We start from the raw sequence: 57671 nt of genomic DNA on the forward strand, positions 1-57671 counted from the left end.
ATGCTGATCGTATTTATATCAGCCTAAACAAGGAGAAAATCTTAATCCTCCTTTCTGTCTATGACTTAGTGAGTCACGCAATTGGCAGAAAGATCCCAGTCAATGACTCAGCCATGAAATGGTACAGAATAGCGTGCCTAATAAAAATCGCCGCTAATCTGGCTTCCGAAGGAGTAATCGGAAGTAATTGCTCTCAGTCTGCCGCCTATCTATTCAAAAATACGCCAGTGTCGCACGCCATAACTGAGCGCATTCAAGAGGCAGTCTATGAAGCAGCATAATCAGTCTACTAACAATGACTCGTCAATGTCGAATGATGAGGTTATACAAAAACACATCGAAGCTGAGGAGGCTGCGCGACTACTGGAACTTTTTGAGAGAAATGACCTATGGAATGATCCGGGTAGTATACGTGATGAGGTTTTTTCTACGCTCACTATCGGATCCCCAATATATCGCCCTTACTGGTTTTCTGAAGAAACTCATTACGCTCTAAATATTTGGCACCAAAAACTGCCTGATGCCGAAGGTGGTTTTTATGAACGAGAAATAAACTTCCACATCCGGCTAGCCAATGGACTGCTGCTAACTCAAGGCAAGAATCGATCCCTTCTTGATTTGTTCAAATACTGGATCGCAATTCAGGTTCATCCAAGGTTCAACGGATGTTTTTTTAAGCCACTCTACGCTCAGGCAGAACTCACAAGGGTGCTTTATACGATTGACTGGATAATCCTGAATGCTGAAAGGTTCAGTATTTGTGATTTCGGACTAGGCCTGATAACGGAAAGCGATTATGTAGACTTTTTAACCACCGTAGCTGACCTACCTGTCAGCGAGGCTGTTTATCAATTGACTTCACGAACGGAATCTTACATCCGCAAAGAAATTTTGCAAATTGATGTTCTTGACTTCAAGGAGCAAGTAATTAGCTTTCCCGCGCTTGCGGACCTGCCCTCTCTCGACGAAAGAGCATTGAGCCTTACAGATGAGGAACTAATTAAGGCACGATATATCTTTTGGAAAAAAGGCTGGTACAGGCCTGGGAATAAATGCTGGACATTCAGGACCCCTAAACTTCTTGAGATTCTGTACAAAAACACCTTACATGGTCATAGACAGAAACCTAATCGACTATTAGAACTCGACATAGGCCTAGAGGGATACGCTACAGAATATCCTGCAATAGAAATACGGAATGGCTATATTGAGGGAATGACTAAAAACGGTGTGGACCGGTATCTTTCCACATTCAGAAAAGTATCTTCTTACCCGGACAAAGATTTTTACATTGATAGAGATGCCATATTCTCATTGTCCGCACGTCGCATCATGCATTCCTCGCCTATCAAACCAGATGGTCGCTACCAGATTGCACCACTCGATGTTATTGGGCACGGCCTTAGGTGCAGCTTAGAATTCATAGTTGAGCATGCGGACTTTATCCTTAGCAACATCCTATTTCAAATAAGCCACCCCGAAAATCATTTAACGACGGGAAGCATACTACACCATAAGCCATCTCTGAAAAATGATAAGCCCCACGCGGATTTTGAATGCACACATTGGTCGATTAATCGGAATGATATTGCATTCTTCAGCGACCTTCGTCGCGGCGTTGGGCTCTGTGAACTTTATCAAGTTCTTATTGGAGCAACAGGCATAGCGATATGTGGATTATGCGCTAGAAGAAGCGGAGAACTTAATCACCTCAAGGCGCACACCTGCTTGTATCCTGATACTGACCCATACCATAAATCCAATTCAAAAACACAGTATTTTCTAGTCTTTGAAGGCAGGAAGACAGGCACTGGAACAAACCGTCAAACACTGAAGCGCCCAATCCCCAGGATTGTCGCCAAAATCATATTCAAGCTCAAAAACTTTCATTCTAACTTGCAAGAACGAGGTTGTTTGCGTGGTGAAGGCAAACTATTAATAAGCATGGGAAGGCTCGATGGAAAACCATCGCATCTTTCTAAAAAAAGCCTGTATAACTACTTCGACATGGCAAGTGATTTCTTTGAGACAGGAACTGATACAGGTAAGGATGGCATAAAGCGTAGGCATTATCTGCGCCCCCATCCACTGCGTCGTTTTTTCGCACTCGTATTCTTTAATTCAGCACCAAACAACAGGCTCAATACAATTGCCTGGATGCTTGGACATACTGATCTGTCTTCATTCTACAGGTATGTAACGGAGGTTGTGGGCGGGCGTGCTCTCAACGAGGCTAAAGCTCAAAAACTGAAAAAACTTGTCACTCACGAAGAGAACGACCCTCTAGAGAACCTTGATTCATTAATTGAGAAACTGAAAGATGATTACAATGCCAAACGCATCTTCATCAATACATCTAAAGAACTTAGTGAAGATCTCGGGTACCTCTCGAACGAGGGGCTCATAAATATGGAGCCCACCTTTGAAGAGTTCATGAGTGGTGAAAACCTCGAACGTGACCTTTTGTCATACCTACGAAATGGAGAAATAAGCCTAGAGCCATCCTTCTTTGCTGTGAAGTCGGAAAATGGAGAAACTATTCAGAGCTTCAGCTTAGTCTTGAAAGTCAATGATATTCCGGACGATTAATCATGAAAAAGTCTACACTCAGCGGGATTCAAAGAAAATTTGAATTATTGGCAGCACTCACCGGTCATGACAGTGAAGACAAGGTATCTGCCGACCTGGTTGCGGCCCTATCAACGCAGGTCCGCTTTGCCTCCTTTGAGAGCGTCGATCTTGGCCTAGCACCCTGCTCCCTGAACTCAATGAAAGAGGCCGCGAATGAGTTAGTCCCAGGCGGCTTTGAGACTGTAAACAAACAGCGCGAACTCTGTTTTAAAAAATTTTCAGATGTTGGTGAATCTCCTGATCGCGCGGACACTGTCCGCGCGCTGCAAGCAAAGAACAAGTCCCTCGAAGACAGCATATCAGACCTTGAAGAGCATATCCTGCGCCTTAACTATCTATTTATGAAGATCTTTCAGATGTATAAACGCGCTGCACATAAACCAGCCCATCTCCTGCCAGCCGCATTCAAAATAGATGAGGCTGAACTTAACAACTTGATGGCCATTATGGAACTAGCAGACTTTTGGAGTCTCCATGAGTTCAAAGATTAGCTCAATTAAATCTGTCGGCAGTGGCTTCAAGCTCCCGCTGTATGCTACTGCTCACGGGAAAGCAAAAATGAAAGATTCCGCAGAGCTACCGATAGTTCGGCTTCCCGACGGCAAACCATCGTTCTGGGGGAACTTATTTTGCTTACACTTGCACGCTAAAGGCCTTTCCACTTTTAACAGAGGCGGTACAATTCGCACCTACTTAATGGCGGTGAACTTGCTGATTAAGTACGCCTTTTATAATTCAATTTCCATCACAGACATGACTAACTCACGCTTTCAGCACTTCATGGCCTCCCTAAGCGCCAAGCGACTGGACGGTGAAAAGAAACGCAAAGGCAAACGCATACGTCGGATCATATACCAGTCACTCGATTTTTTAGAGTTCGTTGGTGAGATGATGGGAAATACTGACTTTGTCAGTAAAAACGGTGTAGTACGGGCTTACAGAGCTAGTAAAAAGAAAACATTCAATACAGACAATCCATACACCCGCGCCCCTAGTTGGATTATAGAGGATCTGCCGCTTGATGATGCACCCGGAGAAGGGCTAGCCATCGGTGTCAGTACAGTCAAGGCTCTAAAGAATGAAACACGGCATTGCTCATCAAGCTTTTTATCAGTTCGAAACCATTTGATGTTTGAGATTTTTGAAGCCTGTGGCGGCCGTAGAGGGGAGGTGGCAAAACAGACAGCCCGGAACATCTATGAAGCACTACAAAACCCCAAAACACCAAACTGCCTAAAAATTGATACACTCAAACAGCAAACCAGATCATCCTCGCGGGAGGTCTGGATAAGTCCAGTCGTTCTTCTCATGGCAGAAGACTATATCAAACGGTCGAGGCGGCGCATAATTAGTAAAACAATCGGGATCCCTAACGACCATGGATATTTATTCATTTCGGAGAGGACTGGCCGCCCCTTATCCATAGACTACTTTACAACGCTCACCTCCAACTTGAGAAAAAAAGCTGGCATACAAGAAAAAGCTCACCTCCATCAATTTAGACATCTTTTCATTCAAAACCTCTATCGCGACTTATACCTAACGCTTGACTCTAGCACTGACTCAAAGATTCAAGGCTACGCAGAGAGAAACGAATTTGTTACTCTGAAAGTTATGCAAAGTTCAGGTCATCGCTGCCCGTCCTCACTGCGCCACTATTTAAAACAATACCAACAGGAATCCGCGGCAATTGAACTACCCGATACGCTCGCCATGCTCAATCGACTGCGCACTAAACTAGAAGATATAATTATGACGGTTTCGGAATGTGGCGGCTCAATGTCTGATCGGGAGTATCGAAATCTTTCTGCCCCCGTTCTCATGGCGCTTTCGAACATGCTGAAGCGTTGACGCTCTACCTCCCTAGGTGTAGCCATCTGATATGCATGACCACTCTATCGTGATCTGATGACGTGCTGCGCAGCGGTGGCAGAACGCTACACAGTGCCTACTCGATTGACTGGTCAAAAGCTCGTTGAACACGCTGGCTATAACGATTCCCGAGGGTCCTTACCCATCTGACCTAATTCGTAAGCGCGAGGGTGCCGTAGTGCCTTGAGCTAGGCCCTTCGACCGGTACCTCATAACCCTACAACTCGCTGCTACCTGCTGCATTATGACTCTGAGTTAGCGTGCTCACTCCGACTCGCGATGTAAACTCCAAGTGCTAGGTTGGCTATCGGTACGTTGACGGGTTACACCGGTTGGCTATATTTATCGCATTCCGACCGTCTGCGAACGGTTGATAGCGGTGATTGTGAGCACTTGGGTTTCGCAACAAAGTTTCGTAGGCTAGGAAGCTACGCTCCACCTCACCAACCAATTCTTTTGATATCTAGGTACTACGATGCCACTGGTAAACGATATGCAACGGGTTGTTAAAAGGACTATTGACCACCTAGGTGGGGCGGAGCGTTTCCAGCAGGTGATTGATTCGGAGTTCATGGAAATGAGACGCCGCTGGGATATGGACGTAACAAACATCGGTCGAATCCTACGCTCTCATTTATATGTAGAATACTATTTGACCCAACACATTGAAAAGGCGAATCCTCGCCTTGGTGATATCTCTACTGCCAGGTTAACATTCGCTCAGAAGCTGTCATTGCTGGATGCAAATGACTTTCGACTAAGGAATTTAACCCCTGGACTTCGTCAGATAAATTCAGTGCGCAATCGCCTTGCGCATAGGCTTGATGCGATGCTAACAGCAGAGGACGCTCAAGTGTTCCTTAAACATTCACTGTTCAACGCACTGCGCATAGAGGGTGCGAAGCCATCTCTACCAAGCATGGAGCCGATAGAAATATTAGAAAAATTCGCTCAGTTTTCCGCGCATCTGTTGGCAAACGAATTCAGTGAATTTGCGATCGCGGTGGGGAAGGCAATCGATGAAGATGTTGAACTCGGCCAGCCATAGCGCAGATGTAAGAGCTACTCCCTTGTCGTCACGTAAAATTCGCTACTCGTTTTGACCTGAACTGACCGTTAACTCGGGGCGTGAATCAATCTTTCGCATTCGATCAACCGCTTCATGCGCCATGTCCTCAGCTGAGTGCCTAAGCACATTGGTTACCATTTTTTGTGATTTTCCGAGGCCGCTTGGTTAAGTCATCGTAGTGTTTTTAACAGCTATCTCAACTCACCACTTTGCCACGGGGATCGTCGATGTGCTGCTTGGCAACGTCATAGCGAATGCCTTCCCGGCTCAGGATCCGCACGTTCTTCACCACCGTGGCCAGCGCGTGCAGGAAAGTGGCCGAGTGCTCATGGCGTTCATACGCCTGCTCATCAGCCCACCCTTCAGTGAGGTGAAAGGTATTCGGGTTGCTCAGATCCTGGGCAAACGCATAGTAGATGCAGCCTGGGAGCTTCTGCGCGGCGAGCATTTCCGGGACAACGGCGTCGATGAACGTCTGGCGGTCATCGGGATGAACGCGGTAATAGGCACTGACCAGAATCTGCGTAGGTTGAGTTTTATCGTGGTCGGACGCTGCGGCGATGTGGGTGGCTTGCAAAGGTATTCTCCAGGAGTTCGACAGGGTTCAGGCAGGATCGCGTGGGGCGAAGGCAGTGGCGGCGGCAAGGGTGTTCATCGACTCGCGCAACAACTGGATCTTGCCGTCGTGCGCCACCAGGCGCCCGGCGTAGGACTGCTGGTAGATCCGCCCGGTGGCCGGCACTGGCGCTTCTACATCGTATTCAGCGAACGCCTGGTCCGGGGTATCGATTAGGAAGCGAACGCTGCGGAACTTGAAGTCCGGCACTTTCACCAACAGCGCTGCGATGAAGGCTTCGATCTGCTGCGGCCCTTGGGCACGGTCAGGGATGCCCAGGGATTTGAGATAAGGGATTTCCAGCGCACCGTCGTCGGTGAATAGCGCGGCGGCGGCACGTGGATCCTGGATCGTGTCCAGATACTGCTGGAAGAGTTGCACGGCATTTTTCATGGTCATCATCCTCGGTGGCTTCAGGTTGCGGCGCGGGATCGCCGAACATGCGGACCACATTAACGAGCCATGCCAACCACGAAAATAGCAAAGATTGAAAACTATCGTTTCACTTATGAAATCAACTTGCCTTCCCAACGCCAAGCGGGGTCAGACAGATGCTCATGGAAGAAATCGGACAGTGCCCTGATCTTCGCCGGGCGTGTGCGCGCCGAGGGCGTCACGAAGTACAGCCCGCCCCGGGTCATGCTCCACTCAGGCAATAACCGCTCCAGGCGGCCATCGGCGAGGTATTCACTGGCGATGAACTCTGGCAATTCGGAAATGGCCAGGCCTTCGAGCAACACCGGCAGCATGGCGTCCGAGTTGGTGACGCGCAGCGGACCGTTCGGCACAACATCTTCTTCAGTGCCGGATGCATCGGTGAAGCGCCACACCTGAGTGCGGGCGCGGTAGGCGTAGCTCAGGCATGGCACGCTTGCCAAGTCCCTCGGGTGTTGCGGGCGACCGTGCTGTTGCAGGTAAGCAGGCGAAGCCACCAGAAACTGAGTGACGGCGCAAAGCCGCCTGGCCACCAGCGACGAATCGGGCAACGCGGCAATCCGCAACGCTGCGTCGAAACCGTCGGCCACCAGGTCCACCGAGGCATCGGACAGGTGCAGGTCGATAGACAGTTCAGGGTACTGACGAATCAGTTTCGGCAACAACGGCGCCACCCAACGCAGCCCGAACGACATCGGCACGGCTAGCCGCACCTGGCCGCGCGGCTGCACCGACAGCTCCATGGCCTCGCCCTCCACCTCTTCGGCCTGGCGATAGATCTCACCGGCCTTGCCCGCCATGCTGTGGCCGAACTCGGTCAACGACAGCTGCCGTGAGGTGCGGTTGAACAGGCGCCCGCCCAGCCGCTCCTCCAGCCGGGCCACAGCCCGCGACACCGTCGGCACCGAGACGCCCATGACCCTCGCCGCAGCGGCGAAGGACCCTTCTTCTGCCACCTTGGCGAACATGGCCAAGCCTTCGAAATCCGGAAGTTTGCTCATTTCATTTCTGCAACGATAAGTTTCGGGCGATTCTATTTTGAATTTACCGATTCGTCGATACGCTTCTCCCATCGCAGCAAAACATTCAAACATTCCACTTGGAGAAGCAGCATGAACGGCAAACTTGAAGGCAAAATCGCAATCGTCACCGGTGGCACCAGCGGCATCGGCCTGGCCACCGCCAAGCTGTTCGCCAGCGAAGGCGCCACCGTGTACATCACCGGCCGCCGCCAGGCCGAACTGGAGGCCGCCGTGGCGCAGATCGCCAACGCGACCGGTGTGCAAGTGGACTCTTCGAAGCTGGAGCAACTGGAGGCTTTCTACCAGCAGGTAAAGACTGAACAAGGACGCATCGACGTGCTGTTTGCCAACGCCGGTGGCGGCTCGATGCTGCCCTTGGGCGAAATCACCGAAGCGCAGTACCAGGACACCTTCGACCGCAACGTCAAAGGCACACTGTTCACCGTGCAACAGGCACTGCCACTGCTGGCACCCCAAGCGTCGGTAATCCTCACCGGCTCAACCGCCGCCAGCTCCGGCACCGCGGCCTTCAGTGTGTACGCCGCCTCCAAGGCCGCCGTGCGGGCCTTCGCCCGCAACTGGATCCTCGAGCTGAAAGACCGCAACGTGCGGGTCAACACCATCAGCCCAGGCGCCACTCGCACCCCTGGCCTGGTCGACCTTGCAGGCCCTGACGCCGCGCAACAGCAAGGTCTGCTCGACTACCTGGCCGCGCAGATTCCTCTGGGCCGGGTCGGCGAGCCCGAGGAGATCGCCAAGGCAGCGCTGTTTCTAGCCTCCAGCGATGCCAGCTTCGTCAACGGCGCCGAACTGTTCGTCGATGGCGGCCAGGCACAAATCTGAAATGCAGCAGAGCAGCCCCGCCGGGCTGCTCGCCCATCTGACTGATCGAGCAAGCACCCACCATGAAAACCGTAAAGACCGCACTGATGGCATTATCCGTCGCTATCGCTTCACAGGCCCAGGCTGCCGCCCCTAGCACCCCGCTACCCAGTTCGGCGTCAGATAAGCTTCAGGTTTCGCTGATCGACCATGTCGGCATGAACGTGCCGGATATCGACGTCGCCATTCGCTTTTTTTCCGACCTGGCAGGTGCCAAGGTAATTTCCGACATCACCCCGGGCAACGTCCCTTCGGCCTGGAAAACACAGTTCCGCTGGCATCCGTCCAGTGAGTTGCAACGCTTCGTCATGCTGCAACTGACAGGAGGCGCGAAGATCGAGCTATTCCAGTATCGCGGCGCCCACATCAACAACGCGCACCCGCATGGGGATGACATCGGTGCGAGCCACTTCGCACTCACGACTGCGGACATGACGCACAGCTTGTCGATCATCAAGACCAAGGGCCTGACCATCCTCAATGAGCCGATCACCAATGCAGATGGTGTTCAGTGGATGTACTTCCTGACTCCATGGGGTTCCCAAGTCGAGTTAGTTTCGAAGGTAGTAGAGGGGTAGCAAAGAGAGCATGGGGCGGTTTGGGCTTCCGTGATACGTCAGCCTTCTGGATGGTGTGTTTACGTCACCGCTTCCTCAAAGGCGTGCCGGTGGAGCGATAGATTTTGCGACGGAAGAATGTCGCCCCCTGCCCCTCTTGGGTTGGGCAACCAGCGATAACCAACCACGCTGCTACTATTCGGTTGATTTTGGTGATGGACATTGGCTTCGTTTTATCTAGATCATCTACGAACAACAAACCTTTGTACGGTACTTTTGCTGAGTTGATCCAGTGCGTGATAGCTTTGCTGTGCATATTATAAGGTATAGGCAGCTGCGGAGTCTGCTTGATCTGCTTGAGAGGTGCGAAACCGACCCTATAACCGGCGCCTGCTCTGCGAACGTTCCTCACTTCGTTAACCCTGAGCCCGTACCCGACGAGCAGTTCAAACAAAGCAGAATCCCGTGGATTTGAATCGCCATCAAAGTAGGCGCGTAGTCGAGCCAGTTCATCTGATGAAAACGGCGTGATAAATTTCATATCGACAATGCCTAAGCGCATCATTGTACGCCACCCCAATATCAACAATTGAATACACAATAGAGCCAACATTTGAATGGCGCAACTATTACCCGCCAAATAAAAATATCGCCGACACCGAAATCGGGAACGCTAATTGCTTGGGTTTACATGAAAAACCATAGCCATGAATAACGATTTAATATCTCATCAAGCTAGTTAAAACATCCATAAAAAATGGCATGCCCCGATTCTGGCACAGATTTTCCCTAGAAAAATCAATAGCCTAAATTTGAGAGCAAAACTTCAATCATAGTAACAAAAACATGAATCCAAACAACCTAACGCCGCAGCTTGACTTATACTCCCACTTGAGCTTTTCTAGTAAAAATCAAATCTCGGTGCAGTCTCTTATGAGCACTAAAAATCAAAGCAACCCATCCATGTTGCAGCAATACTTCGAACAAATCCACGAAAGCTCAAAAAGGTCTAACAGCAACGCTAGAAAATCCTCGAAAATTTATCAGGGCCAGAGCGCTGACGATTTCATTCGAGCTTTTCAAGCCTCAGTCATCGAAAGTATGCCAAAGGAAACTCAGCAAAATCTACTTAGGGCACGGCGAGTGCTGGGAGAAGGCTAGCCGCAAAACGGCTTGGCATTCGCTTTTGGACTCCGAGTGCAGTTGGCGGGTAAATCATCTGCACCAATGTCCCTGCCTACGTCAATCTGCGGCAAGGCCGTTATGCATAATGTACCAAGCACTAATGTCCATACCACCTTCCGCCACATAGCGCCCACCAATTCTGCGCAGGAAGCCCTGCTTAGCACTCTCAGTGGCGAGCCGGAGCCATGGTCCCTCATCGTCATAACAGACCAGCAGTTGGCCGTTCGCGGCACGCTGGGCCTTGTATTGTGCAAACTCATTTTCACCTTCGACTGCGCAATACAGAGCGTACACATCCTCTACCAAATCGGTGGGCACTGCGCTGTCCAGCCACTGGTCGAAGTCGATTAACGTAACTCTAGTCATGTCATCGCTCTCTGCATAGATACAACAATTATAAACACATAGTAATTTGAATCAGTTGTTATTCTGCCCGGCAGGCGATAGTCGCCAACCACCTAGCGAATACGACGTGCACCTCCGGAGCAGTGCTTCTCAGCCCGTCAATCGTAAGGGCTAGAGGAATAACGTCATCTGCTGAATGCGCCAGCTATCCCCACCTGCGTAGCGTAAATGATCAACGCTGAAGCTCTTCAGCTATCTGCATATCCATGAAGCGCTATCCTAATCCACCGATTAATGCTCTTAGCTCCGGTCTGTCCCGCGTAGGAGAGCGGAATTTTAGTGCTATCAGATACGTTCAATGGAAACAACATCGACATACTTATACTTTTTCTTGTACTTTTTCTTAGCATCCATCTCAGCAACCAACCGGCTCAGGCTATCACTATCAAATACAACTCTCTCGCAAGCCCCTTCAAAGACATTAGTCACGTTTAACGTGACTCTTATCTTCGAGGTGACCTTTGCCTTGCTCGACAGAGAAGGTTTTCGATCGACCGACTCTTCTGGCTTGGTTAGCGGATGAGCGCGATTCCCGAAAAGCGCGCGCCGCATTTCTTCTTCATTTAGATCAATGCTCATATTTTCTCAGTTCACGTTAAGGATAAGTAGATAGACCTGGTGGATGCATATCGAGTTTCATCATATCAGCTTCGAGGCCGTACAAACCTCCCAAGGAGCACAAATGTACTCCTCATGGTAGGGGTCGCTTTCGATGTTCAGCCTCAGTTAGGAACAGCCCGCTCCCAAGGCATCGAGACCCAGGGGCCGCGCCACTGTTCATGTGCAAGATTAGCCAGCTCTGGCACCACTTCCGAGGTCATCGCCAATGCATTTTGTGAGGTTTACCCTGCGGCCTTTCCTGCTACACCCTCTATTTGCTGCTGACTCAAGTGTGTCCAGATTGCGAAGGCGTACTCCGCCAAACAACCGCAGCTTGAGGCTACGGATTTGAAGGCCTTGCGTCATTTTACAGTGGATTATATGGAACTATAGAACGATTATAGATCCTTTATAGAAGCGGTCTCTTCCTGACCCTAGCACCAGCTGGAAATAGGCGCTGCGGATCTCAGTCGATCAGCTTTTTGATAAGATCTGCGGTGGTATTGACTCCGTATTTCTTGAGGAGGCTGGCCCGATGGATGTCAACGGTGCGGGGGCTGATCTGAAGCTCCTTGCCAATTTCCTTGCTGGTTCCGCCACCGATGACCAACGCTGCAACATCGCGCTCCCTCTTGGTGAGTGAAGCGGCCACCTGGTTGTCACGATCAGAGGGTGATAGGTCAACAAACGCCCATGCTGCAAGCTCGTATGGATCCTCGTGATTGAAAGCGTAGCCGCGCACCGTAACCCAGAAGTGGGTACCATCCACACGGCGCATGATCCGGTCATCAGTGAACACCACCTGTCGAGCCAGCAGAGGCTCGATCCGCCGCCCAGCGCTCTCGAAGTCCTTCTCCTCTGGATACAGTACCGCAAACGAATGATCGACGATGTCCTCACGAACAGCGCGGAACAACTCAAGGGCGCGCTGATTGCAATCAATCATGATTCTGTTCCTGGCCACGATCACGGCGACCGGCAGGTGAGTGAACAATTGACCATAATCGATGCCATTTTCAGACTGCTTCATTCAGGTGCCTTAGTGTCCAGACTGAGCCAAAAACGCCCGGTAATGGGTCAAAATTCTGGGATCAATGCTTCACGATTACCTAGGTAATCGTTACCTATAGACCTACGTTATCTCACTTCCTATAGTCTTGTCATTACACAAACAAGACAGGAAATTCGAGATGAGCCTGCATAATGATTCCATCGTAATGGACGGTTTGGTTGTATCCAAATGGAGCGAAGATGTCTTTAGGGATATGAAGAAAGGTGGTCTAACCGCTGCAAACTGTACCGTATCCATTTGGGAAGATTTCCTGGGTACGCTAGACAACATCATCGATTTTAAAAAATTAATTGATGCAAATTCCAACCTAGTGACATTGGTTCGGAATACCGACGACGTTCGGAGGGCCAAAGCCGAAGGCAAAACCGGCCTGATAATGGGTTTTCAAAACAGCCATTGTTTTGAGGACCGAATCGAGTACGTTAGCGTGTTCAAGGAACTGGGCGTTGGCATTTCGCAGCTGACTTATAACACTCAGAACCTCATCGGTACAGGTTGCTATGAGCGCGATGGAGGCCTGTCCGGCTATGGTCATGAAATCGTTGCTGAGATGAACCGTGTGGGGGTGCTGGTAGATCTCTCACACGTTGGTCCCCTGACCTCAGACGAAGCCATCCGCGCATCATCCAAGCCTGTCTGCTACTCGCATTGCTTGCCTTCTGGGCTGAAAGAGCACCCGCGTAACAAATCTGATGAGCAGCTGAAATTCATCGCGGATCGTGGAGGATTCGTTGGGGTAACCATGTTTCCTCCCTTCTTAAAGCGCGGAATTGAAGCCACCTTAGAAGACTACGTAGAGGCCATTCAGTACACACTGAACGTCGTGGGTGAGGACGCTGTGGGAATCGGAACCGACTTCACACAAGGCTATGACAAAGGCTTCTTTGACTGGATCACGCATGACAAAGGCTCGTACCGGAAGCTCACCAATTTCGGCCCGATCGTGAACCCTCTGGGAATTCGGACCCTTGGCGAGTACCCAAACCTCACAGAAGCCATGCAAACAGCAGGAATGAGCGACCGCGTGATCCAGAAGGTATTGGGGGAAAACTGGCTTCGTCTTCTAGACGAGGTGTGGAGCGTTTAACAGCCCCTTAACCTGATTGAGGCACTACAATGTATAACCAACAGCCTTACTTATCAGAGCGTGTCGAAATCGTGGCCGCCTCGGAAATAGACACAAACATACTCTATCGGAAAGTCATCTGGCGACTGGTACCATTTCTGTTAATTTGCTACGTAGTCGCGTACTTGGACCGCATCAACGTCGGTTTCGCCAAGTTGCAGATGCAAGAGGCGCTCGGATTCAGTGATACAATATACGGCTTAGGTGCTGGCATATTTTTCATAGGATACTTTTTGTTTGAAGTGCCGAGCAATTTACTATTACAAAAAATTGGAGCGAAGCGAACTGTTACACGAATAATGATCTGTTGGGGTGTCGTCGGCTGCCTGATGGCGTTCGTCACAACGCCGCTTCAATTCTATACCCTCCGCTTTCTCTTGGGGGTATTCGAAGCAGGATTCTTCCCTGGGATCGTTTACTACCTCGGCTGCTGGTTCCCCGAAGCTCGCCGTGGCCAAGTTTTGGGGATCTTCATGGTGGGGATCCCTGTCGCTGGACTTCTGGGCGGTCCAGTCTCTGGGTGGGCTATGCAGAGCCTCGATCAAGCTGCACAGATGCAGGGATGGCAGTGGCTTTTTATCGTCGAGGCCCTCCCAGCAATTTTATTGGGCGTAATCGCTTTCGTCTTCCTGGACGACAGCATTGATAAAGCTCACTGGCTCAGCGTCCCTGAAAAACAATTGTTGACCAACGCGTTAGCAATAGAATCCAAAGCGTCATTCGGCAAACCGGAGTCGCTGCTACAGCTGTTACGAAGCAAAAAGCTATACGTCATGAGCTTCTCGTATTTCGCTTTCATTTGCGGCACATACGCTGTCAGCTTTTGGCTTCCTACCATGCTCAAGGCGGGTGGAGCAGTTACACCCTCGGAAATCGGGTGGCTGTCAGCGATTCCGTACACAGCTACCGTATTCGCTATGGTGCTTCTCTGTCGGCACTCGGATCAACGCCGCGAGCGGCGTTGGCACACAGCCATTCCCGCGGTGATTGGTGCGCTGGCTTTGGCAGCATTGCCTTCAGTCGGAGTGAATCTTGTAGCCGTAGTTTGTCTGTTGACTGTCGCAACGGCAGGGATCGTGTCGACCATGCCTCTATTCTGGTCGCTTGCCACAGACTCGTACGCTGGGCGATCGAGCGCAGCGGCGGCCATCGCATTGATTAACAGCCTGGGCTTGATTGGAGGGTTTGCCAGCCCCTCAGCAATCGGCTGGCTCAAGACCATCACTGGATCACTTAACAATGGCCTATATCTAGTGGCGGCAGTCGTCATGCTGGGCGCGGCAGCAGTCCTTCTGTCACGAAGGTAGAAGATTCGCGACCTTCTTCTCACTACCCATCAGGTTGCGGATTACGCCGCTTCGGTGGGTAGCTCTCTATGCTTGTAGCAGCAAGCACTACCTGCCATCCCTTTGCAATCTCCCCTGGATGGTTGGCTCGCACCTCCTTCCCCCCAGTCGAGTGATGCACCTTCATTTTGACCATCAAACGCGACAGTGGACCTGAAAGCCCAATAATGGTTAACATGTTACCGAAGCACCCCATTGGGGTGCGTACGATGGTCACCGGAGTTCTCATTTCGCGCGGAGTCCTGTGCCCTTCAGATTTTTTTACAGCTAAAACAGCCGCTTAAGAATTTCATCTTCTACGGCCTAGAAATTGCACAACAACAGATGCTACCGCAGACATCTGATCACAAGAAAAGGTGCACCATGAATCATCCATCGACTCCCACCGAGCGCTTACACGGGTCAGCCGGCTATCAGCTTTGGGAGTCAACGCTTGCTGAGCAATGTGGCGCGTTTCACTCAGAACCGCCTCGGAGCCACGGGATCGAGAGCTTTGAAGGGGTTATTCTACCGGCTCACATGGCTGTGCCTGGCTACGCTGGGGCGAGAATTGGCGCTAATTGCCCTCACATTCATCGCAACGTGAAGGACATCAAGCATGATGGGCATGACTTCTTCTACGTCGTGCATCAGGTAAGCGGGAACGCGGTAATGGACCACTGTGGTACCCAAAGCGTGCTCAACCCGGGTGATCTGGTACTCCTGGATAGCTCCCGCCCTAGCGACTTCTACTTTTCTGGGATGTCTGAACAGATTTCGCTGATAATCCCACGCCATAAGCTCGTCAGCAGCCTACAGAACTCAAAGATCGTGCTGAACCAGAAGATTTGTTCGACCTCTCGAATTGGTGCAGTTGCAGGGTTCATTGCGAACCAGTTTTTTGCTGATCCCAGTGATAGCGATGAGCTTGAGTCAGTGATGGACTCACTAATTTGCCTCATCCGCCCCGCTTTTACCTCAGCTGACAACTCAGCTTCCTCTTACAACGAGAAGGTCCAGAAATCATATTTTGAGAAAGCGCAACGCTGTATCGAGGCCAAGCTTTCTGATTTTGAACTTACACCAGAAATGATTGCAAGTGAACTTGGTACGTCCAAGCGGACCCTACATCGCATTTTTGCACAGCATGGACTATCAATTGGCCGCTACATTTTAGACCGAAGGCTCGACAAGTGCGCTTCAGAGTTTGAATCTGACGCTGATATACAAAAGATATCTGCCGTCGCATTTACCTGGGGCTTTAACGACGTTAGTCACTTCTCCAGAGCCTTTAAAACACGATTTGGTGTTTCCCCCAGAGGCTATAGAAGCAAAACCGCATCAACAGCTATTTAGGGAATAGTAAATATCAAAGCAGGCTAAATAGCCTGCTTTTTATTGAATGGCATTTGTCGCTTCTTCTCAGGCTACTATTCGATAGCTTTTTATCAATGACTCCCTAAGATAATAAGCGCGAGCCGACCCCGTCTCCACGACCCCAGTGAGTAAGCATAAACACGCCTCATGCAACTTTCGAGAGATACGGCGATCAGGTCCCTGCAAAAACCTAAACAGCGCCATCTCAAGACAAAATACAGTATTCCCTCTAGCATTGATTATCCTTGGATTATTTTTGTACTCTTTCGCTAGCACATGAATTCCCTGATCAAAAAACAGATCATGGAAATCGTAAATCAATGTACACAAGGCCTCAAAGACTAAGCTATTAGCAGCTGAACCATTAAAAAATGCAATCAATTTCCCTGCACCAACCTCAATAGCTTTAATTCTATCTGGATGCCTCTCACCGACGCCACTACCATATAACATACCACTTACGAAATTATTCAAATCATTTTGATGACCGACATATGGCGCATCAACATCCAAAAGTGCAATTTCCTTGACTTTTGGAGCGAGCAAGTCCCAAAGCTCCCATATACCTTGGTAATCGCCGCACATTTCCATCGCACTATCATACTTGAGTTTAATCAAATAAATAAACGTAGGATCCTTACTGCTACCTTCAAGAAGTAATTCGCGTACCTGGGCAAAGCTACATGCTCTGCTAGCCAACACATGCTCAGCAAAGCACTCTGTCATTACCTTTTTAACATCGTGGCTAATACGCTTCGAATACTCTTCTCGCTGATCCACCTCTTCTTCTTCGTAGATTAATCTGACGATTTTCGCTAAAAGCTCAGCATGCATAGAACTTTCACTATTGAAGGGCAGCATCAAAAGTGGAATATGAACTCGCCACAGCGAATGAGTTTGCCGAGAAATTTCATTTGGATTTGAAATGAATTTTCCGTCCAAAAAATCGGCTCTAAAATTCGCTAGATGATCTTCCCACTCTTTTACACTCGGCTCACCAACATAAGACATCCTCCTCAACACGCAGCTCATGTCAACTTCAAATCGAGAGTACTCAATTGCACCACTCAGGCAACAACCTGCAAAGTCGGGATCTATACTCCACAGATAACAGCGGATACCCTTGGCAGCCTGGCTAGCGACGTGCATGTTTGCATGGGTAACCGCCATTGCCATGCTGGATTTTACTTGCTCTACCTGGACCGCATCAAGATCACAACTCAACAGCTTAGTAATTACAAATGCACACGCTGCTGCCCCGTGCGCATCAGTTACGTCCACTGCCATATGTCCATGAATGTCATCCGCGTGAAACTCTATAACTTCACAAGCCACTTCCACACACCAGCCAATATCCTCAGGGCTGAGCTGGTCGATATAATCGCGAATCAGAACTGCACACGTTGTCGCAACTGCCCCTAATGCCATAATGGTAAAATCACCAGCATTACCACCGAGCAGCAATTTAAGTATTCGCTTTCCCTCTGCAAGAGCGTCGTCGAGACTAAGCGACACACTCTGTTTTTTTGCAGAATCTTCAAAAACGGATTTTGACCAAACATAAAGCCGCTGAATCGACGAATCAAGCTCCTGTTTCACCTGATGTTCGCTTTGGATTTTCTGAAGATCTTCGCCAAGCTTACTTTTGGGCTTAAAAACAATACGATTCTTATCTTTTATTTCTATAGCCTCAATTTCTCGGGCATCAAGTCGATGGACCATGAATTTAAGACCAGTCTCACCAGACGAATCAGCTAAAACTTTTAAGCCATCAACAATCTCATAAGCGTGCTCCTGGCATTCTGAATCATACTGAAGTTTGAACAGAAGATTTTCTAAGGTTTCCTGCCGCCAGCTACGTAGTGCGGCTACTCTTCGCTCCTCCTCAAATAACCTAGACATAGGATCACGCTGGGTGAAGAACCAGTTGATCTCTTCACCCCCTCTGTCCTGCACGCCTCGCATGAGATCCAGCGCATAGAAACACGGACAGCTAAGAATGGGGTATGCGGCTGCACCTACCTCCTTAGGGAATCCAACCGCGACAGAAGAAAGCACTGCCACCGTAAGAGCAGAGTTGCTGGACTTCAATACATGGTCAAAAACCCAAGCAAGCTGATTATTAGCCGGCGGGCTTTGGATATAATCTACAAGCCAATTCTCTAACGCCATCAGTCCGCACTGAAGCAGGTATGGCACAGTTGACTGTCCTCTATAGGCTTTCCACAAGTGCGGAGAGGCATAGATCGTCAATCTCGTTCCATCGGCTGCTGAGACGACGACCTCCTCAAGGGCCATCTCATCACGCAGGCCTTCGATTTTTTGGCCTATCAGGTGACTGCCAGATGCTGCATGCTTGGCAGCTGATATCCGGCAGAGGTCCAGAATAAAGTCTAAACCTTTACGAGGATGGTGCTGCAAAAGATACTTGAAAGGCCCACGAGCACCACTTGCCGGAAAGAAGCCGCTGGGGTCTTCCAAACCAAAAGTATCGCGCCCATATGGAATAGACGGAAAGAACTCGTCATGTTCTTCCGGTTCCTCGGCAATCCATTCGTGCATTGCAAGGCGTATGACAAAATCTGGATTATTACGGCAAATTACAGCAACAAGGTCACTTGTTAGTGCCAGCTTAACGAATTCACCAACATAGCCTGGCCGCTCATGTCTAAGCTTAGCAGCAAAAACATCTCTATCGACTAATGCGTCGAACTGCTCTGGTATTGCCTTTGCTACTTTCAGTAAAACCCTTAGCAATTTGCCACGTAACTCTTCCTTCCTGTAGGTGTCCGCCAACGGTTCTAGAATGAATAGGCAAAGTTCACCGACGGTCGGTGCTTCCGGCGGCAGTTCAGACCAAATACTAATGGCTTCCGCCCACACAGCTAGCAAATCTATAGCATGTTGCGCGACATCATTACCTAATGTTTCTCTGTGCCTAAATGTGAAATCTATTAGTGCCTTCCATCCTGGACCAACTGGCTTAAGCCAAAGATAGTAACCGCTACACTCACCATCCGCGAGGACACCACGCATACCTTCAATCGGTCTTTGGCAGGCCAATCGCAACACGAAATAAAAACGCAGCAGCAATTCGGAATTATTGCGTAAAAGATTGCACTCAAGCATGCAGACATATTGCTCAACCGCTTCATCCTGAAGAATTGCAGCAATAACCTCATCCTTCCAGTAAATCGAGACATCGTGATCTGTCAGCACATTTTCAATAAAATCATCCAAGTCTGATCCAGATGTCATTTTCTGGCTCAACCAAAGACGAAACGCTCTATTAATAGCAGGCTCACTCCCGATTGCAGAAAACAATTCAGCTGTGCTTCCTAGACTTTTTTGGTACTCATCTTCAATAAACTGCTCTAGAGCCCAATCCTCAAGCACATCGTGCGCAGGACTTAATAGAGATGTGCGAGGATCTTTTATGATGAGGTTGTCCGCCTCCAGCTTTGCTACAACCTCTGCATCATAGTCAGCTTCCCGTACGCCAAACACCATGTTTTTTGCTCGATGCTTTGCGATTTCCATAAATTCAATGCGCCGACGGGAATGCATACCTGCTCGCCGATCTGCCTGATTTTCAATTACCGACCTCCAGATGGTCGCTTTAAATTCAGACTGCGTCTCACCGGCTGTAAATTGAGCGCCGTTTTTTAGGGCGCGGACCGCTAAATCAAGATAAAACGGGTTCGACAATAACGCTGCGCTCGATGCATTCCACAGCAAGTCGAGCAGAGGTGGCATTGACGAGCAAATTGAGCGCACCTGCTCTTCAGTAAAGCCATTGACTGTTACGCTTGAAAAGCTAATCCCACGCGACTGCAAGTAATTGAAAGACAATTGCTGATATGCATAATCTCGACCAGTAGCGATAACGCCCCACCCGTTTTGCCCAGTAATAAAGCTGAGAAGATCATTGAACGCCGACGTATTCGTAAGCTCCAAAATCCTCTCCACTGACTCAATCACTAAAATCTTATGAGTAAGCAACGAAAAGTGGTTAGCCAGTTGACTTAAATCTGATTTAATCCCAAACGCCGCAAATACATCGTTCAAATGGCTTTTATCAAAATCTTCCGCACGAACGTAAAATACAGCAGCATCGTCACCAATGGACTTGACAAATTCTTTGACAATTCCTGATTTCCCGGCTCCTCTCTCTCCGGTGACGAAAAGAAATCCACCTGGTTTGTAGACTGCTCTTATTTCTTCAAGCGCATTACGCTGAGGCACATGGACGCCATTGATTACATTGGATATCCCGCCAAGAATATAATCACTTCTTTCGCGCAATTTTTTAACATCATGGCCAAGCGTCTGCCCAATAGCCACCTTGAATAAACATTTTAAATCAGCAGGCAGATTCTCTGCATTGACAGTACCAGCATTTTGATTAAACTCTTGAGCCACAGTGACCACCTTAGCCAGGACAGCTGAAGGCGGTAGATCAGAGTGACTTTTTAGTAGCGACCCTAGTAGTGCGGCTGTTACAGATCCTGCTTGCCCCAAATCATACGAAATCAGATAAAAGACTTTGAAAAACCGCCACAACTCATCATCACTTATAGCTATTCCATTATTGGAGCGTGTGAGTTGAGACTTAAACTTCTCCAAACGATCTCGTTTCTTATTGCTCGTAAACCCATCCGCCGATGCTTTTAGCAAAAATTCATCTGCACTGGCCGAGCAACGAGCCCACTCTAATATTGGCAGCGTGTTCACAACATCGACCTTGGTGAGCGGGCCAGTCACCAACGCAATAGCATCACACTGTTCGTTAAATTTAGAACCTTTAAAGTCTTGCCACGCAGCAGTCATGACATCAGCGAACGTAGAATCAGCAGAATCGCTTACAGAAACTTCATTTTTTATTTGGACATACAGCCTAAAAGACTTCCCCGCCGAGTCCTCTCCTACAATGTGAACATCATCAGTATTGACCCCCTTATACTTACTTTGAAAGCTGATTTCTTTAATGCGCGCATCTGTGGGCATGCATGGCACCGGGGTTTCAGCGATTAATGCGACAATAAAGGAAGCTTGGACTCGCGTCTCGAAATTGACCCCGCCCCCGCCAGTCGAAAACGGATTACTTTGCTCTTTTAACTCGCCCATGCTAAGGATGCTCCTTCAAAATCCTTTTCGACAGCGTGTACTGAACCTTACTTATGGCCAGCGGGACGCTGCAAATCGCTTCGCCGAAGATTTCACGTAGAACACGACACGTCAGCCCTGTTCTGCGATTGATTTTTGTGCTATCCCCATGATGGCATTTTTGGCGCTTTGGAGAAAAGATTCACCATACCCTGCTCACCGCCACGGCTCACTTGCTCGCAGGGCTCCGGCAGGTCTGGGTATCTTGGGTCGCTAAAATCACGCAAATTACCCTGACAGTGCTCGTGCTCGTGCTTCATCACGAAGGCATGAGCACGAGCACTCAGCCTACCTAGCCAGCTACGTATCTTGTCTACTTAAATGCTGCGCATAAAAAAAGACCGGCATTCTTTCGAATGCCGGCCAAGCTGAGGTACCAAAGGTGAGCGTCCTCAGAAGATATGACCTTAAACCTCGTTCAGCACGCGCCCCAGGTTTGCGTAAATTTGCGGATTTCGCCATTTGTGCCAGCCAGCCAGGCACATACCGGCGGCTGCTACCAACAGCATGCCGAGCGGTATCAGCGAATTGAATACTGATTCGCCGCCAGTCAATAGCGACATATTGTTGACGATCAGAACCACGCCAAATGCAAGGGCGAGTGCACTAAGTGCGGGAGCAATCAGTCGCTGCCAGATCCCGACGCCCATCGGGTTTCTGCGGAAGTAGCGGATCACCGCAATAGACGCCAGGCACTGCACTGCCAGGATACCGATGGTTGCAGGAGCGCTGCCCAATGGAAGCACTTGGGTGATCGGATCGGCACCCGAGGTGCCGAAGATGACCAGCAGGGTCAAGCAGACAGCCGTCTGAATAGTGCTTGCAACGTAAGGGGTCTGGTGCTTTTTGTGAGTCACAGCCAGCACGCTTGGCAGAATCCGCTCACGCCCCATGGAGAAGAGATAGCGGGACAGCGAGTTGTGGAAGCTGAGGAGGACCGCAAACAGGCTGGTGATCAGGAGAATGTTGATCGCGTCCGACAGCGCAACGCCAACCAGTTTAGTCGACAGCTGGAACCAAATCCCACCTGGATCTTGCGTGATGGTATCAATAGCGGTCGACGGGCCAATTGCTACAACCAGCAGCCAAGACGATGCTGCGTAGAAGAGCATGATCAGAATCAGGGCTGTAAAGGTCGCCCGAGGAAGAGTCTTGGCTGGATCACGAGCTTCCTCAGCATAGATTGCAGTAGTCTCAAAGCCCATGAACGCGCCGCCGACGAATACCAGGGCTGCGCCCAGGCCGGTTGCGAAGACATTTGTAGGATCGAACGAGGCCATGCTGAAGCCTTCAGGGCCCCCGCCGTGCCCGACAACCGCGATGTCAAAGATCACAATCACAACTAGCTCAGCAAGCATCAGCAACGCGAGAAAACGCCCGTTGAACTCAACATTACGAGTCCCGAACAGCTGCACCAAGATCGCGTACCCAATGCTCGCCACCCACCACTCAACATTGAATCCTAGGCGATGGATGGCTTCAGAAGTGAAGAAGCCAATGAGGCCGTAGCAAGCGATCTGCATGCCGGCGTAAGCAACGATGGCCAAAAACGCAGATGCAGCCCCCAGCGGTCGTCCTAACCCGGTAGCCACATACGCGTAAAAGGCACCAGCATTACGAATGTTTCGGCCCATGGCCACAAACCCCACTGCAAACAGCAGGTAGACTGCCCCCACAAGCAAGAATACCCCGGGGAGCCCTACCCCATTGCCCATCAGAATGGCGGTGGGAACGACCCCAATCAAACCGGTCAATGGACCGTTTGTTGCGAGAACAAAGAAAACGATGTTCCACATCCCTAATGCATTTTTGCGCAACGTCCCAGTCGGAGTAGATGTCTGCTCCATGATCAGGCCCTCGTAAACGTGAAATTGTAATTGTCGTTTAAGGCGCCGGAATTCTGTGAAATCAACCTTGAAGCACGCAAAAGTTAATTAAATCGATAGAATCCCGGACTTGGCATTGAAAGATGTAGAAATTACTCTTCGAATGACTTCGGATAATTAGTTTCGTTGAGCAGGGTTGCTTTAGACCCAAAGGTTAGATGCAGCAGCTCTGCTGGCTTTGGATCCCAGCAGAAGAAACGACCGATAGATCGCATTTGCTTCAAATCCACAACCACCACAGACTCAACCGGCATAACGGTCTCGGTCCAGAACAGAACGTAAAGATCATCGGCCACATCGTAGTAGGCGCATTTTTCAACATCGGCAATGCCCTTCTCTGCACCATTGACGCAGTTCCATGCCATGGTTTCTGCGCTGAAATACACATGCTCATACCAGTCATCTGCGCTATAGCGATAGAGCACGCGCTTGCCCGCCAGGCTAGACGACTTTTTGATAGGTGCGCCGCCTGGCATGCCATCCACGACGGCAGCGGCAAAGCCGGTCTGAGTCCGTTTTTCCCCTGCCTGGTCATGGAAAGACGACACGGCAGCCAAGATATCGCCGGTCTCAAACTTCCAGATCAGAGTCGCAGACTCCTGGTGCGCAGGCTTAAGAAACTCTACGAACAGAATGCCGGGACGAACCTCAATGGCCTCGTAGGTTTCAGTTGCGCTCAGGCCTGTTCCTTCACCTTCCAGAATTTTCCAGGACAGAGAGGTAGCGCTCTCGAACCTGTGCTCGATCAGCCAGCCGTTCTCGAAGCGGATGTTCACCGTTTTCCCAGACAGAAAATCGGTGCTCACGTACTTGTGCCCTTCGAAGCCCTCAGCCATCTCACCGAGCGTCGGCCACTCCGCAGTCGGGATGTACGTTTGGGCTTTCATCTCTTCTTCAATCTGGTAGGTCACGGATAGTTCCTCGTTACGATTTCGGCAGTGCCGAGACGCCTTCATCATAGGAACGGACATCCAGCTGTGTCTTGGCTGTCAGTGCCAACTGTTGGCTTAGGGCGTCAATCTCAGTGCCACCCAGCGCCTGCGCCAGGCTGCGGCTCCTGGATACCCAACCCCGACGATCTGGCAAGTGAAATTTTGGCACTGTGAGGCTAGCGCTTGACTCCCACGGTCAAGATGGAGCTGCGTTTCCGGGGATAGCCTTTCATCAACACACGAGGAGTTGTGTCTCGCTCTCCAAAAATTCTAATAAATGCAGCAGAGGTAGCGTTGATGAAATTTGTACACCGCAATAAATTGTCTTTGCGTATCGCACTAACTTGTGCGGCTCCAGCTTTCGTAATTTTTTCATCAACTGCGCATAGTCTTCCGCTATACAGCGATGGTGCGACAACCGTTGACGCTAAGCTTGCAGCTTCGTTTGGTATTTTCACCAGCCGCGAGAAATATGCGCAAACTCCTGATCAGACGTCTGGCTCGGTGACCTGGGAAGAGGCCGTGTTCCAATACGGCCTAGACGTGAAACATAAATCTGAACAGTTCGGCAGCACCTATGCATCGCTGAACTGGGTTTCAAGTGCCTCGTTTGGCGACGGTGACGCAGCTGGTTGGTCGGTCGGTGACGAGCGCACCACTAAAATCGAAGATGCCTATGTAGGCTGGAAGTCTGGGAATCTGGCACCCATGCTCGGTGAAGACGGTATCGAGGTCTCCTTCGGCAGGCAGAATATTGTCGTTGGCGACGGGTTCATCGTTTCAGGCGATGCCTTGGATTTCGGTAAAGGCCTTCTTGATGGCCGACTTAACCGCGGGGGCGCTTACTACCTCACTGGCCGCAAAAACTTCGATCAGACTGCGGTACTTCGCCTCGGCGGTGCTCAAGGTCTTCGCGGCGATCTGATGTGGCTCAAATCAGACAACCGTGCGCAAGCCTCACCAGAGACTGTCGTTGCCACGCTGGAGAACGTTACAGAGAAAGGCACCGTTGGCCTTACCGCGTTGAAGGTTGTTGACACTGACAAAGAGTTCGCGGACATCCTTTACCCTGAACGCAAGGACATGAAAATCTACAGTGTTCGCGCCAAAGGCGACGCTGGCGTCCCAGGTCTGTTCCTGGCCGGCGAGTACGCCAAGGAGCAGAAAACCACCACTGACGAGAATGCTTGGTACCTTGAAGCCGGCTGGACCTTCAACGACGCGAAATTCACCCCGAAGGTCAACTACCGCTACAGCCGCTTCTCGGAAGCCTACGACCCTCTTTTCTACGGTAACGGTCGCGAGCTGGGCACCTGGTTCCAAGGCGAGGTTGCAGGCAACTACGCCGGTCCGTTCAACTCAAATTCGACGATCCAACAGGTCGGGTTGAAGCTGGCACTGACCCCGACATTCAACGCCGGGGCCCTTCTCTACAAATTCGACACCATCAACAAGGATGTACTGGACCTCTCCGGTAAAGAGCTGGACATCTACGGTGAGTGGACCGTCAACGAACACCTGCTGGTATTGCCACTCGTTGGGTTCTACAAGCCAGATAACAGTGCTGAAAATGGTGGCAGCCAACTCGGCAGCGATAGGACCAACGTCTACGCCCAGCTCCTTTTCGTCACCAATTTCTGATCCCCAAGAGCGCGCCGAGCCAAGGCGCGCTTACCTCTTGCAGCTCCGACTGATCTCAACGATCTAAGATCACTTACAGCGGGGCTGCCCATCGTGAGATAGCCCCCTTATGCTTAGCTCGCTGTCCATCCGCCTGAAAATTGTGCTCCTGTCAGGCCTTTGCCTTCTGGTCATGATGAGCCTCACTGCGGGCATGAACATTTACCAAAATAGCAGTAGCAATCGCCTGATCAGCAGTGAAAGCCGAAAAATGCTCACCCGGAGTGCAGAGGCCCAATTACAGGCTAAAGCAGCTGAGCAAGCGCTAGAGCTGCAAAGAACCTTCCACTCCAGCCTTCAGTTAATGCATTCATTGGTGGATCAAGCTAACGACCTGCGCACGATGGCCGCAAGTCGCGAATTAGGCGCGAGCGTATTACGTGAAGAGCTGGATCGACATCTGAAGACGGCCTTTGATCATAACCCGAACATCGTCGGCATCTGGTTGGCTTACGAGCCAAATGCTCTCGATGGAAAAGATCGTGAGTTCATTGCCGATACCGAGCGTGCCTCAAACGAAACGGGCAGATTTGGTAGGGTTTTCAACCGCGGCAGCGGCCAGGCAGTGCAACTGATTTTCACAGAGGGTGACCTCAGCAAGACAGAGCTGAGCATCAGCGGCGTCCCGTACAACAGTTGGTATACATGTCCCCGTGACTCCAAGGCGGCATGTCTGATGGATCCATACTCCGATACAGTTGCCGGTAAGCGACTGTTGATGACCACACTATCGATGCCTGTGATCTTCGAAGGGAAGGTTTTGGGTGTCATAGGTGTTGATATCGCATTGGATGCACTCCAGGCCAACATCAACAAGGCCCAAAGCGATATTTTTGATGGTGCTGGCCGTATCGCGATCACCTCAACAAGCGGTGTCATTGCAGGCTTCAGCTCAGATCAGAGCAAAGTCGGTGAGCGCATCGAGGCGGTGATGGGGGCAGATGCCCACACTGTACTGAAGCAGTTGGAGCAGCAGGAGCCGGTAATCCTTTCCGAGCATGATTCAATTCGGGCGATTCATCCGGTACAGCCTTACCCTGGAGGAAAGAACTGGGGCATCACTATTGAGCTACCCGAGCAGGTGCTTTTGGCTGACTCGGACCGGCTCCAGACCCTGCTCGACCAAATCCAGGTCGAAGGTATATCGAAGACCGTGTTGGTAGCGGTCATCACTGCGGCCCTTGGTCTGTTGCTGATATGGCTCACAGCCACCGGTGTTACTCGCCCCATCAATAGCGTTGCAGCCATGCTTAGAGAAATTGCCAGTGGCGATGGCGATCTCACTCAGCGCCTCACTTACAGCAAGAAAGATGAACTGGGCAATCTTGTCGGTTGGTTCAACCGATTCTTGGAGAAACTCCAGCCCACCATTGCCAACATCAAGCAGAGCATCACTGACGCTCGCGGTACCGCCGACCAGTCCGCCGAGATTGCCCGCCAAACCAGTACTGGTATGCAGGTTCAGTTCCGCGAGGTGGATCAGGTCGCTACGGCCGCTAACGAGATGAGCGCCACTGCCCATGATGTCGCGAACAGTGCTTCCAATGCAGCACAGGCAGCGATTGCCGCTGATACTGCTGCCAAAGACGGTATTTCCATAATTGATCGCAGCACTCGCGACATCAGTGCGCTCGCTGCGGAGGTAAGCAAGGCTGTGGTTGAGGTCGAGGCGCTAGCTCTGAGTAGCGATGAGATCGGGTCCGTGCTGGAAGTGATCCGCAGCATCGCCGAGCAGACCAACCTGCTCGCGCTCAATGCCGCGATTGAGGCTGCCCGCGCCGGCGAGAGTGGGAGAGGTTTTGCTGTCGTTGCGGACGAGGTCCGCAGCTTGGCAAGAAGGACACAGGATTCTGTGGAAGAAATCCGAGGCGTGATCGAGCGCATACAGTCCGCTACTCGCGGAGTGGTGGCCACCATGCATTCGAGCCAGGTCCAGGCGCAGACGAACGCTTCGCAAATTCAACAGGCGGCGGAATCACTCGCGAGAATCGGAGAGGCCATCACGCTTATCGGGGACATGAATCTGCAAATTGCTAGCGCCGCGGAGGAACAGAGCGCGGTCGCGGAGGAAGTGAATCGCAACGTTTCCGCTATCCGCACGGTGACTGAGGCGTTGACTGAGCAAGCGAATGAGTCGGCCCACATCAGCAGCCAGCTCAACGCCTTGGCGAGTCATCAGAAACAGCTCGTGGATCAATTTCGGGTCTGAACCTAAGACGCCAACATTGCAGGTGGCACCCTGAGTCATGTTCCTGACAGCCTCAGCCAAGATGGCTGTGGCTGTCAGGAGTACCGTCATGGATTATTCCGCCAGCCGTATGGCTGCTGCCGTTCTGCCTCATTGATGGAGCCTGCCCGAATGAGCGATGTAACCCTGCTCTCCAGCGTTAACAGTTTTCTTGCCCGCGACCATGGTCACTACATCAATGGCGCGTACGCATCCAGCGCTACCTCCGTGAAGATAAAGGTAATCAACCCTGCAAACGGCGAGGCTATCGCTCAGGTAAGCGAAGGTGCCCAGGCTGATGTCGATCAGGCAGTAGTTAGCGCTCAAGCCGGTTTCAAGGTTTGGTCCAAAACTAGCCCGGCGGCTAGGGCTGCTGTGCTTTTCAAGCTAGCGGACCTGCTTGAGCAAAATCGTGAGGAGCTGGCTCAGTTAGAAACGGTCCAATCTGGCAAGATTATCCAGATTTCACGTGCATTCGAAGTTGACCAAGCCGCTCACTTCCTTCGTTACTACGCAGGCTGGGCCACCAAAATCAATGGTGAAACGATCACGCCTTCCCTGCCCTCTTTCGCGGGAGAGCGATACACCGCATTCACCCTGCGCGAGCCGGTTGGTGTAGTCGTCGGCATTGTGCCGTGGAATTTCTCCACCATGATCGCTATCTGGAAACTTGCATCCGCTTTGACAACCGGATGCAGCATCATCATCAAGCCCAGTGAGTTCACCCCTCTTACCATCCTGCGTATTGCAGAACTAGCAACTCAAGCAGGTCTACCTGCCGGCGCTCTCAACGTTGTAACGGGTAGCGGGCTGACCGGGAAAGCACTCATTGATCACCCCGGGACTAATAAGGTGTCATTCACGGGTTCGGTCCCTACTGGTATCGCTGTGGGCAAAAGCGCCATGGAGGCCAAGCTCACGCGCGCCACCCTAGAGCTGGGCGGCAAAAACTCCGTAGGGTTCCTACGGGATGTAGATCTCGACAAAGCTGCTGATGGCATTATTGAAGCAGGCTTCCTCCACTCGGGACAGATCTGCGCAGCGGCCGAGCGCTTCTTCGCGCATCGCTCTCAAATCGAACCCCTCATGGAAAAACTGGCGCAACGCCTGGCCACGCTGAAAATCGGCTCTCCCTTGGATGAGTCAACCCAGTTTGGGCCGGTGACCAACAAACAGCATCAGAAAAAGCTCGAAGCATTCTTCAATACGGCACGAAACGACAGCAACACCATCGTGTACGGTGGCAACGTTATTGATGGTCCGGGCTGCTATGTGGAACCAACAATCATCCTGGCGAACACTGCTAAAGACACGCTGCTGAATGAAGAAACGTTTGGCCCCATCGCGACGTTTCTTCCGTACGACACAGAGGAAGAGCTGCTTCACCTGATGAACGACACGCCATACGGGTTGAGCGCGAGCATTTGGACGAACGACCTCTCGAAAGCACTCCACCTGGTACCTGAGATTGAAGCAGGGACTGTTTGGGTCAACATGCACACCATGCTGGATCCGGCGGTACCGTTTGGCGGGGTCAAGGCATCCGGCATTGGCCGTGAATTCGGCGGGGCCTTCATCGATGACTACACCGAGCTGAAGTCAGTGATGATTCGCTACTGAGACCCATCTGGCTTCATCAGAACCCGGCCTAGGCCGGGTTTCTCCTTTCTGGCTTGCTGGCTGCGTGAACAATCACTCCCCTTGGCACCCACAGACAACACCTTGCGCGCTGAATCATGTCCTCGGCGCTAACTGGCGCGTTAAATATGGGGTGCACATGGGTCGAGCTTAGCGCCCGATCCATCATTCCAAGAAAAGATAACCCGATGAGTCCCGCTGGTATTCCGAGGAGCGGGCTGTCGGTCGAAAGGTGCCCCTATGCTCTCTGTCGAAACACCCACCACCTACTACACCGCAACGCGAAAATACGATCTGAAGTTTCCCGATCTGGAACGGGAAATTGACACAGAGGTTGTTGTTATCGGCGGCGGCTTCTCCGGAGTGAACACAGCGCTTGAGCTGGCCGAACGGGGTGTGAAGGATATCGTGATCCTAGAAGCCCGGTATCTTGGGTTCGGTGGCTCTGGACGCAATGGGGGCCACGTCATGGCAGGGATCGGACACGACCTGGAGAAAATTCGAAAAAGCGTCGGTGATCAGGGATTACAGGCTGTTTTCGAGATTAGTGATCTAGGCGCCTCAATCATTCAAGAGCGCATCGCCAAATACGGGATTGATGCCGACTTCCGACATGGCTACGGATACATGGGCTTCAACAAACGCCAAGGGAAGCTTCTCCAGTCCTGGGAAAAAGAATTCAAACAGCTCAATCCTGACCATGACATCCAGTACCTTGAAGGTCATGAGGTGAAGTCGATCATTGGTTCGGACTACTACACGTGTGCTCTGAAGCACATGGGGAACGGGCACATTCACTCGCTCAACATGCTCCTCGGTTCAGCCAAAGCGCTGGTTAGCATGGGCGGCCAAATATTCGAGAACACGCCTGCCCTTGAGGTTACCTACGGGGACACTATCAAGGTACGAACAGCTAAGGGCGTTGTTAGAGCGAAGCAGATCCTATGGTCCTGCGGTGCCTTCCTCGATCGGATGGAGCCTTTTTTGGACAAGAGGATCGTCAATACCTACGCATATCAGCTAGTCACCGAGCCAATTCCTTCAAGCCTAATTGAGCAAATCAGCCCAATCCGCGGCGCCTTCAGTGATATCCGACCGGTGATCGATTATTACCGGGTCACTAACGAAAACAGGGTGCTTTTCGGGTCTGCGACCAAAGCTATCGAGTACATCCCTAATGACCTAAAAGCCTGGAATCGCGGCCTGATGCTGAACGTTTTCCCCTACCTAAAGGATGTCAAAATCGACCTTGCGTGGGGTGGCCCGATGGAATGTACAGCCAACCTGTTTCCGCAAATAGGGACTCTCCCTGGCCATCGCAATGCGTTTTACGTGCAAGGGTACTCAGGCTTTGGAGTTACGCCGAGTCATGTAGTGAGCCGAGTTGTGGCGGAGGGCATGTTGGGAGGGTCCCGTCATTGGGACGTAATGAGTTCGATCAAGCCTACTGAGATCGTGGGCAAAGAAAACTGGCGAAATGTCATCTGCACCCTTGGCAAGATAAGCCACCAACTCTGGGGTTACACCAACGGCCGCCGGTGAGTGCGTCAACAAGCTTGAGCATTAAGACCGCCGGCATGAAGCCGGCGGCCTTACGCTTACTCAGTACTTGACTTGGCCAGGTACCCAGTTGGTACCTGCGAGCGGAACACGAGCCATTGCTGCCGATTCGACAGTCAATGCCACCAAATCCTCTGGATCAAGGTTGTGCAGGTGCGACTTGCCGCAGGCACGGGCCATGGTCTGCGCCTCCAGCACCAACACCCGCAGGTAGTTGGCCAGGCGGCGGCCCGCCTCTTCCGGGTTCAGCCGCTTGGCCAGCTCCGGGTCCTGGGTGGTAATGCCGGCAGGGTCGCGGCCGTTCTGCCAATCATCGTAGAAGCCGGCCGCCGAGCCGATCTTCTTCAGCTCGCTGTCCAGTCGTGGGTGGTTGTCACCCAAGGCGATCAGCGCCGCGGTACCGATAGCCACCGCATCCGCACCCAGGGCCATGGCCTTCGCCACGTCAGCACCGTTGCGGATACCGCCGGACACGATCAACTGCACTTTGCGGTGCATGCCCATTTCTTGCAGAGCCTGCACCGCCTGGGGGATGGCCGGCAGGATCGGAATACCGACGTGCTCAATGAACACTTCCTGGGTAGCCGCAGTACCGCCCTGCATACCGTCCAGCACGATCACGTCGGCGCCGGCCTTCACAGCCAGCTTGACGTCGTAGTACGGGCGGCTTGCGCCGATCTTCACATAAATTGGCTTCTCCCAGTCGGTGATCTCACGGATTTCGGCAATCTTGATCGCCAGGTCGTCCGGGCCGGTCCAGTCAGGGTGACGACAAGCACTGCGCTGGTCTACACCGATCGGCAAGGTGCGCATGCCGGCGACGCGTTCGGTCACCTTCATGCCCAGCAGCATGCCACCACCACCGGGTTTGGCGCCTTGGCCGAGGACGATTTCGATGGCGTCGGCCTTGCGCAGGTCATCGGGGTTCATGCCGTAGCGCGAAGGCAGGTACTGGTACACCAGGTGCTGCGACTGGCCACGCTCTTCCGGGGTCATGCCGCCGTCGCCCGTGGTGGTGCTGGTGCCGGCGATGGTTGCGCCACGGCCAAGGGCCTCCTTGGCGTTGGCCGACAGCGCACCGAAGCTCATGCCAGCGATGGTCACCGGGATCTTCAGGTGGATCGGCTTTTTCGCAAAGCGCGTGCCCAGCACCACGTCGGTGCCGCATTTCTCGCGGTAGCCTTCCAGCGGGTAGCGCGACACGCTGGCACCCAGCAGCAGCAGGTCGTCAAAGTGCGGTACGCGGCGCTTCGTGCCGCCGCCGCGGATGTCATAAATGCCGGTTTCGGCCGCACGCTGGATTTCCTGGATGGTCAGGCGATCGAAGGTGGCCGACTCACGCAGTACCGGGGGGAATTGCTCGCTCATGGGAATGCTCCTGAATCAGTACGCGCTGGCGTTGTCGACTTTGAAGTTGTACAGCTGGCGGGCCGAGCCGTAGCGTTTGAAATCGGCGGCCTTGTGATCGAGGCCTGCGTCATTCAGAAGCTCCTGCAACTCTTCCAAATGCTCGGCACGCATTTCTTTCTCGATGCAATCCGAACCCAGCGACTGCACGGAACCTTTGACGTAGATGCGGACCTCGTACAGCGAATCGCCCAGCGCATCACCGGCATCGCCACACACCACCAGACGCCCGGCCTGGCCCATGAAACAGCTCATGTGGCCGATGCTGCCGCCAACCACGATGTCGACACCCTTCATCGAGATGCCGCAACGTGCGCCGGCGTCGCCCTCGATCACCAGCAGCCCGCCATGGGCAGTGGCGCCGGCGGCCTGGGAGGCACTGCCTTTGACCCGGACGATGCCAGACATCATGTTTTCCGCCACACCCACACCGACGTTGCCATGTACAGTGATGTTGGCCTGCTGGTTCATGCCAGCGCAGTAGTAGCCCGCGTGGCCTTCGATATCGACGGTGACAGGTGCGTTGATACCTACGGCCAAGTTGTGCTTACCGCCGGGATGAGTCACCCGCCATTCCTGGCTCTGCATTTCACCGTGAAGGCCCTGGTTGAGTTCGCGCACCGAGGCGCTGGACAGGTCAATCGTCTTCATAAATATCTCCAGTGATTCGGTGGGGTTCAGGCGCTTTCGCGCTCCCAGACATAGAGGGTGGCCGGTGCGGGCTCCCAGACCTTGGCCTTGTCGATACCTGGCAAGCTGGCCAGGGCCTGGTATTCCGAGGCCATGGCCACGTAGTCGTCGGTCTCGGCCAGCACGGCCGGCTTGCAGGCGATCGGATCGCGGATCACGGCAAAGCCGTTGCGGGTGCCGATGGCGAAGGTGAAGAAGCCATCGAGGTCTTCCAGAGCACCATCCAGGGCCTGGGCCAGACTGTCGCCCTGTTGCAGACGCCAGGTCAGGTAACCGGCAGCCACTTCGGTATCGTTGTCGGTCTCGAAGGTGATGCCTTCACGCTTCAGTTCCTGACGCAGGCGGAAGTGATTGGACAGGGAGCCGTTGTGTACCAGGCACAGGTCAGCGCCGGTGGAGAACGGGTGGCTACCTTCCATGGTCACGGCGCTCTCGGTGGCCATGCGGGTATGGCCGATGATATGGCTACCCTTCATACCGGACAGGCCGAAGCGGCTGGAAATCTCTGCCGGCAGCCCCATGCCCTTGAGAATCTCAATGCTTTGCCCTGCACTCATGATACGAACGGTTGGGGCAAGTTCAGCGAGCGCAGTACGAACTACTGCCTCATCAGCTTTGATTTTCAGTACGACAGCGCTCGCGTTCTGAAACCAGTCCAGTGATGTCCCCAGGCGGCCTTCAAGTGCGCCAATCAGCTCCTTGAAATCAAAATCCTCACTAGTCGCCTGAAGGGTCAACTTAACCCAGCCGTCGGATACTTCATCCCCGTAGATCGCGAAGCCCGCACTATCAGGACCACGATCGGTCATGGCTTCGAGCATCGGTTCGAAAAGCTTGCCAAGCTGCGATTCAAGCGCAGGATTTTTCAAGTAAAGACCCACAATTCCACACATATTTCTGACTCCAGGGCAAAAGGTGCCCCTACCCACTCAAAGGCACCTGATTGATTATTGAGACTTAACTGGTTAGAAGAATTCGGTGTACCGCTTCACTTCCCAATCACTCACATGTCGGCTGTATTCAACCCACTCCATGCGCTTCAGCTTAATAAACTCACCCACAACTTCCTGACCCAGGACTTCTGCAAACAGCGGGTCAGCCTCCAATGCATCACAGGCCTCTTTCAACGATTGAGGAAGCGTACGGATGCCTTTAGCAGCGATTGCCTCCAGTCCAAGGCTGTAGAGGTTTTCGTTGCAGATCTGGTCGGGCATCAACTCCCGCTCTATACCGTCCAGACCCGCAGCGATGATGGCCGCAGTAACCAGGTAGGGATTGCACCCTGCGTCAGGCAGGCGGAACTCCAATCGCCCGTAAGGCACTCGGACCATTGCCGATCGATTGTTAGCGCCGAACGCGATAAAAGCTGGAGCCCAGGTCGCACCAGAAAGCGAATTGCCAACTACCAGCCGTTTGTACGAGTTAACAGTTGGTGCCGCAAAGGCGCATAGCGCTGGCCCATGAGCAAGGAGCCCAGCAGCGAAGTGATAGGCCAGCTTCGAGAGCCCCATCCCATTCGCGTCCGAATCGTCATGGAACAGGTTTTTGTTGGTGGCACTAGAGATTGAAAGGTGGAAATGCATGCCGTTGCCGGCGCGCTTCGGATCGGGCTTGGGCATGAACGAGCAGATCATGCCCATGTCGTTGGCGATCTCGCCGGCGGCCATGCGGAAGAAGGTGAAGCGGTCGGCCGACTCCATGGCGTCGCTGTAGGTGTAATTGATCTCAAACTGGCCGTTCGCGTCTTCATGGTCAATCTGATAGATGTCAAAGCCAACTGGTTGCAGCGCCTCAGTCAAGCGCTCCAAGAAAGCACGTGAACGAGACAAGCCCTTGTAGTCATAGCAAGGCTTGTCAAGGTTATCGCTGGAATCGACCAATTGAAGAACGCCGTTAGCATCACGGCGCATCAGGTTGAATTCCGGCTCCAGTCCAGTGTTCAACGTCCAGCCTTTAGCCTTCAAGCGCTCGACTTGCTGCTGCAAAACGTAACGACTGTCGTACGGCCAAGGCTTACCGTTCACATGACCAATACAAACGACCCGACCATAGCCAGGCTGCCAAGGCACAGGGGTGAGAGTGGAAAGGTCACCACGCGCCATGAAATCTGGGCCGTGAGGTTGCATCCCCATACCGCAAATCGCAAACCCCGCAAAACCGGCACCATCCTCGGCAACCGCTTTGAGACCGGTGATGGGTACCGATTTGGTCTTCGCAGCGCCGTGGATATCGACGAATTGAGCGAGAACGTACTTGATTCCGTGCTCCTCGATCAGACGCTGGGTTTCCGCTGGCAACATGATGCTACTCCTGGTTAGACACGCTTCAATGGCTGACTACGAGGGGCTGCGCTAGTGAGCGCCCGACATCAGTTCGACAGATCGAAGCGATCGCAGCGCCTTTGTAACCCACTCGATAAATTCCCACAAGGAAATTTATTTTCACCATGAGAATGCAAGCCGTTTGCCAATCTGGAGGGTCATGGGGCTCGGTGAGAGCGAAAAATCGCTGGGAGTCGCGATTTGTGCGAAAATATTATTCTCAAAGGGAATATTTTTACGCCGTATGCAGCGAGCCGAGCGCGGAATTTCGCCCTCGTTCGGTGCACCTTCAGAAGACATGCAATTTAAAAGAGCAGAAAAATGCCTAAAGCCAATGATGAACAGCCACGCCTCAAGCTAGAGCAGTACCTAGGTATTCAGATCAAGAAACAACGTCAATCACAGGAGCTGAAGCTATCTGACGTCGCTCGAATAGCCGGAATCAGCCAAGGGATGCTCAGCAAAATCGAAAACGCCCAGGTCTCTACCAGCCTGGACACGCTAAGCCGCCTCTGCGATGTGCTCGGAATACCCATGTCGAAGCTTTTCAGCCAATACGACCAGCAGGAAAGCAGCGCTCTGCTTGTAAAAGCGAATCAAGGTCTGGAAGTCGTGCGTCGGGGTACGGACAAAGGCCACACATACCAGCTGCTAAATCATGTGCGTGGCCCGAAGAGGACGTTCGAGGCCTACATGGTGACAATGGACGATGCCAGCGAGGAGTTTCCAACGTTCTCACATCCAGGCACTGAGTTTCTCTTCCTACTCGAAGGGGCGCTGACTTATCGGCACGGCGATCAGCTGTACCCAATGGAGGCTGGTGATAGCTTGACGTTCGATGCGGACATCCCCCATGGGCCCGAAGAGCTTGCACAGGTCCCAATTCGCTTGCTTTCGGTCATGAACTACGGATCAGCCGGCGACTGATTGATCTCATCGGACCCCCCCAAAATATTTCCCACAAGGAAATTTTTATTCCAGACAGTAGACGTCAGGTCGACCTTCGCTTATAAAGCACCGAGAAGAATAATTTATTCCTGTCAGTGATTTTTCGAATTCCCAATTTTTCTGGTGATGACCTGCCCGTCGCCCTCCGGAGGAACCACCATGCAAGGCCGACCTGAAGCATTCGTTCTGAAAATTAGCTGCCCTGCCACTTCTGGCATCGTGTCTGCCGTTACGTCGTATCTCGCTGATAGCGGGTGCTACATCGGCGAAATGGCGCAATTTGACGATGAAACGAGCAGCACATTTTTCATGCGTGCAGTGTTTCGTTTCAACGCCGGCATCAGCGGCGATATCGAAGCTTTGAAAAGTGGTTTCACCGACGTTGCTGAGAAATTCAGCATGAGCTGGGAACTGTTCGACTCCAGTAAGCCAATGCGTGTCTTGCTGATGGTTAGCAAATTCGACCACTGCCTTAGCGACCTTCTCTACCGCCATAGTAAAGGTGAGATGGACATGGTGATCACGGCTGTGGTGTCCAATCACTTGGATCTCCGGCCGATGGCTGAGCGCCAGGGGATTCGATTCATCCACCTGCCAGTAACCAAGGAAACCAAGGCGGCCCAAGAAGCTGAGTTGATGAAAATCGTCGATGAAACGCAGACTGACCTGGTGGTCCTCGCCCGATACATGCAGATCCTTTCCGACGATCTGTGCAAACAGCTTTCAGGCAGAGCTATCAACATCCATCACTCCTTCTTGCCTGGCTTCAAGGGCGCTAAGCCCTATCACCAGGCGTACGAGCGCGGAGTGAAACTGATTGGCGCAACGGCTCACTACGTCACCAGTGATTTGGATGAGGGGCCAATCATTGAGCAGGAGGTTCAACGCGTCGACCACGCTTACAAACCAGAGGATCTGGTCACAGTCGGACGAGATACCGAAACCGTCGCTCTTTCCAAAGCGGTGAAGTATCACCTTGAACACCGTGTGTTCCAGAACAACGACCGTACGGTGATCTTCCGATGAACAGCCCGCTACTGATCGACGGCAAAATTGCAGCGGCTGAAGTCCTCGCGCAGGTCAAGAGTAACGTTGACATCATGAAGTCGAAGGGTATCGAGCCCTGTCTTGCAGTAATTCTCGTCGGCGACGATCCTGCGAGTGAAGTCTATGTCCGAAACAAGGTGCTCCGCGCCGGAGAGTGCGGAATCAAATCCCTGGAATACAAGGTCGGCGCAGACACCAGCCAAGCCCACGTCCTTCACATGATCGAGACGCTGAATGGCGACCGGTCTGTACATGGCATCTTGGTGCAGCTTCCCCTCCCCAAGCACATTGACGAGGCCGTCGTCCTCCAGGCAATCAATCCGCTGAAGGACGTTGACGGATTCCACAGCGAAAATGTCGGCGGCCTGAGCCAGGGGCTCGATGTTCTGGCGCCTTGTACCCCAACCGGCTGCATGTACCTCCTTCACAAAACGCTCGGTGACCTGAGTGGGAAGCACGCGGTCGTTATTGGTCGCTCGAATATCGTCGGCAAGCCAATGGCCGCTTTGCTTCTTAAGGCGAATTGCACTGTTAGCATCCTCCACTCACGCAGCGAACGAGCGGAGGCTCTCTGTCGACAAGCAGACATCGTGGTTGCAGCAGTCGGGCGTCCTTTGATGGTCGATTCCAATTGGCTAAAGCCAGGAGCAGTAGTCATCGATGTCGGTATCAACCGGGTCAATACAGGTGGCCGCAGTCGCCTGGTAGGCGATGTTGATATGGATAGCGCACTCACCAAGGTGTCGGCGATTACTCCGGTTCCAGGTGGTGTAGGCCCAATGACCATCGCGTTCCTGATGCAAAACACCCTTACCGCCGCGATGCAGCAAACCCAATCAATTGCTAAGTCGGAGGCACCATGCCGTTCAATCTCCTGAAGTATGGCCTGAGCGCCGACTATCCGGTGGAGGTCGACCTACCGCCGCCATGTGAACTTAAGCCACGCTATGACGTGGTGATTATTGGTGGTGGCGGACATGGTGTGGCCATCGCCTATTACTTGGCCAAGTACCACGGGGTGACCAACGTCGCCATTCTGGAGAAGGCCTACCTAGGAGGAGGCAACACTGCACGCAACACCGCTGTGATCCGTTCAAACTATCTCACTTCCGAAGGTGTGCGCTTCTACGCGGAATCGGTGCGGATGTTCCAAGGCCTGTCCAATGAGTTCGACTTCAACATCATGTACTCAGAGCGCGGGCAGCTAACCTTGGCGCACACCGACGCCACCGTTCGCGCCTTCCGTCAGCGTGCCGAAGTGAACAAGCACTTCGGTGGGCGAACCGAGATGATCGACCGTCAACAGATCCGTGAGCTGGTGCCGAGCCTGAACCTGGACCCAGGCCACCTGCCGGTGCTCGCAGGCCTGTGGCACATCGACGGCGCCACCGCCCGTCACGACGCCGTGGCTTGGGGCTACGCGAAGCAGGCAGCCAAGCGCGGAGTGGAAATCCACCAATTGACCGAAGTACAAGACCTAGTGATTCGCAATGGTCGCATCGAAGCGGTCAAGACCAACCGCGGTACGGTGCAATGTGGCTGCGTCGTCCAGGCGGTGGCCGGAACCAGCTCGCTGCTTATGGCCAAGGCTGGCATTCGCGCTCCGATCCACACTTACCCGCTGCAAGCCATGGTCACTCAGCCGTTTAAGCCATTCCTTGATCCACTTGTCAGCTCCTCTGCTCTGCATTGCTACGTTCAACAGACCAGCCGCGGCGAGATCGTCTTTGGGGGCGGCTCCGACCCCTATCCCCTGTACAACACCCGCTCCACCCTGGATCTCAAGGAAAGCCTGCTAGCACACGCCATCGAGATGTTCCCGTTCATGGCGAACGCCAAGCTGATGCGCCAATGGGCCGGTATGACCGACATGACCCCGGATTACAGCCCGATCATGGGCCTGTCGCCAGTCGAAAACTATTACCTCGACGCGGGCTGGGGCACTTGGGGCTTCAAAGCGACACCGATCTGCGGCAAGACCATGGCCGAGCTAGTCGCCAGTGGTGGCAAGGTGCCCGAACTGATCGCGCCGTTCGCCTTGGATCGCTTCAGCCGTTTCCAGCAAGTCAATGAAATGGGCGCCACCGCGGCTAGCCACTAAGGAGCGACGACGATGAAGATCCTGACCTGCCCCTTGAATGGCCCGCGCAATATTAGCGAGTTCACCTACGGCGGTGAGTTCAAGACCATGCCGGACCCAGCTACTTGCAGCGACATCGAATGGGCAGACTACGTGTTCAACAGTGACAACCGCGTTGGCGTGGTCACTGAATGGTGGTTGCACAACGCCTCCAGCTACTGGTTCCTGGCCGAGCGCCATACCGCTACAGATGAAGTGTTTCGAACGTTCGACCCCAAAGAGGTATTTGCGACCCGGGTTGAGTTCGCCACCCCCGCCCAGGAGACCGCCAGATGAGCCGCCTACTTCCCCCTATGGGCTTGCTGATCAATCGTGATCAGTCGATGACGTTCAGTTTTGATGGAAGGAGTTATCAGGGTGTTGAAGGTGACACCATTGCTAGCGCCCTCCTCGCCAATGGGCAGTTTTTGCTGTCTCGGTCGTTTAAATATCACCGCCCACGCGCACCACTCACCATGGCAGGCCAGGACGCCAATACTCTGGTACAGCTCCCTGAGGAGCCAAACGTCTTGGCTGATACGCACCTGATCAGAAATGGTCTCACTGTCTCCGGCCAAAACTTCAATGGTTCGCTGGAGGGTGACAAAGATGCCTACCTCGGAAAGTTCTCCAGATTCATGCCCGTCGGCTTCTATTACCGCTCTTTTTACAAGCCGAAAGGGATGTGGAAAGTCTGGGAACCGCTGATCCGTAAAAAAGCAGGACTGGGTGTACTCAATCTCAATTTCAAGCCTGAATACTACGACAAGGCTTACCTGTTCTCGGATCTTGCAGTCATAGGTGCAGGACCCGCAGGCTTACAAGCTGCGCTGACCGCCGGTAACGCAGGCGCCAAGGTCGTCCTGATCGAGGAACAACCTATCCTCGGCGGCTCACTAACGTATGCGCGGTTTGATGTTGAGGGTGTTCGTGCTGATGCGCTTCGTCGCAAGCTGGTAGAGGCGGTCGAGGGCCATCCGAACATCACTATCCTCAAGCGGGCTACCTGCAATGGCTGGTTCACCGATAACTACCTGCCAGTCATCCAAGGCAAGCGCATGTACAAATTGCGCGCCACTCAATGCCTGGTTGCAAGCGGATCCTTTGACCAACCAGTAGTTTTCCGCAACAACGACCTGCCGGGCGTCATGCTGACCAGTGCCGCTCAACGTCTGATGAAACTTTGGGCGGTAAAACCAGGGAAAAGAGCGGTTGTGCTAACCGGTAACGACGATGGGTACTATGCTGCCCTGGACCTTCATGAGCAAGGCGTGGAAGTAGCTGCTCTGCTCGATATGCGCCCAACCGCTGATGATCGTAGCCTGCCGCGGGTCTTGGGTGAGCAAGGCATTCAGTGCCTCAGCAACTCGACTGTCTATGAGGCAATGCACAGCAAGGGAATGAAACACGTCACTGCGGTAGATGTGCGCAAGATCACTGGGCAGGGCCAGGTTGAACAAATCAGCACCGTCATCCCCTGTGACCTTGTCTGTATGTCAGCCGGCTACATGCCTGTCTATCAGCTGTTGTGCCAAGCAGGAGCAAAGCTCGCCTACGACGACGAGACCGCTGAGTTCAAAATCAGTGGTCTTCCCAAAATCGTGCGCATTGCTGGATCAGCTAACAGTCTGCACAACCTCGACAACGTGTTGGCGGATGCCACTAACGCAACTGTCGATGCGCTTGAGGATATGGGCTTTGAATCCGTAAAAAACCTCGATTCAGCCCGCAAGGAGCCAAAGGTAAACTTCCCATGGCCAATCTTCCCTCACCCCAAGGGTAAGGACTTTGTCGATTTTGACGAAGATCTTCAGGTCAGAGACATCATCAACGCGACCAAAAGCGGGTATCGCGACGTACAGCTCGTTAAGAGATTCTCGACAGTCGGTATGGGCCCCTCGCAAGGCCGCCACTCTGCCTTACCAACTGCCCGACTCGTAGCAGCATCGACGAACCGAAGCGTTAGCGAGACCGGCGTGACAACGGCGCGCCCCCCATTCTCGCCCGAGAAATTGGCCCACGTAGCCGGGAGATCCTTCGACCCTTACCGTCATACGGCAATGCATAAACGCCACGTGGAGTTGGGTGCCAAGCTGATGCCCGCTGGAGCCTGGCAGCGTCCTGCCTTTTACGGAAAACCGCATGAGCGGGAAGAGTGCATGCAGGCAGAAGCCCTGCATGTACGTAGTAAAGTCGGCATTATCGATGTTTCGACGTTAGGGGGCTTAGACGTTCGCGGTCCTGACGCGGCTGAGCTTCTCAACCGCATGTACACCTTCGCCTTCCTCAAGCAACCGATTGGCCGTTCCCGCTATGCGCTGATGACCAACGAGCACGGCGTGGTGATTGACGACGGCGTGTGCGCACGCTTCAGTGAAAACCACTTCTACGTCACAGCCACGACCAGCGGCGTGGATCGTATCTATCAGCAAATGCTGAAGTGGAACGCCCAATGGCGCCTGAACGTGGATATCGCCAACGTCACCGCCGCGATTTCGGCGGTCAACGTGGCCGGGCCGGACTCACGGAAGGTATTGGAAAAAGTCTGCTCCGACCTTGATCTCTCGATTGAAGGTTTCCCGTATCTCGCGGTACGTCAAGGCACAGTGTCCGGAATCAAGGCCCGCTTGCTGCGCGTCGGTTTCGTTGGTGAGCTGGGTTATGAGATCCACGTCCCGACCCGTCATGCCTTGCAGCTCTGGGATTCCTTGATGGAGGCTGGTCGGGATTACGACATCCGTCCGTTTGGAGTCGAGACCCAACGCCTCCTGCGTTTGGAAAAAGGCCACGTGATCATCAGCCAGGACACCGACGGCATGACCCACCCGGCCGAGATCGACATGGGCTGGGCGGTCAGTCGCAACAAACCATTCTTCGTCGGGCGTCGTTCGGTGGACATTCTTGAAGCGCAGCCAATGAAGCGAAAGCTGGTTGGTTTCAGCCTGCCCAAGCTCAGCCCCAAACCTCTGGAAGGCCATTTGGTCCTCAATGGCAACGACATAAGCGGGAACGTCACTTCGTGCGAGTACTCCCAGACGCTCGACAAGATCATCGGCCTGGCCTACGTGGCGTTTGATCAGAGCAACGTCGGTCAACAGATTCCCATCCGAGTTGAAGGTAGTCTCATCGTGCAGGCAACGGTTGAAGCCCTACCCTTCCTCGACCCCGATAATCAGCGGCAGGAGGTTTGAAATGAGTAATCTTCAAATAGTGCGGCCCACCCAAAACACTGCACTTCCCCTGGTCGTGTTGCAGGATCTTACGGATTTACCGCGTGTGGGTTTTCGGGGGGCGGAGGCCGCAGAGTTCCTTTCAGGTCACGGCTTCGCTTTGCCAGAAATAGCAAATCGGGCGCTAGAGCAACAGGATGGGACCATCGTTGCTCGGTTGTCTCAAACGGAGTACTTGCTACTTGGGTGTGGGAGCGATGCGGGTGAGCGTGTTGCAGATGAAGAAGCTACCTGGGAACTGGATCACCAAGCAAACTACCTGCTCCCTCGCCAGGACAGCCATGCGTGGTTCGAACTGAGTGGCGCGGCTATCGAACAAGTAATGGCCAAAATTTGTGGCGTAGACCTTCGTCAGCAGAGCTTTGGAACGGGCCTGATCGCGCAGACGTCTGCTGCACGCATCAACGTCATCGTCATCCGGTCCACTCGGAACGACATACCCTGCTTTCACCTACTATTTGACCGCGCTTCGCGCGAATATTTCCATGGTGCCGTACTGGATGCAATGCAGGAGTTCTTGACTCGTTAACATAGAGCCGGCCGTCCTTGGATTGGTGGCCTGGGGAGAGGTGGCGTTCAGCTTCATGGAAGCCACTCTCCCCGCCTCACCCATAGCATGACTGAAGCAGCATCATTCACTCTGGGTCCGCGGGCAACTCAATGACATGCTCAGCGCCGAACCACGCCGTGATCTGAGCTAGCGCTGCCGGGTTCAGCAGTTGAGTGAATAGCAAAGCCAAACGGACCTTGGGACGAGAACAAGCAACGTAGAAGAGGTTCCGATTGCTTTCGAATTTTTCACGCTTGTTTGCCGGTGGCCCAGGCTGAAACCATTCAAGCATTTCAGCGAAATTATATTGGTTCCAGCCGCGCCCCAACACAACGATTACGTTTTCGAATTCGGCTCCCTTCACCCCGTGTTTTGTGGCGAACGGCGTGTGCCCATCAATGAATCGGTCGAGCGCGATCAGCTCTGTGTAAGGTACTGCCCTGAGCTTTCGAAGCTGAGTAATCCTGCGCGGCTCGTCCTCACCTGGTTCAACACCGGCGGCCTGTAGCCCTTGCTCATTTCGTAGCACCGCATTGGGGAGCTGCATCTGCGGCACGGCCATGATGTAGTCAATCACCTCGCCGATGGTACCGGTCAACCTCAGTTCGAGGAGTGCATCCATCGCCTGAGTCCAAGCGACTTTGTCGCTGTGTCTTCGAATCGTTGGCCGATCGCTTGCCAAGTGCCCGAACATCGTGCCGTACCTACGCTGTTGGTAGGCGACACATGCTGGCTCAAGCTGATCTGCCAAATACTTGATGTGCGGATCTTCCTTCTTGAGCCAAGGATCGTTGTACTGCCCATAGATTTCACGGATCGAAGAATACCCTTGCTCACGAGCAATGCCGCTATGATTCAGGATCAGGATTTTGGTCGTTTTCGGAGAGAAATCCCATCCTTCCTCGCTGAGCTGAGCTTTCAAGCATTCGAAGTAGGCACTAGCAGCCTCAGGACTAGTGTCGCCGGTCCAGTGTCCTCCCCCGCGTCCTGTCCGTCGCTCTCCAGGCCAGAGATTGGTGTGGAACACCCGGGCTTCACCGGTCATGTCTGGATCGCTCACTTCCTGGCGCAAACCTGGCCGCATCTCATTCAACACATCGACAATCCGCGATGCTGAGCGGAAATTCGCATTCTTTTCAATCGGCTGAAGGGCGTCATGCACGACCAGGCCGCAGCCCTCGTCGTAGATTTTCTGCCAATGGTCACCAAACAGGCCAATCATCGGTCCCTCACCGCGATCTAGAAACCACGACTTCAGTGCACCGACAAAATGTTCATCCGTGTCCTGATATTCGTCGACAAACAGGATCGGGTATCGGGAAGTCAATACAGCCCTGAACTTCGGAGACGGAAGCGCCTGAACCATCAGGGTCAGGACATCTTCGTGCCGAATCGAGACCTCGTCCTCCGACACGCGTGGAATACCCATTTCGTAATGGATGCGCCTGTTACCTACGCCACCCACCGGCTCAAAGCGCTCTCGCCAAAAAGGTTCAGCGCTAAGAAATCCTCTCAGGGATGTTTGAAAATCTCTGAGCAACGACCAGCAGAAGCCATGGACGGTCTCGGCTCGGATGGCAGGATGCGCTTGGAAGCGAGAGATGATCTCGTCTTTTGCCACATTGGTGTAGGTGATACACGCGATCTGCTGACGCTCACGGATCAACGCAGGACCTCTGTGTTCAATCAATCGGCTCAGAGCCTTCTCCAGAGAGTACGTCTTGCCAGCTCCAGCACCTGCTTCCAGACGAAAGCTTTGACCCTCGTCCAGACAAGCGAACATGCTCTCCAGTGCTTCTCGCCCGGCTTTGTCCGCCGGGCTCTCATGATTGTCAGGCATCGCCTTGCTCTCCTTCAGCGGCGACTGCCTCGCCAACAGCCTCAACCACTGCCGCCATGGCCCGAGCAGCCATTTGGGCATCCACGACCGGCGCCCCAACTGCTAGCCAACGCAATCCTTCAGCAATGTATCTAGGCACGTTCCAGTTCGTATCATCGATCGCGTACTTCAACGCAAAAGCTGATTTTTTCTGGTCCGCCGCATGCTCGTAAGCTAGGGATGCGACATCGCCCTCCCCCAGCTGAAATCGATCAAGGTTTGCCAGGATGAACGCGTCCTCAAAGCTTCTGCCTGAAGGCCCGGGTTCGTTCCCCTCTGGAATTTGGTAGGCGATACGCCTCAACCCTCTGGTCTTCTCTGCTGGTGTTTTCGCCAGCAGTTGGGCGGGAGTGACTTCGGCCTCAAACCAGTCTTTGAGGCACGCGTTGCTCGTAAACTGGCCCTCTGCAACCAGACAGGCTTTCCGCTTTCTATCTGCATTCGGTTTAACGGCGTCGATGTCAGTAACGATCAGCGTGCGCAGCTCCAAGAAGGAGAGCAGATCATGAAACCGGTGTGCATACGCCCCGCCAACTTCCATGACCGTCAAGTACTGACTTGCCAGCTGAGGTTCGCCGACGGCGGCCGCGTCAGTTTTGGCGATCATCGTTGGTAGCAGCAATCGCTCAGAAGTCCCCTCGATCAGGATGGCTTTATCTGCAAAGAACAGGTCGCATCGAGTGAGCGTCAGGTACTGATAGAGAAAATCTCTGTCCGGTGCGGGAGCCCCGCCCATACCCTGCCTCAGGTCTTTTATCTTGGACTGCCGGATCCCGTTTTCACCGGTCACAGAGAGAAAGTAACGCATGGTTTCGAAGCGCGCTTCGTTGGCCATGTGCGGAGAGTGGGTGGAAATTACAAACTGCACTGGCCACGGACGGCTGCCATTCAGTTGCTGCTCGAACGCCCCCTTGATCAGGTGCAATTGTCGGATGAAGACCTCCTGCATCTGCGGATGCAAATGGGCTTCAGGTTCTTCAATGAAGATGAGGTGTACGCTTGCGGCTGCCGGCGTAGCTTGGAACTCTCTGAAGAATTTCAGTAATTGCAGAAGGATGTACACCAGGTTACGGACGCCGAGTCCATTGTAGCTTTCCGGGAGGGTCAGGCCGTTTACCCCCCTGTATCTGACCTGCGTGTGGTCTTTGAGCAGGCGCTCGACATCGAAGGTCGTCACAGTGGTGAGGCCTGGGTCTTCTAGCCCTGGGTAGCCGAAAAGCTCGAACGTAGGGAGCAGCGAAGTCAGCCCAGCGTTGAAACCGTCATGCAGCTCCTTTTGAATTTTCTCCACCGCTCCATGGAGCTGCTCCGCCGTAGTTCGCTTCTCGGGATCTGTAGGGTCAGTCAATGCCGATTGGAACAGCACCTCCACCACCTTACCAAGGACATCGCGCTCTCGGTGTGTATCGTCATCCAGGCCCCGTTGCGCGTTGATGAATCCCCCGCGGATCAACGTAGTGAGTGATTTTAGGTCGAGGTCCTTGCGGTTCGTAGGATCGTTGGGATCAACCGCTTCCAGACGAGGCTCGTAGGCCGCCGCCAAACGCTTCTTCATTAGGCTGAAGAAGCTAGAACGTTGATCCTCTTGCTCAGCATCGGGGGCATTCATTTCGGCAAAAAGCGACTCTAGACCTGTCGACCGTGGTCCATACGTCAAAACGATGCGCGCGCAAGAGCAATCTGGATCTAGGTCCACTATGCATTCGCTGAGCGGCCCCAGGTCTGGGACATCCACGTCATAGGAGATGTCCAATGTGACCCTGACAACGGGAAGCATGGCAGCAACGTCGGAGCGAGCTATTCCGCCGTGAAACGCATTGAATGCCGTCCAAAACTCTTCGTGACTCCCCAGGGAAAAATCCTCAAGCCTGAAAGAGGGCGTCCGGTCTGAAAGGAGCCGGCGAAACACCTCAGCTATGGAGGTTTTGCCGCAGTTGTTGCGCCCGACGATCAGTGTTGTGCCGTCTTCTAGGCCAAGACTGACGTTCTGAAGCAGTCTGAAATTTTGAATCTCAACGCGCTCGATCCGCATGATGTCCCTACCGTGAAATCGTATGGCCATCACTGTAGATGCATCAGCTGGTTCGTCAAACCGATGCGTTGGGCCGCTACCTTCCTTGCCAGTGCGCAGCGATGGATAACCTTTTCAGCGAGCATGGATAAGACATTTACCGGTCGAATAGCGCCTAATCGATGAGCCCCATCGCGCAAGGCACAGGCGTTTTAAGAGCCCTTATAAAAACAGGCGCGAATAAAGGTCATTCCATGAAGACAAAAACAATATATACAAATGGCAAAGTTTATACCGGAAACCCTTCTCAACCATGGGCAGACACGCTGATCATTGAAGAGGGGTTGTTTGCAGCTGTCGGCTATGCAGCAGAGTTGCAGGGAGTGATGCAAGGCTACCCCGCAATCGATCTTAAGCAAAGAATGATTATGCCTGGGATTCACGACGCTCACATCCACCTGCTGCTTAGCGGTTTAAAGTTTGGGTTTGAGTGCCGCATCCGACCAAATGCCAACAGCAAGCAACTTATTGAAGACATCTGCAACTGTCGCAAATGTAAAGGCGGTACGCTAAGCAGCTGGATAATTGCTGGTGAATATAATCCCTTCGAAATAGAGAAAGGTCAACTCGACAGGAAACTGCTGGATGAGCATTTTCCTGACAGGCCGGTTTTTATATCCGACTACACCATCCACAATGCATTGGTTAACTCCAGGGCTCTGGAAATTGCCGGGTTGAACAGCGACGTTTCGGACCCCCATGGCGGCCACTTCGTCCGACGCGAAGGAAGTGACGAACTCACTGGCGAACTCGTAGAGCGGGCACGGTGGGCGGTAAGTGCCGCTATGCCCGAATACTCGTCGGACATCTACGAGGATGCTTTGCGCTGGTCGGTGAGCATGGCACATCGATACGGCATCACTTCTGTACAGGAAGCGTCTGCGTCACTGCCGGAGCTGAAAGCGCTGAAGGCACTGGACTCAAACGATGAACTCAACCTTCACGTTGCAGCCCACCTGGTATGGCAGGAAGTCACCTTCTCAGGCGGCGCCTCGCTTGAACAGCAGGACGATTTGATATCGAGGCACAAGGAGCATTTTACGCAGCATGTCGACACTCGTTTCGTGAAGTGCTGGTTGGATGGAGCCCCGCTTCCCCCCCATTTCACTGAGTCGCGAATAGACGGTGAAAACAAGGTCGATATGTCGAAAATCGTGATCAGCGAGGATGATCTTACTGCCGCCCTGATCAAGCTTGACCGAGATGGATTAACGCTGAAAATGCACTGCGCTGGAGAGGGAGCCGCTCGCATCGCGCTCAATGCCGTTGAGCGCATGCGTAAACATAACGGGAATCAGGGGCCGCTCCACGAAATTGCGCATGCCGGCTTCATTCATGTGGACGACAGAGGTCGACTGGCTGCGCTGGGGGTTGTTGCTGAAATGTCGCCAGCACTCTGGCATAACACCTCCCCGGAATTTAAATCCCTTAGCGCCGGCTTCAAGTTCAACACGATGCACGCGCTGGGAACTCAAGTAACGGTAGGGTCGGATTGGATCATTACCGAAAACCCTAATCTATTCCCTGCCCTCCAGGGGATGCTGCTGCGCGGCGAAGAAAGCGTAGATTTGGATACTGCGCTGTTCATGATGACACAAGCAGGTGCAATGGCTGTTGGAAAACAAAATCAATTTGGCTCCCTGGAAGCAGGAAAATCCGCTGATTTCATTGTGCTAGATCGCAACCTTTTTGAAATCGAAAAAAATGAAGTTGGCAATACACAGGTGCTGCTCACCGTCTTCAAAGGTAAAACCGTTTACTCGGCCGATGCAGGACTTCAATGAAAAACAAAACCTCGGTTCCCCTGCAAGTCATTGAAAAATACAACCGGCATTGCACGTACTTTAATTCCGGCAAGGTTGATGAGCTACTGGCTGATTTTTTTACGGCCGATGCCTTCTGGAGCGGCGCAGGACTTCCGGAACGGCGTGGTCACGAACAACTCCGGGAAATGTTCAGCGCAGTCATCATCGCACAAACGGTCGCTCATAGTCATGGCCAAAGCGCCTTCAGCGAGACCACCGGCTGGGACTGCCGAAACTGGCATGTCACCCCCATGGACAGCAACGCTCAACCTTGGACATTCAGAGCGCTGTTTTACTGGACTTTTGTCGGTCAACAGTGGCTCTGCGAAGCCGTCATGTGCTACCCCTTGGAGGCATGAGGTTTATCATGATCAATTCATCTATACCGATTGTCGTTATTACCGGCTTTTTGGGTGCCGGGAAGACGACTTTTCTTCGCTCCTTAATTGAAGCTGGTGAACTCAAAAAAACACTGTTCATCGTCAATGAGATAGGCGAAGTAGGTCTCGATCAGCAGTTGCTCAAAGCCTCTGGGGCTGAAGACCCCGTTCTTCTATCAGGTGGCTGCCTGTGCTGCGAGATGAAAAATGACCTCAGCTACACGCTGAGAGATCTGTACCTCAAGTGGCCTGATGGAGCCAACCCGCCCATTGACAAAATCGTGGTCGAAACATCCGGCCTTGCAAGCCCTGCGCCTGTAATCCTCCAATTGGCTCAAGATCACTGGTTAAGAGATCGCTTTCGACTTTCGCAGGTCATTGGAGTCATTGACTGCGAATTCGGCCTTGAAACGCTAAGAACCACTGAGCTTGCAGTGGATCAGGTTATTTATTCCGACACAGTATTCTTGAGTAAACAAGACAAGGTCAGCAATGAAAAGTCCTTATTCCTTACCGAATGCATATTAAAAATAAACCCTCGCATCAAGGTAAAGGCAATAAATAGCAACGATGTGAAATCAGCAGCTGCTGTTTTTCAATCACCTGCTCGTGCCGGCGCCATGCGCCAAATCAGCAAGCCTCCATTGGATCATCTTCTGGAATATAGCGCCACCAATCTTCCATTGGCGGAACCCCTGCCCTGGGAGTTCCTCGCCAACGCTTTGGATGAACTGAGCGAGACCTACCGACATAATCTATTGCGCGTGAAAGGCGTGGTTCATATCAAAGGGCTGAGCACTCCGGTTGTCATACATGGTGTGCGTGGAGTGTTTATGAAGCCAGAGGCACTTACCATGACAAATCACACCCAAGCAAGCCTGACCTTTATCAGCATTGGAACCCATGCAAGCGTCATCGCCGAACACTTAAACCGGCGATTGCTCGCTTGAACCCTCATGTCCACGGCTAGTACACGTCACTTTCAAACCAGTCTCAACTTATAAAAATACTGGCACTTCTCCGCCTGCGATGGATATTTTCTAATCGCATTGATCTGTCAAGTTCAGCGCCACCCCAATTTATCACGCAAATTTGCGTGCAAGCCTAAATCAATTACAAGCAAAGGCTAAGACAATGCGCAACCTAACCCCCTGCTTCATTGCAATACTTGTATCTTTCAACACATTTGCAGCCGACATGAATGCCCGAGACTTCATAGCGGCACCTGATGGAACAGTATTAAGCGCCTACTACCTCTCCTACTCGCACTCGACAAACTTTCGAGGGGATGGCGACACCTATAAAAATGCCAAAGCTACAGTTACGGCTTTCGCTTTCCGACAGGTCCTTTATACCGACATCTGCGGCGTCATCTGCACACCACAGTTTGTAATTCCTTACGTCGACATTGACAGTCGATCGCCGGGTCAGATGGGAAGCGGATCTGGAAGTGGAGTGGGCGACCCGCAAATTGGCGGCACACTATTCTTGATTAATAACCCCAATACCCAGACCTATAGCGGCTTTATGACATTGCTCACGGTACCGATTGGCGAGTACCACGCACAAAGCCCAGATGTCTCCCCCGGCGGAAATAGGTGGGTGCTTGATCTTCTTTACAACTTCACACAAGGTCTTGGCGACCGCTGGGTAGTAGAAGCCGATTTAGAAGCACTGCTATTTGGAAAAAACAACGACTACTATGGCGAATCACTGGAGCAAAGGCCAGTGTTCCGACTCCAGACTTTTCTGTCGTACGCTTTTACCGATAACACTTATGGCGCACTTCGGTTTATCCAGGGACAAGGCGGAGAGGCTAGGTTTGATGGCTCAACCCTTTCCGATACTGAGCAGAAGTACACCCAGCTAGGTGTTGAGCTAGGACACAAACTTGATCAAAAAAACCAGGTCATGCTCGCATTGACCAAGGACTTGGATTCAAGCAACACATTCCAAGGCGCCCAAGCCCTGCTTCGTTTTGTCCATGTATACTGAGCTGAGTGACTATCACAATGAATATAAACAGCACAACCAGGCAGCATGCAGATACTGAGGTCTCCTCCGTAAATCTTCGCTTGACAGCGATTATCGTACTGGCCTCTTTCCTTCCCCTCGTCATGATGACAGCGCCGGCCTTCACCGCTCAATTTTCCAAACAACTCGTATTGAACCCTGCGCAGATCGGCAGCTTGTTCATGGCGGAGCTAGGTGCGATGAGCCTTGCCACCCTGCCAGCACTATTCTGGCTCAAACGCGTAAACCTTCGTAGTGCGGCGGTTGTTTCAAGCTTGATATTTTTGACTGGAAACCTGCTATCCGCCACTGTACCTGACTATAGCTATCTGCTACCTCTACGCTTTTTCACCGCGCTCGGAGGCGGTTCACTCATGATCATTTGCATGAGTACCGCAGCAACGCTGCCCAACCCCGCTAAAGCCTATGGGCTCTGGGTTCTCGGACAACTACTTGTGGGCGCGATAGGCATCCAGGTATTGCCAGGTTTGTTCGATCGATTTGGGCTGGCTGTTGGATACCTTCTGATGGCATCACTGATGGTAGCTACATTGACGCTGACCAAAGCATTCCCAAGATCGTTGTCTCTCGTTCATAGAACAACTCAATCCCTGGCCCATAAAGGGAGCGTCACACTAGGACTGCTTGCAGTATTCGTTTTTGACTTGAGCATAAGCGGCGTATGGACATTCATTGGAAGCATCGCCGCCGCCAGCGATGTCCCCATTCAAAGCAGCAGTTCCATCCTCGCGGTAGCTACGCTCATGGGGGTCGCAGGTGCCGGTGTTGCATCGCTGGTAGGCAATCGACCTTCGAGGATGCCTATAACGGTAGTGGGCTATGTCGCCCTGGTCACCTCTGTGCTGCTACTGCTCGATAAGCCTGACCTGTTGCGCTTCGCCTTCGCGGCGTTGGCATTCAAGTTCACCTGGACCTTCGTTCTTCCATTGGTGATGGCGTGCATTGCGGACCTCGACCCTTCCGGCCGCTTGATGAATATCACCAATTTGGTCGTGGGCGGCGGTTTGGCACTGGGACCGGCCTTGGCCGGACAACTGATCCAGTCACAGGGCAGCTACACGCTCACTCTCCTAGCCTCAGCTGCACTGTGCTCAATCTCTCTGGCACTGGTACTTTTGAGCCGTGCGGCGCGATCAGTCTCATCGTGACAATTTGAAGCGTACACCACCTCAGTAAAGCGCCAAGGGGCCACCTTGGCGCCACTCCTTGGCGGGCATGCCAAATCGCTGGCGAAACTCTCTGGAGAAGTGCGTATTGCTATTGAAACCACAGTGATACGCTACCTCACTTATCGTGAAATGCCTGAATGCCGGCTCCCGCAACATCTTCCTGCTCAGGTCCAAGCGGCGCTCCCTGATGTACTTCGCGGGGGAACTGTCGATTTGCTTCATAACGGTATACAAATGCCGACAGCTCACACCCAGCACCATGGCGATTAGCTCAGGGGTCAGCTCAGGATCTCGCAGCCTACTGTCAATTTCCCGGACCGCTGATGCCAGAAGCATAGAGTTAGAGACCGCAGCTTGTTTGTTTCCGCTTGAAAGATATGAAGTAAACGCTGTTTGACATGTCGCCAACAGCATTTCTGCAAGGAAATCGCTATCCAGCTCTTGAGAAGATGGTCCATTTGAAAAAATCGATTCCATCAACTCATGAATGATTCGACTGCTCCCGGAGTCTGGTAGCGCCCTGCCCGACATCATTTTCGCACAGGGGAAGCGCCGATCAAATTTTGATCTGGGGATTATCAAGGAAGTGAAGGTTGCTGACTTCTGGCAAAAAAAGTCATATTCGAACGCAGTATCAAGGAAAAAAATCTCACCATCTTTCAGCTCGATCGCTCGGCTATTGACATTGAGACTTGCCTTACCTGAGGACTTTACCGTCACCGCATAGGGTGCTGCACCGGTATGGTCAGCCTGATGACGGATCAAGTGAGGCGAGACTTCGGACCGAGTGAGCTTCAAGGCCCCAATGGATTGAGTACTGAACTGTCCCTTAAAACGTCGATTATCATCGAGCGTATGCAGCTCTACCTTCCAAAGCAAACCTTGCATCGTGGAGTGGATTGCGGGCAGTTCTTTCTCGGCAAAGCAGGATTCCAACGTCAGCCTTTCCATACTCCCCTCCTGAGCCAAGCGGCAATTCGGTACCGCCTGGCAATGCTCACCTTCGAAGCTGACTCATCATGCTTGTGCCAATGAACGTGTCGACCGAAACCTGATACCCAGATAGCTCAGCGCAGACCCTAGACCCGCAGCAGCGATGACCATGCACATCGGTCTTGGTGAGTCATGGGCCAAGCCTCCAACCCAGGCACTGAACGCGGCACCCAGTGCGAATTGGGTCGCGACCGCCAGCCCTGCTGCGGCTCCCGCGTTTTCAGGAAAGCGTTTGAGCAAGCTCGCAACACAATTCGCCCCCATCAGCCCTGTGACACTGACGTAGAGAATCACAAAGCCAACAATACTCCAGAGCCTTATTGATTCGCTGCTACTTAGCACGATCAGGCCCACCGCGGAGACACCTGCGAACGTCGCCCCAACGCCCAGCATCCGTAAAGCACCGAGCCGGCTCACCAAGCGGGCGTTGGCCACAGTCATGATGATAACGCCACCAATGTTCAGCGCGAACAACCAGCCGTAGCCGTGGGGCGAGACGCCGAAATATCCGATGTAAACGTAGGGAGAAGCGGTGATGAACGCGAACATTCCACCAAACGAAAGACCCATGCACAGGATGTACGCGATCGCCGTAGGGTCAGTAGCGATGCGCCAGTAACCAAGCAACGCTGCTGCGATCGACTGGCTCCGATTGTCTGGATGATGCGTCTCGGAGATGCTGAGCATACAGGCAAGCAGACAAATGGCCGCGAAAACAAACAGCCCGGCAAAAATGACACGCCACCCATCGATGAGCATCAAGAAACTGCCTGCAAGTGGAGCTACAAGCGTCGCGAGCATGGTGACCAGATGCATCAAGGACAAGGTTTTTGCGGCGTCACCGAGGGAGAACAGATCTCTGACGATGGCTCGTGCCAACACAGACGCTGCGGCCCCGCCGAGCGCTTGGAGGAAGCGCCAGACGATTAGTTGCTCCACGGAACTCGCCAACATGCAGCCTACCGATGCCACCAGATACAGAGCCATTCCCCCGAGCAGCAACGGCTTTCGCCCGTAACGATCCGAAAGCGGGCCGTAGAAGAGCATGCCGATGCATAGCCCAGCCAAGAAGACACCGATGGTCATCTGCACACTCGCAGCGCTAGCGTTCAGATCGTCGGCTATGGAGGGCAAGCTGGGAAGGTACGTATCTATCGATAACGGTGCAAACGCCACGAGGGCAGCCAGTAAAATGATCAGGCGTCGCGGGTTGTCCAACATGTGTGCTCCACAGCGATATCAAAGGGCGCAAAAACGATAACATCTTAACGTTATGGCGCGCACCCTCTCTCTGCAAACACAGCGTTCCTACGGCTCGATCCTTTTCAGATCGTTCAACAAGGCGATGAGTTGGTCCATTTTTTCCTGGCCGAATTGGGCATGGATCTTCTGGTAGTTTTTTTCCATGTCTCCACTCATGGCGGCAAAAAGAGCCTGCCCACGCTCAGTTAGCCTCACGAAAACCCTCCGCTGGTCCTGCTGTGATTTTTGACGCAACACGATGCCATCACGCTCCAGTCGGCTAAGCACACCGGTCATGCTGGGTTTCAAAATGCACGCCTGATGTGCCAGTTGGTGGCTTTCAAGCTCTCCCTGTTGGCTGAGAATTCGAATGACCCGCCATTGCTGCTCTGTGAGGTCATGCTCATTGAGTGACGGCCTGAAAAATGCCATAGCAGCCTCCCTTGCTTGCAGGAGAGTCAGAGTCAGAGAAGGTCTAGGTTTAGCCATGATCAAACCACGTCAAGTAAGCGAAACGGCAGCTTATTAGCATGCCCATGTAGATGTAAGGAAGACCTGTGGTCGTGAGCCGGCTCCGGTAAGGCGTTTGGGCCAAGTCACACCCTTGATTTGGGTCAAAACCATGAAAAGTGCAATTTCTCCCACGAAAACCTCATTTTCCGTAAGACATGTAGCTGAGACCATCTGGATACAACAATCAAGATGACCGGAGCACTCCAGCCGTGTCCAGATCAGCTCAATTCCGCGTGTCGCTGCCGATAGTCCCCAGGCGTCAAACTGGCATAGCGTTGGAAAAAGCGACTGAAATAGGCCGGGTCTTTGAAGCCCAGCTGATAACAGACTTCGTTCGCAGAGCTGCCGCTGAAGAGCAACAGTCGCTTGGCTTCCTGCATCAGTCGTTCCTGTATCAGTCGCTTAGAGGGAAGGTCAGCGATTCTGCGACAGACATCGTTGAGCCTCGGTTCCGTGACCCCAATACCCGCAGCGTACCGAGAAAGTGGCCAGTGCTCTCGGTAATGAGCCTCGATCAGCTCGTTAAACCGGTGGAAGATCTTCAGATCCTCTCGTCGCGCGGGGGTCGCCTTCACCGAGTTGGAACACAACCTCAGAAGGCTGATCATGATCAGCCGGGTAAGGTTTTCCAGGGCTGCACTGCGCCCGGCTCGTTGCTCGGCAATTTCGTTGCTCAGTTCCTCAAACAAGACCTCAACTCGTCTGGCTTCTGCCTGATACATCGGCGCAAGATCAGACAATGCTACACACGCGGGCGCAACCTGAAGCCCCGAGGACACAAGACTCCCGTCCCCCTCGATCAATTGCCAGACCAATTGCTGGCGAACTGTCAGCACATGCCCGTCGCTGTCAGCTTCAGTGACGAAGGAGTGCGCGACCGTCGGAGGCGTCAGGAAAAACATCGGGCCGGACTCGATGTACTGCTGATCATCGAGGTACACACGGACGGTACCAGTTTTCACGTAGTGGACCTGGAAGAACCGATCATGCCGATGGACAGGCATGTTCCTGCCGAAAAATCCGGCCAGATTGCCCAGTCGATCGTAGTGAACCTCGCTATCGCTGTAGCGTTGGTCGTACACCTGGCCGATGTTGATATTCGGGATTGGCTGGCGATCAGTCATCGATTCGTACTCATTTTTCTTGTCTTTGCAATTGGCCGCTACGCCCATGGTGCACCCGTCTCAGAAGGAGCGCCATGGCATCAATGCTTGACGGTCGTTAACATCTTAAATATAACGTTAACACATTAACGAGTTTTGTGGGGCTCTCGCTGCCTCACCCCTGCCAGGAGAAAAGCATGAGCCTTGCCCTGCATGACGCGGCAACCGGCACCTTGTTCGGCGTTGCGCTGAACTACACCGGTTTGCTGAAACAACGTCTCGCTGAGTTCGAGCAGCCGCCCTACAAGCAAGCCCCGGTCAAACCGGTGCTGTTTATCAAAACGCCAAACACTCGCAACGCTCATGGCGCCGAAGTGGTTCAACCTGCTGGCGAACGCTTGCAGCCAGGCCCGGCGCTGGGCGTAGTTATTGGCAAGGACGCCAGCCGAGTGAGTGCTGCTGAGGCGCTGAGCTATGTAGCTGGCTACACCATCGTCAACGAGTACAGCCTGCCGGAAGACAGCTACTACCGCCCGGCAGTCAAGGCTAAGTGCCGCGACGGCTTCTGTGCCATTGGCCCGGAACTGGTACCGGTTGCGACCATTGCTGACCCGCACCAACTGACCATCAAGCTCTACGTGAACGGTAAGGTTGTGCAAGAGAACACCACTGCCAATCTGGTGCGTGGTATCCCGCAACTGATCGCCGAACTGAGCGAGTTCATGACGTTGCACGAAGGGGATGTGCTGATCACCGGTACGCCTGAAGGGCGCGTCGACGTTCAGCCTGGAGACTTTGTAGAAGTCGAAATCACCGGCCTCGGCCGTCTGGCTAACAACATCGTGGCTGAATCAGAGGACCAAGCATGAAACACGCTCGCATTCGTTATGAGGGCAGCGTTCATGCT

At 52.9% G+C, this 57671-nt stretch carries 47 protein-coding genes and 2 pseudogenes (2 of these 49 only partly in view); 29 read left to right on the plus strand and 20 right to left on the minus strand.

What is annotated here, in order from left to right; all coding sequences use genetic code 11:
* From ACLEJU_RS07180 to ACLEJU_RS07200, 5 genes are all read left to right on the plus strand, one after another.
* Window positions 1-281, plus strand: the final stretch of a protein-coding gene (locus ACLEJU_RS07180; protein WP_435421562.1) for a hypothetical protein. The gene continues 2008 nt to the left of window position 1, outside the view; the window shows 281 of its 2289 coding nt (coding positions 2009-2289); its start codon lies off the left edge, out of view; the stop codon is at window positions 279-281.
* The gene (locus ACLEJU_RS07185) at window positions 268-2589 is read left to right on the plus strand and encodes a hypothetical protein (protein ID WP_435421561.1); all 2322 of its coding nucleotides are present in this window, start codon (window positions 268-270) and stop codon (window positions 2587-2589) included. The genes ACLEJU_RS07180 and ACLEJU_RS07185 overlap by 14 nt, the downstream gene beginning before the upstream one ends.
* A gap of 2 nt (window positions 2590-2591) precedes the next feature.
* Window positions 2592-3122, plus strand: coding sequence for a hypothetical protein (locus ACLEJU_RS07190; protein WP_435421560.1), 531 nt, complete (start codon window positions 2592-2594; stop codon window positions 3120-3122).
* Complete coding sequence (locus ACLEJU_RS07195) at window positions 3106-4482, plus strand: tyrosine-type recombinase/integrase (protein WP_435421559.1); 1377 nt, start codon at window positions 3106-3108, stop codon at window positions 4480-4482. Before ACLEJU_RS07190 ends, ACLEJU_RS07195 begins: the two co-directional genes overlap by 17 nt.
* 496 nt (window positions 4483-4978) lie before the next feature.
* A complete protein-coding gene (locus ACLEJU_RS07200; RefSeq protein ID WP_435421558.1) occupies window positions 4979-5551 on the plus strand; it encodes a hypothetical protein in 573 nt (190 codons plus the stop codon).
* A 217-nt stretch (window positions 5552-5768) separates the two neighbouring features.
* Here the strand turns inward: ACLEJU_RS07200 and ACLEJU_RS07205 are convergent, their stop codons facing one another.
* From ACLEJU_RS07205 to ACLEJU_RS07215, 3 genes are all read right to left on the minus strand, one after another.
* Window positions 5769-6149 carry a putative quinol monooxygenase gene (locus ACLEJU_RS07205; RefSeq protein WP_435421557.1) on the minus strand — a complete coding sequence of 127 codons (381 nt, stop codon included), beginning with the start codon at window positions 6147-6149 and terminating at the stop codon, window positions 5769-5771.
* A gap of 27 nt (window positions 6150-6176) precedes the next feature.
* A complete protein-coding gene (locus ACLEJU_RS07210; RefSeq protein ID WP_435421556.1) occupies window positions 6177-6581 on the minus strand; it encodes a nuclear transport factor 2 family protein in 405 nt (134 codons plus the stop codon).
* 113 nt (window positions 6582-6694) lie between these two features.
* Window positions 6695-7624, minus strand: coding sequence for a LysR family transcriptional regulator (locus tag ACLEJU_RS07215; protein ID WP_435421555.1), 930 nt, complete (start codon window positions 7622-7624; stop codon window positions 6695-6697).
* Window positions 7625-7735: 111 nt separating this feature from the next.
* Between ACLEJU_RS07215 and ACLEJU_RS07220 the strand changes: the two genes are divergently transcribed.
* A complete protein-coding gene (locus ACLEJU_RS07220; protein WP_435421554.1) occupies window positions 7736-8488 on the plus strand; it encodes an SDR family NAD(P)-dependent oxidoreductase in 753 nt (250 codons plus the stop codon).
* A 62-nt stretch (window positions 8489-8550) separates the two neighbouring features.
* Window positions 8551-9105: a VOC family protein gene (locus ACLEJU_RS07225; RefSeq protein WP_435421553.1), complete on the plus strand. Its 555-nt coding sequence runs from the start codon at window positions 8551-8553 to the stop codon at window positions 9103-9105.
* 64 nt (window positions 9106-9169) lie between these two features.
* Here the strand turns inward: ACLEJU_RS07225 and ACLEJU_RS07230 are convergent, their stop codons facing one another.
* From ACLEJU_RS07230 to ACLEJU_RS07245, 4 genes are all read right to left on the minus strand, one after another.
* Window positions 9170-9649 (minus strand): hypothetical protein, encoded by a 480-nt coding sequence (locus ACLEJU_RS07230; protein ID WP_435421552.1) that lies wholly within the window; start codon window positions 9647-9649, stop codon window positions 9170-9172.
* Between the two features lie 677 nt (window positions 9650-10326).
* On the minus strand, window positions 10327-10635 hold the full coding sequence (locus ACLEJU_RS07235; RefSeq protein ID WP_435421551.1) for a hypothetical protein: 309 nt from the start codon (window positions 10633-10635) through the stop codon (window positions 10327-10329).
* A 324-nt stretch (window positions 10636-10959) separates the two neighbouring features.
* Complete coding sequence (locus ACLEJU_RS07240; RefSeq protein WP_435421550.1) at window positions 10960-11253, minus strand: hypothetical protein; 294 nt, start codon at window positions 11251-11253, stop codon at window positions 10960-10962.
* Between the two features lie 487 nt (window positions 11254-11740).
* Complete coding sequence (locus ACLEJU_RS07245) at window positions 11741-12304, minus strand: LuxR C-terminal-related transcriptional regulator (protein ID WP_435421549.1); 564 nt, start codon at window positions 12302-12304, stop codon at window positions 11741-11743.
* 160 nt (window positions 12305-12464) lie between these two features.
* Here ACLEJU_RS07245 and ACLEJU_RS07250 point away from each other — a divergent pair, with 160 nt between their 5' ends.
* The 3 genes from ACLEJU_RS07250 to feaR all read left to right on the plus strand — a co-directional run bounded on the left by ACLEJU_RS07250 (window position 12465) and on the right by feaR (window position 16153).
* Window positions 12465-13433 carry a dipeptidase gene (locus tag ACLEJU_RS07250; RefSeq protein WP_435421548.1) on the plus strand — a complete coding sequence of 323 codons (969 nt, stop codon included), beginning with the start codon at window positions 12465-12467 and terminating at the stop codon, window positions 13431-13433.
* Window positions 13434-13462: 29 nt separating this feature from the next.
* Window positions 13463-14779, plus strand: a complete 1317-nt coding sequence (locus ACLEJU_RS07255; RefSeq protein WP_435421547.1) for an MFS transporter — start codon at window positions 13463-13465, stop codon at window positions 14777-14779.
* 402 nt (window positions 14780-15181) lie between these two features.
* Window positions 15182-16153 (plus strand): transcriptional regulator FeaR, encoded by a 972-nt coding sequence (feaR, locus tag ACLEJU_RS07260; protein WP_435421546.1) that lies wholly within the window; start codon window positions 15182-15184, stop codon window positions 16151-16153.
* A 66-nt stretch (window positions 16154-16219) separates the two neighbouring features.
* Here feaR and ACLEJU_RS07265 read toward each other — a convergent pair whose 3' ends face one another.
* From ACLEJU_RS07265 to ACLEJU_RS07275, 3 genes are all read right to left on the minus strand, one after another.
* A complete protein-coding gene (locus ACLEJU_RS07265; protein ID WP_435421545.1) occupies window positions 16220-21301 on the minus strand; it encodes a hypothetical protein in 5082 nt (1693 codons plus the stop codon).
* Between the two features lie 446 nt (window positions 21302-21747).
* Entirely contained in the window at window positions 21748-23187 is a 1440-nt protein-coding gene (locus ACLEJU_RS07270) for an APC family permease (RefSeq protein ID WP_435421544.1), read from the minus strand.
* 131 nt (window positions 23188-23318) lie between these two features.
* Entirely contained in the window at window positions 23319-24137 is an 819-nt protein-coding gene (locus tag ACLEJU_RS07275; RefSeq protein ID WP_435421543.1) for a MoaF C-terminal domain-containing protein, read from the minus strand.
* Window positions 24138-24455: 318 nt separating this feature from the next.
* Here ACLEJU_RS07275 and ACLEJU_RS07280 point away from each other — a divergent pair, with 318 nt between their 5' ends.
* The 5 genes and pseudogenes from ACLEJU_RS07280 (at window position 24456) to ACLEJU_RS07300 (ending at window position 31245) form a co-directional block, all read left to right on the plus strand.
* The gene (locus tag ACLEJU_RS07280; RefSeq protein WP_435421542.1) at window positions 24456-25799 is read left to right on the plus strand and encodes a hypothetical protein; all 1344 of its coding nucleotides are present in this window, start codon (window positions 24456-24458) and stop codon (window positions 25797-25799) included.
* Window positions 25800-26181: 382 nt separating this feature from the next.
* Window positions 26182-27189 (plus strand): annotated as a pseudogene (locus ACLEJU_RS07285) (PDC sensor domain-containing protein); the annotation flags it as partial.
* Between the two features lie 333 nt (window positions 27190-27522).
* Window positions 27523-28047 (plus strand): annotated as a pseudogene (locus tag ACLEJU_RS07290) (methyl-accepting chemotaxis protein); the annotation flags it as partial.
* A gap of 150 nt (window positions 28048-28197) precedes the next feature.
* Window positions 28198-29685, plus strand: coding sequence for an aldehyde dehydrogenase family protein (locus ACLEJU_RS07295; protein ID WP_435421541.1), 1488 nt, complete (start codon window positions 28198-28200; stop codon window positions 29683-29685).
* 258 nt (window positions 29686-29943) lie between these two features.
* Window positions 29944-31245: an NAD(P)/FAD-dependent oxidoreductase gene (locus ACLEJU_RS07300; RefSeq protein WP_435421540.1), complete on the plus strand. Its 1302-nt coding sequence runs from the start codon at window positions 29944-29946 to the stop codon at window positions 31243-31245.
* Between the two features lie 60 nt (window positions 31246-31305).
* On the opposite strand, the gene ACLEJU_RS07305 is transcribed toward ACLEJU_RS07300, so the two are convergent.
* The 4 genes from ACLEJU_RS07305 to glnT all read right to left on the minus strand — a co-directional run bounded on the left by ACLEJU_RS07305 (window position 31306) and on the right by glnT (window position 35660).
* The gene (locus tag ACLEJU_RS07305) at window positions 31306-32631 is read right to left on the minus strand and encodes an FMN-binding glutamate synthase family protein (protein WP_435421539.1); all 1326 of its coding nucleotides are present in this window, start codon (window positions 32629-32631) and stop codon (window positions 31306-31308) included.
* 15 nt (window positions 32632-32646) lie between these two features.
* Window positions 32647-33321: a protein glxC gene (locus tag ACLEJU_RS07310; RefSeq protein WP_435421538.1), complete on the minus strand. Its 675-nt coding sequence runs from the start codon at window positions 33319-33321 to the stop codon at window positions 32647-32649.
* Between the two features lie 26 nt (window positions 33322-33347).
* Complete coding sequence (locus ACLEJU_RS07315) at window positions 33348-34253, minus strand: class II glutamine amidotransferase (protein WP_435421537.1); 906 nt, start codon at window positions 34251-34253, stop codon at window positions 33348-33350.
* A 72-nt stretch (window positions 34254-34325) separates the two neighbouring features.
* Window positions 34326-35660 carry a type III glutamate--ammonia ligase gene (gene glnT / locus ACLEJU_RS07320; protein ID WP_435421536.1) on the minus strand — a complete coding sequence of 445 codons (1335 nt, stop codon included), beginning with the start codon at window positions 35658-35660 and terminating at the stop codon, window positions 34326-34328.
* 342 nt (window positions 35661-36002) lie between these two features.
* On the opposite strand from glnT, the gene ACLEJU_RS07325 reads away from it, so the two are divergent.
* The 7 genes from ACLEJU_RS07325 (at window position 36003) to ACLEJU_RS07355 (ending at window position 43554) form a co-directional block, all read left to right on the plus strand.
* On the plus strand, window positions 36003-36608 hold the full coding sequence (locus tag ACLEJU_RS07325; protein ID WP_435421535.1) for a cupin domain-containing protein: 606 nt from the start codon (window positions 36003-36005) through the stop codon (window positions 36606-36608).
* A gap of 180 nt (window positions 36609-36788) precedes the next feature.
* Window positions 36789-37655 (plus strand): formyltetrahydrofolate deformylase, encoded by an 867-nt coding sequence (gene purU / locus ACLEJU_RS07330; protein WP_435421534.1) that lies wholly within the window; start codon window positions 36789-36791, stop codon window positions 37653-37655.
* A complete protein-coding gene (gene folD, locus ACLEJU_RS07335) occupies window positions 37652-38554 on the plus strand; it encodes a bifunctional methylenetetrahydrofolate dehydrogenase/methenyltetrahydrofolate cyclohydrolase FolD (protein ID WP_435421533.1) in 903 nt (300 codons plus the stop codon). The genes purU and folD overlap by 4 nt, the downstream gene beginning before the upstream one ends.
* Window positions 38536-39777 carry an FAD-dependent oxidoreductase gene (locus ACLEJU_RS07340; protein WP_435421532.1) on the plus strand — a complete coding sequence of 414 codons (1242 nt, stop codon included), beginning with the start codon at window positions 38536-38538 and terminating at the stop codon, window positions 39775-39777. The genes folD and ACLEJU_RS07340 overlap by 19 nt, the downstream gene beginning before the upstream one ends.
* A gap of 12 nt (window positions 39778-39789) precedes the next feature.
* Window positions 39790-40092, plus strand: coding sequence for a sarcosine oxidase subunit delta (locus tag ACLEJU_RS07345; RefSeq protein ID WP_435421531.1), 303 nt, complete (start codon window positions 39790-39792; stop codon window positions 40090-40092).
* The gene (locus ACLEJU_RS07350) at window positions 40089-42986 is read left to right on the plus strand and encodes a 2Fe-2S iron-sulfur cluster-binding protein (protein WP_435421530.1); all 2898 of its coding nucleotides are present in this window, start codon (window positions 40089-40091) and stop codon (window positions 42984-42986) included. The genes ACLEJU_RS07345 and ACLEJU_RS07350 overlap by 4 nt, the downstream gene beginning before the upstream one ends.
* 1 nt (window position 42987) lies before the next feature.
* Window positions 42988-43554, plus strand: coding sequence for a sarcosine oxidase subunit gamma (locus ACLEJU_RS07355; RefSeq protein WP_435421529.1), 567 nt, complete (start codon window positions 42988-42990; stop codon window positions 43552-43554).
* 106 nt (window positions 43555-43660) lie between these two features.
* Here the strand turns inward: ACLEJU_RS07355 and ACLEJU_RS07360 are convergent, their stop codons facing one another.
* Together ACLEJU_RS07360 and ACLEJU_RS07365 are read right to left on the minus strand one after the other, a co-directional pair.
* Window positions 43661-45415: a UvrD-helicase domain-containing protein gene (locus ACLEJU_RS07360; protein ID WP_435421528.1), complete on the minus strand. Its 1755-nt coding sequence runs from the start codon at window positions 45413-45415 to the stop codon at window positions 43661-43663.
* Entirely contained in the window at window positions 45408-47486 is a 2079-nt protein-coding gene (locus tag ACLEJU_RS07365) for an ATP-dependent nuclease (RefSeq protein WP_435421527.1), read from the minus strand. Before ACLEJU_RS07365 ends, ACLEJU_RS07360 begins: the two co-directional genes overlap by 8 nt.
* Before the next feature lie 161 nt (window positions 47487-47647).
* Here ACLEJU_RS07365 and ACLEJU_RS07370 point away from each other — a divergent pair, with 161 nt between their 5' ends.
* The 5 genes from ACLEJU_RS07370 to ACLEJU_RS07390 all read left to right on the plus strand — a co-directional run bounded on the left by ACLEJU_RS07370 (window position 47648) and on the right by ACLEJU_RS07390 (window position 52892).
* Entirely contained in the window at window positions 47648-49309 is a 1662-nt protein-coding gene (locus ACLEJU_RS07370; protein WP_435421526.1) for an amidohydrolase, read from the plus strand.
* Window positions 49306-49689 carry a nuclear transport factor 2 family protein gene (locus ACLEJU_RS07375; RefSeq protein ID WP_435421525.1) on the plus strand — a complete coding sequence of 128 codons (384 nt, stop codon included), beginning with the start codon at window positions 49306-49308 and terminating at the stop codon, window positions 49687-49689. Before ACLEJU_RS07370 ends, ACLEJU_RS07375 begins: the two co-directional genes overlap by 4 nt.
* 8 nt (window positions 49690-49697) lie before the next feature.
* A complete protein-coding gene (locus tag ACLEJU_RS07380) occupies window positions 49698-50660 on the plus strand; it encodes a CobW family GTP-binding protein (RefSeq protein ID WP_435421524.1) in 963 nt (320 codons plus the stop codon).
* Between the two features lie 184 nt (window positions 50661-50844).
* Window positions 50845-51705, plus strand: coding sequence for a transporter (locus tag ACLEJU_RS07385; RefSeq protein WP_435421523.1), 861 nt, complete (start codon window positions 50845-50847; stop codon window positions 51703-51705).
* A 17-nt stretch (window positions 51706-51722) separates the two neighbouring features.
* A complete protein-coding gene (locus tag ACLEJU_RS07390) occupies window positions 51723-52892 on the plus strand; it encodes an MFS transporter (protein WP_435421522.1) in 1170 nt (389 codons plus the stop codon).
* 21 nt (window positions 52893-52913) lie between these two features.
* On the opposite strand, the gene ACLEJU_RS07395 is transcribed toward ACLEJU_RS07390, so the two are convergent.
* From ACLEJU_RS07395 to hpaA, 4 genes are all read right to left on the minus strand, one after another.
* Window positions 52914-53864, minus strand: coding sequence for a helix-turn-helix domain-containing protein (locus ACLEJU_RS07395; RefSeq protein ID WP_435421521.1), 951 nt, complete (start codon window positions 53862-53864; stop codon window positions 52914-52916).
* Window positions 53865-53930: 66 nt separating this feature from the next.
* A complete protein-coding gene (locus tag ACLEJU_RS07400) occupies window positions 53931-55127 on the minus strand; it encodes a Bcr/CflA family multidrug efflux MFS transporter (RefSeq protein WP_435421520.1) in 1197 nt (398 codons plus the stop codon).
* Window positions 55128-55214: 87 nt separating this feature from the next.
* Window positions 55215-55637 carry a homoprotocatechuate degradation operon regulator HpaR gene (hpaR, locus tag ACLEJU_RS07405; RefSeq protein ID WP_435421519.1) on the minus strand — a complete coding sequence of 141 codons (423 nt, stop codon included), beginning with the start codon at window positions 55635-55637 and terminating at the stop codon, window positions 55215-55217.
* 242 nt (window positions 55638-55879) lie between these two features.
* The gene (hpaA, locus tag ACLEJU_RS07410; protein ID WP_435421518.1) at window positions 55880-56785 is read right to left on the minus strand and encodes a 4-hydroxyphenylacetate catabolism regulatory protein HpaA; all 906 of its coding nucleotides are present in this window, start codon (window positions 56783-56785) and stop codon (window positions 55880-55882) included.
* A 176-nt stretch (window positions 56786-56961) separates the two neighbouring features.
* Here hpaA and ACLEJU_RS07415 point away from each other — a divergent pair, with 176 nt between their 5' ends.
* Together ACLEJU_RS07415 and ACLEJU_RS07420 are read left to right on the plus strand one after the other, a co-directional pair.
* Complete coding sequence (locus tag ACLEJU_RS07415; RefSeq protein WP_435421517.1) at window positions 56962-57633, plus strand: fumarylacetoacetate hydrolase family protein; 672 nt, start codon at window positions 56962-56964, stop codon at window positions 57631-57633.
* Window positions 57630-57671, plus strand: the beginning of a protein-coding gene (locus tag ACLEJU_RS07420; protein ID WP_435421516.1) for a fumarylacetoacetate hydrolase family protein. Its footprint extends 726 nt past the window's final position; the window shows 42 of its 768 coding nt (coding positions 1-42); the start codon lies at window positions 57630-57632; its stop codon lies off the right edge, out of view. The genes ACLEJU_RS07415 and ACLEJU_RS07420 overlap by 4 nt, the downstream gene beginning before the upstream one ends.

The organism is Pseudomonas sp. SMN11 (genome assembly GCF_052041945.1).
Taxonomy (GTDB): Bacteria; Pseudomonadota; Gammaproteobacteria; order Pseudomonadales; family Pseudomonadaceae; genus Aquipseudomonas.

Excerpts from the sequence above, each read along its gene's own strand:
- hpaA (WP_435421518.1), bottom strand. The coding sequence starts at position 56,785 with ATGACTGATCGCCAGCCAATCCCGAATATCAACATCGGCCAGGTGTAC.
- ACLEJU_RS07415 (WP_435421517.1), top strand. The coding sequence starts at position 56,962 with ATGAGCCTTGCCCTGCATGACGCGGCAACCGGCACCTTGTTCGGCGTT.
- ACLEJU_RS07225 (WP_435421553.1), top strand. The coding sequence starts at position 8,551 with ATGAAAACCGTAAAGACCGCACTGATGGCATTATCCGTCGCTATCGCT.
- ACLEJU_RS07250 (WP_435421548.1), top strand. The coding sequence starts at position 12,465 with ATGAGCCTGCATAATGATTCCATCGTAATGGACGGTTTGGTTGTATCC.
- ACLEJU_RS07200 (WP_435421558.1), top strand. The coding sequence starts at position 4,979 with ATGCCACTGGTAAACGATATGCAACGGGTTGTTAAAAGGACTATTGAC.
- ACLEJU_RS07195 (WP_435421559.1), top strand. The coding sequence starts at position 3,106 with ATGAGTTCAAAGATTAGCTCAATTAAATCTGTCGGCAGTGGCTTCAAG.
- ACLEJU_RS07235 (WP_435421551.1), bottom strand. The coding sequence starts at position 10,635 with ATGACTAGAGTTACGTTAATCGACTTCGACCAGTGGCTGGACAGCGCA.
- ACLEJU_RS07350 (WP_435421530.1), top strand. The coding sequence starts at position 40,089 with ATGAGCCGCCTACTTCCCCCTATGGGCTTGCTGATCAATCGTGATCAG.
- ACLEJU_RS07270 (WP_435421544.1), bottom strand. The coding sequence starts at position 23,187 with ATGGAGCAGACATCTACTCCGACTGGGACGTTGCGCAAAAATGCATTA.
- feaR (WP_435421546.1), top strand. The coding sequence starts at position 15,182 with ATGAATCATCCATCGACTCCCACCGAGCGCTTACACGGGTCAGCCGGC.
- ACLEJU_RS07265 (WP_435421545.1), bottom strand. The coding sequence starts at position 21,301 with ATGGGCGAGTTAAAAGAGCAAAGTAATCCGTTTTCGACTGGCGGGGGC.
- ACLEJU_RS07280 (WP_435421542.1), top strand. The coding sequence starts at position 24,456 with ATGAAATTTGTACACCGCAATAAATTGTCTTTGCGTATCGCACTAACT.
- ACLEJU_RS07185 (WP_435421561.1), top strand. The coding sequence starts at position 268 with ATGAAGCAGCATAATCAGTCTACTAACAATGACTCGTCAATGTCGAAT.
- ACLEJU_RS07220 (WP_435421554.1), top strand. The coding sequence starts at position 7,736 with ATGAACGGCAAACTTGAAGGCAAAATCGCAATCGTCACCGGTGGCACC.
- ACLEJU_RS07300 (WP_435421540.1), top strand. The coding sequence starts at position 29,944 with ATGCTCTCTGTCGAAACACCCACCACCTACTACACCGCAACGCGAAAA.
- hpaR (WP_435421519.1), bottom strand. The coding sequence starts at position 55,637 with ATGGCTAAACCTAGACCTTCTCTGACTCTGACTCTCCTGCAAGCAAGG.
- ACLEJU_RS07360 (WP_435421528.1), bottom strand. The coding sequence starts at position 45,415 with ATGCCTGACAATCATGAGAGCCCGGCGGACAAAGCCGGGCGAGAAGCA.
- ACLEJU_RS07380 (WP_435421524.1), top strand. The coding sequence starts at position 49,698 with ATGATCAATTCATCTATACCGATTGTCGTTATTACCGGCTTTTTGGGT.
- ACLEJU_RS07255 (WP_435421547.1), top strand. The coding sequence starts at position 13,463 with ATGTATAACCAACAGCCTTACTTATCAGAGCGTGTCGAAATCGTGGCC.
- ACLEJU_RS07315 (WP_435421537.1), bottom strand. The coding sequence starts at position 34,253 with ATGTGTGGAATTGTGGGTCTTTACTTGAAAAATCCTGCGCTTGAATCG.
- ACLEJU_RS07295 (WP_435421541.1), top strand. The coding sequence starts at position 28,198 with ATGAGCGATGTAACCCTGCTCTCCAGCGTTAACAGTTTTCTTGCCCGC.
- ACLEJU_RS07210 (WP_435421556.1), bottom strand. The coding sequence starts at position 6,581 with ATGAAAAATGCCGTGCAACTCTTCCAGCAGTATCTGGACACGATCCAG.
- ACLEJU_RS07190 (WP_435421560.1), top strand. The coding sequence starts at position 2,592 with ATGAAAAAGTCTACACTCAGCGGGATTCAAAGAAAATTTGAATTATTG.
- ACLEJU_RS07370 (WP_435421526.1), top strand. The coding sequence starts at position 47,648 with ATGAGCCCCATCGCGCAAGGCACAGGCGTTTTAAGAGCCCTTATAAAA.
- ACLEJU_RS07345 (WP_435421531.1), top strand. The coding sequence starts at position 39,790 with ATGAAGATCCTGACCTGCCCCTTGAATGGCCCGCGCAATATTAGCGAG.
- ACLEJU_RS07310 (WP_435421538.1), bottom strand. The coding sequence starts at position 33,321 with ATGAAGACGATTGACCTGTCCAGCGCCTCGGTGCGCGAACTCAACCAG.
- ACLEJU_RS07325 (WP_435421535.1), top strand. The coding sequence starts at position 36,003 with ATGCCTAAAGCCAATGATGAACAGCCACGCCTCAAGCTAGAGCAGTAC.
- folD (WP_435421533.1), top strand. The coding sequence starts at position 37,652 with ATGAACAGCCCGCTACTGATCGACGGCAAAATTGCAGCGGCTGAAGTC.
- ACLEJU_RS07230 (WP_435421552.1), bottom strand. The coding sequence starts at position 9,649 with ATGATGCGCTTAGGCATTGTCGATATGAAATTTATCACGCCGTTTTCA.
- ACLEJU_RS07245 (WP_435421549.1), bottom strand. The coding sequence starts at position 12,304 with ATGAAGCAGTCTGAAAATGGCATCGATTATGGTCAATTGTTCACTCAC.
- ACLEJU_RS07305 (WP_435421539.1), bottom strand. The coding sequence starts at position 32,631 with ATGAGCGAGCAATTCCCCCCGGTACTGCGTGAGTCGGCCACCTTCGAT.
- ACLEJU_RS07355 (WP_435421529.1), top strand. The coding sequence starts at position 42,988 with ATGAGTAATCTTCAAATAGTGCGGCCCACCCAAAACACTGCACTTCCC.
- ACLEJU_RS07400 (WP_435421520.1), bottom strand. The coding sequence starts at position 55,127 with ATGTTGGACAACCCGCGACGCCTGATCATTTTACTGGCTGCCCTCGTG.
- ACLEJU_RS07385 (WP_435421523.1), top strand. The coding sequence starts at position 50,845 with ATGCGCAACCTAACCCCCTGCTTCATTGCAATACTTGTATCTTTCAAC.
- ACLEJU_RS07240 (WP_435421550.1), bottom strand. The coding sequence starts at position 11,253 with ATGAGCATTGATCTAAATGAAGAAGAAATGCGGCGCGCGCTTTTCGGG.
- ACLEJU_RS07375 (WP_435421525.1), top strand. The coding sequence starts at position 49,306 with ATGAAAAACAAAACCTCGGTTCCCCTGCAAGTCATTGAAAAATACAAC.
- ACLEJU_RS07340 (WP_435421532.1), top strand. The coding sequence starts at position 38,536 with ATGCCGTTCAATCTCCTGAAGTATGGCCTGAGCGCCGACTATCCGGTG.
- ACLEJU_RS07395 (WP_435421521.1), bottom strand. The coding sequence starts at position 53,864 with ATGGAAAGGCTGACGTTGGAATCCTGCTTTGCCGAGAAAGAACTGCCC.
- purU (WP_435421534.1), top strand. The coding sequence starts at position 36,789 with ATGCAAGGCCGACCTGAAGCATTCGTTCTGAAAATTAGCTGCCCTGCC.
- ACLEJU_RS07390 (WP_435421522.1), top strand. The coding sequence starts at position 51,723 with ATGAATATAAACAGCACAACCAGGCAGCATGCAGATACTGAGGTCTCC.
- ACLEJU_RS07215 (WP_435421555.1), bottom strand. The coding sequence starts at position 7,624 with ATGAGCAAACTTCCGGATTTCGAAGGCTTGGCCATGTTCGCCAAGGTG.
- glnT (WP_435421536.1), bottom strand. The coding sequence starts at position 35,660 with ATGTTGCCAGCGGAAACCCAGCGTCTGATCGAGGAGCACGGAATCAAG.
- ACLEJU_RS07365 (WP_435421527.1), bottom strand. The coding sequence starts at position 47,486 with ATGCGGATCGAGCGCGTTGAGATTCAAAATTTCAGACTGCTTCAGAAC.